This window comes from Roseovarius sp. (assembly GCF_030373445.1).
In the GTDB taxonomy this organism is placed as follows: domain Bacteria; phylum Pseudomonadota; class Alphaproteobacteria; order Rhodobacterales; family Rhodobacteraceae; genus Roseovarius.
In genome coordinates, this window is the sequence record NZ_JAUCYU010000010.1 from 166836 (window position 1) to 208998 (window position 42163).

General features: G+C 66.7%; 45 protein-coding genes (1 of these 45 running past the window's edge). 32 read left to right on the forward strand and 13 right to left on the reverse strand.

All coding sequences use genetic code 11. From position 1 onward, the window contains the following. Positions 1–121, reverse strand: the 5' portion of a protein-coding gene (ssb, locus tag QUV18_RS17820) for a single-stranded DNA-binding protein (protein ID WP_300895436.1). Its footprint begins 371 nt before the window's first position; 121 of the gene's 492 nt are visible here — the first part of the coding sequence; it begins with the start codon at positions 119–121; the stop codon falls past the left edge of the window. A gap of 198 nt (positions 122–319) precedes the next feature. Between ssb and QUV18_RS17825 the strand changes: the two genes are divergently transcribed. Further along, positions 320–904 carry a lytic transglycosylase domain-containing protein gene (locus QUV18_RS17825; RefSeq protein WP_300895437.1) on the forward strand — a complete coding sequence of 195 codons (585 nt, stop codon included), beginning with the start codon at positions 320–322 and terminating at the stop codon, positions 902–904. A 48-nt stretch (positions 905–952) separates the two neighbouring features. On the opposite strand, the gene QUV18_RS17830 is transcribed toward QUV18_RS17825, so the two are convergent. The 3 genes from QUV18_RS17830 to miaA form a co-directional block, all read right to left on the reverse strand. Beyond that, the gene (locus tag QUV18_RS17830; protein WP_300895438.1) at positions 953–2623 is read right to left on the reverse strand and encodes an ABC transporter substrate-binding protein; all 1671 of its coding nucleotides are present in this window, start codon (positions 2621–2623) and stop codon (positions 953–955) included. Positions 2624–2713: 90 nt separating this feature from the next. Further along, complete coding sequence (locus tag QUV18_RS17835; RefSeq protein WP_300895439.1) at positions 2714–3709, reverse strand: AraC family transcriptional regulator; 996 nt, start codon at positions 3707–3709, stop codon at positions 2714–2716. Positions 3710–3816: 107 nt separating this feature from the next. Next, positions 3817–4698, reverse strand: coding sequence for a tRNA (adenosine(37)-N6)-dimethylallyltransferase MiaA (miaA, locus tag QUV18_RS17840; protein ID WP_300895440.1), 882 nt, complete (start codon positions 4696–4698; stop codon positions 3817–3819). A gap of 151 nt (positions 4699–4849) precedes the next feature. Between miaA and pyrH the strand changes: the two genes are divergently transcribed. The 13 genes from pyrH (at position 4850) to lpxB (ending at position 16954) form a co-directional block, all read left to right on the forward strand. Beyond that, complete coding sequence (pyrH, locus tag QUV18_RS17845) at positions 4850–5581, forward strand: UMP kinase (protein ID WP_300895441.1); 732 nt, start codon at positions 4850–4852, stop codon at positions 5579–5581. A gap of 49 nt (positions 5582–5630) precedes the next feature. Further along, positions 5631–6194, forward strand: a complete 564-nt coding sequence (gene frr, locus QUV18_RS17850; RefSeq protein ID WP_300895442.1) for a ribosome recycling factor — start codon at positions 5631–5633, stop codon at positions 6192–6194. A 1-nt stretch (position 6195) separates the two neighbouring features. Continuing rightward, positions 6196–6936 (forward strand): isoprenyl transferase, encoded by a 741-nt coding sequence (locus QUV18_RS17855; protein WP_300895443.1) that lies wholly within the window; start codon positions 6196–6198, stop codon positions 6934–6936. Beyond that, entirely contained in the window at positions 6933–7712 is a 780-nt protein-coding gene (locus QUV18_RS17860) for a phosphatidate cytidylyltransferase (RefSeq protein WP_300895444.1), read from the forward strand. The genes QUV18_RS17855 and QUV18_RS17860 overlap by 4 nt, the downstream gene beginning before the upstream one ends. Further along, the gene (gene dxr / locus QUV18_RS17865) at positions 7709–8881 is read left to right on the forward strand and encodes a 1-deoxy-D-xylulose-5-phosphate reductoisomerase (protein ID WP_300895445.1); all 1173 of its coding nucleotides are present in this window, start codon (positions 7709–7711) and stop codon (positions 8879–8881) included. The genes QUV18_RS17860 and dxr overlap by 4 nt, the downstream gene beginning before the upstream one ends. Positions 8882–8899: 18 nt before the next feature. Then, the gene (gene rseP, locus QUV18_RS17870; protein ID WP_300895446.1) at positions 8900–10243 is read left to right on the forward strand and encodes an RIP metalloprotease RseP; all 1344 of its coding nucleotides are present in this window, start codon (positions 8900–8902) and stop codon (positions 10241–10243) included. Positions 10244–10345: 102 nt separating this feature from the next. Next, a complete protein-coding gene (locus tag QUV18_RS17875; protein ID WP_300895447.1) occupies positions 10346–10471 on the forward strand; it encodes a hypothetical protein in 126 nt (41 codons plus the stop codon). Between the two features lie 219 nt (positions 10472–10690). After that, complete coding sequence (gene bamA, locus QUV18_RS17880; protein WP_300895448.1) at positions 10691–13015, forward strand: outer membrane protein assembly factor BamA; 2325 nt, start codon at positions 10691–10693, stop codon at positions 13013–13015. 2 nt (positions 13016–13017) lie between these two features. After that, positions 13018–13650, forward strand: a complete 633-nt coding sequence (locus QUV18_RS17885) for an OmpH family outer membrane protein (protein WP_300895449.1) — start codon at positions 13018–13020, stop codon at positions 13648–13650. Between the two features lie 69 nt (positions 13651–13719). Beyond that, positions 13720–14184, forward strand: coding sequence for a 3-hydroxyacyl-ACP dehydratase FabZ (gene fabZ, locus QUV18_RS17890; RefSeq protein ID WP_300895450.1), 465 nt, complete (start codon positions 13720–13722; stop codon positions 14182–14184). A 5-nt stretch (positions 14185–14189) separates the two neighbouring features. After that, positions 14190–14993, forward strand: a complete 804-nt coding sequence (gene lpxA, locus QUV18_RS17895) for an acyl-ACP--UDP-N-acetylglucosamine O-acyltransferase (protein ID WP_300895451.1) — start codon at positions 14190–14192, stop codon at positions 14991–14993. Between the two features lie 2 nt (positions 14994–14995). Next, the gene (gene lpxI, locus QUV18_RS17900; RefSeq protein WP_300895452.1) at positions 14996–15802 is read left to right on the forward strand and encodes a UDP-2,3-diacylglucosamine diphosphatase LpxI; all 807 of its coding nucleotides are present in this window, start codon (positions 14996–14998) and stop codon (positions 15800–15802) included. Then, a complete protein-coding gene (lpxB, locus tag QUV18_RS17905) occupies positions 15803–16954 on the forward strand; it encodes a lipid-A-disaccharide synthase (RefSeq protein WP_300895453.1) in 1152 nt (383 codons plus the stop codon). It abuts the gene before it with no gap. Here the strand turns inward: lpxB and QUV18_RS17910 are convergent. The 4 genes from QUV18_RS17910 to mnmA form a co-directional block, all read right to left on the reverse strand. Then, entirely contained in the window at positions 16948–17967 is a 1020-nt protein-coding gene (locus QUV18_RS17910) for an ornithine cyclodeaminase family protein (protein WP_300895454.1), read from the reverse strand. The genes lpxB and QUV18_RS17910 overlap by 7 nt on opposite strands. Positions 17968–18052: 85 nt before the next feature. Next, complete coding sequence (locus QUV18_RS17915; protein ID WP_300895455.1) at positions 18053–18538, reverse strand: hypothetical protein; 486 nt, start codon at positions 18536–18538, stop codon at positions 18053–18055. A gap of 133 nt (positions 18539–18671) precedes the next feature. Continuing rightward, on the reverse strand, positions 18672–19157 hold the full coding sequence (locus QUV18_RS17920; RefSeq protein ID WP_300895456.1) for a hypothetical protein: 486 nt from the start codon (positions 19155–19157) through the stop codon (positions 18672–18674). 108 nt (positions 19158–19265) lie between these two features. After that, positions 19266–20402: a tRNA 2-thiouridine(34) synthase MnmA gene (gene mnmA, locus QUV18_RS17925; protein WP_300895457.1), complete on the reverse strand. Its 1137-nt coding sequence runs from the start codon at positions 20400–20402 to the stop codon at positions 19266–19268. Between the two features lie 123 nt (positions 20403–20525). On the opposite strand from mnmA, the gene QUV18_RS17930 reads away from it, so the two are divergent. The 5 genes from QUV18_RS17930 (at position 20526) to QUV18_RS17950 (ending at position 26226) form a co-directional block, all read left to right on the forward strand. Further along, the gene (locus tag QUV18_RS17930) at positions 20526–20819 is read left to right on the forward strand and encodes a DUF1153 domain-containing protein (RefSeq protein WP_300895458.1); all 294 of its coding nucleotides are present in this window, start codon (positions 20526–20528) and stop codon (positions 20817–20819) included. A 90-nt stretch (positions 20820–20909) separates the two neighbouring features. Next, entirely contained in the window at positions 20910–21626 is a 717-nt protein-coding gene (gene ctrA, locus QUV18_RS17935; protein ID WP_300895459.1) for a response regulator transcription factor CtrA, read from the forward strand. A 97-nt stretch (positions 21627–21723) separates the two neighbouring features. Beyond that, the gene (gene ligA / locus QUV18_RS17940; protein WP_300895460.1) at positions 21724–23844 is read left to right on the forward strand and encodes an NAD-dependent DNA ligase LigA; all 2121 of its coding nucleotides are present in this window, start codon (positions 21724–21726) and stop codon (positions 23842–23844) included. Continuing rightward, the gene (gene recG, locus QUV18_RS17945) at positions 23841–25931 is read left to right on the forward strand and encodes an ATP-dependent DNA helicase RecG (protein ID WP_300895461.1); all 2091 of its coding nucleotides are present in this window, start codon (positions 23841–23843) and stop codon (positions 25929–25931) included. The genes ligA and recG overlap by 4 nt, the downstream gene beginning before the upstream one ends. Positions 25932–26103: 172 nt before the next feature. After that, entirely contained in the window at positions 26104–26226 is a 123-nt protein-coding gene (locus QUV18_RS17950; RefSeq protein ID WP_300895462.1) for a hypothetical protein, read from the forward strand. 205 nt (positions 26227–26431) lie between these two features. Here QUV18_RS17950 and QUV18_RS17955 read toward each other — a convergent pair whose 3' ends face one another. Continuing rightward, complete coding sequence (locus QUV18_RS17955; RefSeq protein WP_300895463.1) at positions 26432–26626, reverse strand: hypothetical protein; 195 nt, start codon at positions 26624–26626, stop codon at positions 26432–26434. A gap of 28 nt (positions 26627–26654) precedes the next feature. Further along, on the reverse strand, positions 26655–27110 hold the full coding sequence (locus QUV18_RS17960) for an iron-sulfur cluster assembly scaffold protein (RefSeq protein WP_300895464.1): 456 nt from the start codon (positions 27108–27110) through the stop codon (positions 26655–26657). Positions 27111–27176: 66 nt separating this feature from the next. Here QUV18_RS17960 and hisI point away from each other — a divergent pair, with 66 nt between their 5' ends. Beyond that, on the forward strand, positions 27177–27539 hold the full coding sequence (gene hisI / locus QUV18_RS17965; RefSeq protein WP_300895465.1) for a phosphoribosyl-AMP cyclohydrolase: 363 nt from the start codon (positions 27177–27179) through the stop codon (positions 27537–27539). On the opposite strand, the gene QUV18_RS17970 is transcribed toward hisI, so the two are convergent. After that, positions 27540–28667, reverse strand: coding sequence for a mandelate racemase/muconate lactonizing enzyme family protein (locus QUV18_RS17970; RefSeq protein WP_300895466.1), 1128 nt, complete (start codon positions 28665–28667; stop codon positions 27540–27542). A 106-nt stretch (positions 28668–28773) separates the two neighbouring features. Beyond that, positions 28774–29412 (reverse strand): PAS domain-containing protein, encoded by a 639-nt coding sequence (locus QUV18_RS17975; RefSeq protein WP_300895467.1) that lies wholly within the window; start codon positions 29410–29412, stop codon positions 28774–28776. Between the two features lie 228 nt (positions 29413–29640). On the opposite strand from QUV18_RS17975, the gene QUV18_RS17980 reads away from it, so the two are divergent. The 11 genes from QUV18_RS17980 to QUV18_RS18030 all read left to right on the forward strand — a co-directional run bounded on the left by QUV18_RS17980 (position 29641) and on the right by QUV18_RS18030 (position 39586). Then, positions 29641–30531 (forward strand): YicC/YloC family endoribonuclease, encoded by an 891-nt coding sequence (locus tag QUV18_RS17980; protein WP_300895468.1) that lies wholly within the window; start codon positions 29641–29643, stop codon positions 30529–30531. A gap of 62 nt (positions 30532–30593) precedes the next feature. Beyond that, on the forward strand, positions 30594–31235 hold the full coding sequence (gene gmk, locus QUV18_RS17985; RefSeq protein ID WP_300895469.1) for a guanylate kinase: 642 nt from the start codon (positions 30594–30596) through the stop codon (positions 31233–31235). Beyond that, complete coding sequence (locus tag QUV18_RS17990) at positions 31232–31753, forward strand: gamma carbonic anhydrase family protein (RefSeq protein WP_300895470.1); 522 nt, start codon at positions 31232–31234, stop codon at positions 31751–31753. The genes gmk and QUV18_RS17990 overlap by 4 nt, the downstream gene beginning before the upstream one ends. A gap of 18 nt (positions 31754–31771) precedes the next feature. After that, on the forward strand, positions 31772–32830 hold the full coding sequence (locus QUV18_RS17995; protein ID WP_300895471.1) for an ATP-binding protein: 1059 nt from the start codon (positions 31772–31774) through the stop codon (positions 32828–32830). Positions 32831–33012: 182 nt separating this feature from the next. Beyond that, positions 33013–34053 (forward strand): substrate-binding domain-containing protein, encoded by a 1041-nt coding sequence (locus QUV18_RS18000; protein WP_300895472.1) that lies wholly within the window; start codon positions 33013–33015, stop codon positions 34051–34053. A gap of 89 nt (positions 34054–34142) precedes the next feature. Next, positions 34143–35615: a phosphate ABC transporter permease subunit PstC gene (gene pstC, locus QUV18_RS18005; protein WP_300895473.1), complete on the forward strand. Its 1473-nt coding sequence runs from the start codon at positions 34143–34145 to the stop codon at positions 35613–35615. Continuing rightward, a complete protein-coding gene (pstA, locus tag QUV18_RS18010; RefSeq protein WP_300895474.1) occupies positions 35612–36940 on the forward strand; it encodes a phosphate ABC transporter permease PstA in 1329 nt (442 codons plus the stop codon). Before pstC ends, pstA begins: the two co-directional genes overlap by 4 nt. A 15-nt stretch (positions 36941–36955) precedes the next feature. After that, entirely contained in the window at positions 36956–37753 is a 798-nt protein-coding gene (gene pstB, locus QUV18_RS18015; protein ID WP_300895475.1) for a phosphate ABC transporter ATP-binding protein PstB, read from the forward strand. Between the two features lie 9 nt (positions 37754–37762). Next, complete coding sequence (gene phoU / locus QUV18_RS18020) at positions 37763–38479, forward strand: phosphate signaling complex protein PhoU (protein ID WP_300895476.1); 717 nt, start codon at positions 37763–37765, stop codon at positions 38477–38479. Positions 38480–38502: 23 nt separating this feature from the next. Beyond that, positions 38503–39192: a phosphate regulon transcriptional regulator PhoB gene (gene phoB, locus QUV18_RS18025; protein WP_300895477.1), complete on the forward strand. Its 690-nt coding sequence runs from the start codon at positions 38503–38505 to the stop codon at positions 39190–39192. Positions 39193–39376: 184 nt separating this feature from the next. Further along, positions 39377–39586, forward strand: a complete 210-nt coding sequence (locus QUV18_RS18030; RefSeq protein WP_300895478.1) for a hypothetical protein — start codon at positions 39377–39379, stop codon at positions 39584–39586. Between the two features lie 3 nt (positions 39587–39589). On the opposite strand, the gene QUV18_RS18035 is transcribed toward QUV18_RS18030, so the two are convergent. Continuing rightward, the gene (locus QUV18_RS18035) at positions 39590–40501 is read right to left on the reverse strand and encodes a LysR substrate-binding domain-containing protein (RefSeq protein ID WP_300895479.1); all 912 of its coding nucleotides are present in this window, start codon (positions 40499–40501) and stop codon (positions 39590–39592) included. 103 nt (positions 40502–40604) lie between these two features. Here QUV18_RS18035 and QUV18_RS18040 point away from each other — a divergent pair, with 103 nt between their 5' ends. Beyond that, positions 40605–41828: an acyl-CoA dehydrogenase gene (locus tag QUV18_RS18040; protein ID WP_300895483.1), complete on the forward strand. Its 1224-nt coding sequence runs from the start codon at positions 40605–40607 to the stop codon at positions 41826–41828. Positions 41829–42163 lie beyond the last annotated feature (335 nt).

Sequence of the window (42163 nt, forward strand, 5' to 3'; positions counted from 1 at the left end):
TCCACTGTTCCGAGGTCGCCACGCGCAGGTTGCACACCTTGCCGCCGTTCTGGAACGTGCGCACCTCGGGGTCGCGGCCCAGGTTGCCGATGATTATTACCTTGTTGACCGATCCGGCCATCGCGCCCTCCTGCGGTTCATCTCGTGTTCTGCTGGTTACACCATCGCAGAAGGGTGAAGGAAAGCCTAAAATTCTAAACAAATGACGGGAATCCGCCGGTTCCGCGCCTGCAGGTCACGCTGATCTGGAAATCCGCGCCGAAATCCGTATAGTCTCCTCCATTATTGGATCTGGGGATAATTGGGGACAGTGACGGGGATGCGCACAATCGTAACGGCGGTGCTTTGCGCCGCGTTTTCATTTCCGGTAGCCGCCCAGGCCGACATTTTCGGCAGCAAGGGCAAGAAGAACTTCAGCAATCAGACGCGGGTGCTCGATACCCGCGCCAGCCAGCAATACAAGGCCTCCGTCCGCCTGCAGCCCGACAAGGTGGTCACGCCCACCAAGTGGGGCAACGCCCAGGCCTATAACGGCCGCTACCGGGGAGAGTTCCTCGACATGGCGAAATCGGCGGCGTTGCGTCACGGCGTACCGACCGACCTGTTCCTGCGGCTGGTGCAGCAGGAATCGGGCTGGAACGCCAAGGCGCTCTCGCACAAGGGGGCGATCGGCCTGGCGCAACTCATGCCGGGCACGGCCGCGGTGCTGGGGGTCGACCCGCACGACCCCTACCAGAACCTCGATGGCGGCGCCCGCTACCTCGCCCAGCAATACCGCGCCTTCCGCTCCTGGCGGCTTGCGCTCGCGGCCTACAATGCCGGGCCCAAGGCGGTCGAGAAATACGGCGGCGTCCCGCCTTATCAGGAAACCACCAACTACGTGAAGGTCATCTGGGGCAGCTAGCGCCGCCCGTCGCACCACCAGGCCAAGCCCCGGCACGCGGGGGCTTTATCATTCCGGCTCCGCGAACCCGATCTCGTAGAGATGAATTTCATGCGCCGGGTGCTTTTCCGCGTTCACCAGCCCGTTGTGGTGGCTGTAGAGCGCCCGCCAGAATGGCTGGATGATCACCCCGTCCTCGCGCAGCATCGTCTCGATCTTCTCCATCACCTCACGCCGTTTCCCGGCATCGGCCAGCGACATCGCCTCGTCGAGCAGCGCGTCGAACGCGGCACTGGCATAGCCGCTCTCGTTCCACGCCGCGCCCGAGCGATAGGCCAGCATCAGCACCTGCACGTCGAGCGGCCGGTGATTCCACTGCGTGGCCGAGAACGGGTAGTCCTTCCACGTATCCCAGAAGATCGCGCCGGGCAGGATCGTCCGCCGCACCCGGAACCCCGCGTCGCGCAAAAGCGCCGCCACCGCGTCGCCCGTGTTGCGCTGCCATTCGTCGTCGATGGTGATCAATTCGTGCTCGAACGCCTCCATCCCGGCCTCGCGCATCTGCTCCATCGCCGCGCCCGGGTCATACTCGGCCGGGCCGATATCGGCAAAGGCCGGGTGGATCGGGCTCACATGATGGTTCGCCGCCACCGTGCCGCGCCCGCCATAGCCCAGCTCCAGGCAGATCTCGTTATCCACCGCCCGGGCCAGCGCCCGGCGCACCGCCGCATCCTCGTAAGGCCGCCGCCCGTCGATCTCCGCCTGCTGGTTGCCGCGGATCACGGTCGTCGCCGCCGTCTCGGTGCGGGTCTGCGTCCAGCCCAGCCCGTCCATCACGTCGATGAAATCGCCGACCGTTTCGTAAAGCAGGTCAACCTCGCCCTCCCGCGCCGCTTCGACCCAGTTCGCCGGATCGGTGCCATGGTCGAGAAACTCGACCCGGTCCACGTAAGGCCCGCCATAAACCTCCGTTCCCCACCAGCCGTGCTGGGCATGACGCTCCAGGATACAGCTCTCGCGCGGCGTCAGGCTGACCGGCCGGAACGGGCCGGTGCCGATGCCGTGGGCGAACGGGTCACCGCCCTCGTAGCTTTCATGCACCACCGCCGCCGGGTAATCCGACATGTTGGCAATGACCGCGATGTCCGGCGCGCTGAGCGACAGCTCGACCGTCTGCTCGTCCCGTACCGTCACCGCGCCCTCGCGCTGCCGCCCCGTCCCGGGGTCGACCAGCCCGCTCAGCCGCCCGGCCATCGAGTTGCCCGGCACCGTGCTGTCGCACCACCTCTCGATATTGCGCGCCACGTCCCGCGCGGTGAACGCATCGCCGTTGTTCCACCGCACGCCCTGCCGTACATGCAGAACATAGGCCGTCGCGTCCTCGTTCACCTCCCAGCTTTCCAGAAGCATCCCGCGGATGGCACCGCTGCCCTGGTACTCCACCAGGTACTCGAGAAAGCCGCGCGTCTGGTTGCCCAGCTCGCTCCAGTCGAAAAGCCGCGGGTCCTTCATTTCGCGCACGGTCTGCTGGATCCGCAGCGTGCCGCCCTGCGCGATCTGCGCCGCGGCGGGCGAGGGCAGGGCGAACCCGCCCAACGCACAGGCGGCGGCCGTGCTGGCGCCAAGCCCCGTGACACGAGCCAGGAACTCCCGTCGCCCGATGGCGCCCTCGCGCAACTCCCGCGCCAGCCCCTCTGCGGCGGGATGCAGGGGGGGATCGGCACGTTTGCTTAACGACATGGGGACACCTGGGATTGACTGTGGAAGACTGCGATCATCCGCCTGCACTCAACCCGCCCGCATTCTTCAGGTTCCGCCCGCACGCGCCCATCAACTGTCCGGCGTCTTCATCGAGGCGGGGCGGCGGTAGAGCATCGGCTCTTCCGTGCGCTCCGGAGCCGGTGCAGGCTCGGGCGCCGGCGAGGTGGCAGGGGCCGGGGCGGGCTCAGGCGCGGGGGCGGGGGCGGGCGCAGCAGGCCGGGCCGCCACCGGCGCTCTCGCCGGCACCGGCTTGGCCGGTGCTCCGGCCCCCGGCACGGCAGGGCGCGCCGCCGGTGTCGCCCCCGCCTTGGCCTTGCGCAGCGCCGTCGGCGACTGGCCCGTATGCTGCAGCACGAAGCGCGAGAAATAGGCGGCACTTCGGAACCCCAGCATCGCCGCCACGCGGTTCGCCGGATGGTCCGTCGTCTCAAGCAGGTCGCGCACCGCGTGCACCGTCCGCCGCGTCAGCATTTCCGACGCGGTCATTCCCGCGCTCGACCGGCAGGCGCGGGTCAGGTGCGTGGGTGTCACCCCCAGGATGCGCGCGTAATCCGACATCGGCTTGCCCGTCGTGTAATCCCGCTCCACCAGCGCCGCGTAGGCCATCACCAGCCGCTGCGCGGCGGTAAAGGCCGGCGGGTCGTCCGGCTGGTCGATGATCGCCCGCCGCAGCCAGACCGTCAGCAACGACGCATGAGCCATCATAGCCTCGTCGGCAAAGGGGCGGGCGTTGCTCTGTTCCCGCTGCATGGTCTCCAGCAGCGTCGTCAGCTCCGCCTGTGCCAGCACATCCCGGATGCGCAGCAACACCGGCTGGTCGGGCATCAGCACCGCGCTGCGGGCCGGGATCGTGCACACCGTGCCGAACCCCTGCTTGCCCATTTCCAGGGAAAACAGCGTCTTTGCCGGCACGCACAGCGCGGTATGCACGCTCAGGCCGCGCAAGACGCCCTCCACCATGCACCGGCCTTGCCCCCGCGTGACCCAGACCAGCGCGTGATCGTCGTGCGAATGCGGCAGTTCCGCCCGCCACGTGCCCGCGCCCGACCACTGGGCGATGCTCATGATCCTGACTTGCTTCGTCAATTGCGGCCCCGTCTTCCGCGTCCTGTCGCCTTTTCAACAGTTTTCACGAGGTGAGGGCGCATTAAAAGGAAAAAATGTCCGGAATCCTACAAGTCGGCGGCGGAAAGCCGCTCCCAGCCCGTCATCCGGGCGCGAAACCACGTTCTTTGCCGTTTCGCAAAGCGCCGCGTGGCCACGATCGCCGCCTCGCGGGCTTCCTCAAGTGTCATGTCGCCCTTCAGATGCGCGATCAGCTCCGGCGCGCCGATGGCCTTGGCAGACAGGTGCGCGGGGTCCCACATTGGAAGGTTGTCTCGTGCCTCCTCCAGCGCCCCGGCTTCGAGCATCAGGTCGAACCGCCGCTCGATCCGCGGGTTGAGCCACGCCTTCGGCGCCTCGACCACCAGCCGCGCGCAGGCCCCGGGTGGCAGCAGCGGCGGCGGCGTGTCGTCCTGCCACGCGGCAATGCCGCGCCCGGTCGTCCGCTGCACCTCCCACGCCCGCTGCACCCGCATGGGGTTCCGCCTGTCGATCCGTGCCAGCGTGGCGGCGTCCAGCTCCGCCAGCAGCGCCGCCAGCCCCTCCGCCTCCAGCCGCGCCGTCGCCTCCGCCCGCACCGCCGGCGGCGTCGCCGGGATCTCGGCCAGCCCCTCGGTCAACGCGGTGAAATACAACCCCGTGCCGCCCACGATGATCGGCCGCGCCGTGCCCTCCAGCACCGCCCTGACCTCGCGCAGCCACCGGCCCACGGAATACTCCCCGTCATGCGGCACATGCCCGTAGAGCAGATGCGGCACCTCCGCCTCGTCCGCCTCCGAGGGCCGCGCCGTCAGAACCCGCCAGTTTGCATAGACCTGTATCGCATCCGCATTGACGATCACGCCGCCCTGCGCCCCGGCAATCTCCATCGCCAGCGACGACTTGCCCGACGCCGTCGGCCCGGCGATCAGCACCGGCATGTCGGCGGGGATATCGGCAAAATGTATCATGGCGGGGCAGGGGGTGTCGCGGGCTCCGGGCCTTCGCGCGGGGCGCTTTCACGCTTTATCCGCAGGAAAGGGGTTTCTTGGATTGAACCTGCCCGCCTTTTCCGACATTTTGCGCGCGATTGCCAGCCCGGCGCAGACGGAGCCCCAGCCAATGCCCGATTCAGACCCCGACAAGACCACCTTTCGCCGCGTTCTCCTGAAGATATCCGGCGAAGCCTTGATGGGGGACCAGGGGTACGGGCTACACCCGCCGACGGTCGAGCGCATCGCGCAGGAGGTCAAGTCGGTCCACGACATGGGCGTCGAGGTCTGCATGGTGATCGGCGGCGGCAACATCTTCCGCGGGCTCCAGGGCTCGGCACAGGGGATGGAACGCACCACGGCCGATTACATGGGGATGCTCGCCACCGTCATGAACGCGCTCGCCATGCAAAGCGCGCTGGAAGGGCTCGGCGTCTTCTGCCGCGTCATCTCGGCCATCCGCATGGACGAGGTCGCCGAACCCTACATCCGCCGCCGCGCCGTGCGCCACCTCGAGAAGAAGCGCGTCTGCATCTTCGCCGCCGGCACCGGCAACCCCTATTTCACCACCGACACCGCGGCCACCCTGCGGGCCAGCGAAATGGCCTGCGAGGCGATCTTCAAGGGCACCAAGGTCGACGGCGTCTACGACAAGGACCCGGTCAAGCATGACGACGCGGTCCGCTTCGACAACGTCTCCTACGACGAGGTGCTGGCCAAGCACCTCAAGGTGATGGATGCCAGCGCCATCGCGCTCGCCCGCGACAACAACCTGCCGATCATCGTCTTCTCCCTCGACGATCCGGGCGGCTTCCGCAGCATACTCTCGGGCAAGGGCACCTATACAACGGTGCACGCCTGAGGATAAAAAGGGTCGCAAGACCACCGACCGCAAGCAAGGATTCCACGACATGGCGGATGATTTCGAGCTCGACACAAACGATCTGCAACGCCGGATGGACGGTGCGATGCACTCGCTCCGGACAGAGTTCGCCTCGCTCAGAACGGGCCGCGCCTCGGCCAGCATGCTCGAACCCGTCCAGGTCGAGGCCTATGGCCAGATGACCCCGATCAACCAGGTCGGCACGGTGAACGTGCCCGAACCCCGGATGGTCACCATCAACGTCTGGGACAAGTCCCTCGTCAACAAGGTCGAGAAGGCGATCCGCGAAAGCGGGCTGGGCATCAACCCCCAGATGAACGGCACGATCATCATGCTGCCGATCCCCGAGCTGAACGAGGAACGCCGCAAGGAACTGGGCAAGGTCGCCGGCCAGTATGCCGAACACGCCCGCGTCGCCATCCGCAACGTCCGCCGCGACGGGATGGACCAGATCAAGAAGGCCAAGTCCGACGGCATGTCCGAGGACGACCAGAAATTCTGGGAAGGCGAGGTGCAGGAGCTGACCAACCAGTATATCGCGGCGGTCGACGAGGCGCTCGAATCCAAGCAAGCCGAGATCATGCAGGTCTGATATGGCAAAAGCGCGCGACACGCGGACAAACGACGCCCCCACCGGCCCCCGCCATGTCGCGATCATCATGGACGGCAACGGCCGCTGGGCGCAGGCGCGCGGGCGGCCCCGGCTGTTCGGCCACCACGCCGGCGCCCGCCGCGTGCGCGAGATCGTCACCGCCTGTCCGGACCTCGGCGTCAAGTACATGACGATCTTCGCCTTCTCCACCGAGAACTGGAAACGCACACAGACCGAGGTGGCGGGCCTCATGAGCCTCTTCCGCCGCTACATCATGAAAGAGATGCAGGACTTCGTGAAAGAGAATGTCCGCGTCCGCTTCATCGGCGACCGGCCCCGGCTCGACGCCAAGCTGCGCGCGCTGATGGACGAGGCCGAGCAGATGACCAGCCATTGCACCGGCACCAACCTGACCATCGCCCTCAACTACGGCGGCCGCGACGAGGTCTCCCGCGCCACCCGGCGGCTCGCGGAAGACGTGGCCTCTGGCCGCCTGAAACCCGAGGACGTGGATGAAGAAACGCTTCCAAAGTACCTCGACACTTGCGTTTTGCCCGATCCTGACCTCGTGATCCGCACCAGCGGCGAAGCGCGGATTTCCAACTTCCTGCTCTGGCAGTCGGCCTATGCCGAGTACGAGTTCATCGACACGCTCTGGCCCGACTTCACCAAGGAAGTCTTCACCGAACTGCTGAAGGGCTACGGCGCCCGCGACCGGCGTTTCGGGGCCGTGACCGCATGAGCGACGCGCGGCAGTGGCATGACCTCGTGCCGCGCGTTCTCTCGGGCGTGGCGATCGGCGTGGCGGGGCTCGTCGCGCTCTGGCTCGGCGGCTGGGTCTTCACCATCGTCGCCTGCACCGTCTGCGGCCTCATGGCCTGGGAAAACGCGCGCATGTTCGCCGCCCCCGCGCCGATGCAGGACGGGGCGCTCGCGGGCGGGGCGCTGCTGCTTGCCGCGCTCCTGCCGGGCATCTTCGCCCTGCCGATCCTCGCGGCCTCGGCCGTCGTCACCGCCGCAAGGGCAGGGCGCGACAAGCCGCTCTGCTTCTGCGTCCACATCTGGATTCTTCTGGCCTGCCTCGCCCTCGTGGTGCTGCGCGGGCAGGCGGGTCTTGCCTCGATCCTCTGGCTGGTCGCCGTGGTCGTGGCCACCGACGTGGCCGGCTACTTCTTCGGGCGCAGCCTCGGCGGGCCGAAATTCTGGCCCGCGATCAGCCCCAAGAAAACCTGGAGCGGCACCATCGGCGGCTGGCTCGTCGCGGCCATCGCCGGCGCCGCCTTCGCCGGCCCGACCGGGGCAGGCTTCGCCCTCGTGCTGATCTCCGTCCTCGTGTCCTTCGCCTCGCAGATGGGCGACATCGCCCAGAGCGCGGTCAAGCGCCGGGCCGGGGTCAAGGACAGCTCCAACCTCATCCCCGGCCATGGCGGCGTCTTCGACCGGTTCGACGGGCTGCTCGGCGGCGCGGCCATCGCCATGCTGCTCTGGGCCCTCAACGTGATCTCGCACACCGCATGAAACGGATCTCGATCCTCGGTGCGACCGGCTCGATCGGTCAGAACACCATCGACCTCGTCCGCCGCGACCCCGCGGGGTTCGAGGTGGTGGCGCTCACCGGCGGGCAGAACGTGACCCAGCTCGCGCAGGATGCCATCGCCCTCGACGCCGAGATCGCCGTCACCGCCGACGAGACCCGCCTCGACGACCTGCGCGCCGCCCTGAAAGGCAGCAAGGTCGAGGCCGCGGCCGGCGAGACCGCCCTGATCGAGGCCGCGCAGCGCCCGGCGCAATGGGTGATGTCGGCCATCGTCGGTGCCGCCGGCCTGCGCCCCGGCCTCGCCGCGCTGGAGCAGGGCGCGACGCTCGCGCTCGCCAACAAGGAATCGCTCGTGGCCGCCGGGCCGCTTGTCATGAAGACCGCCCGCACCAATGGCGGCCGCATCCTGCCCGTCGACAGCGAGCATTCCGGCATCTTCCAGGCGCTGAGGGGCGAGGATTCCGCCGCCGTCACCCGCATCATCATCACCGCCAGCGGCGGCGCCTTCCGCGACTGGCCGCTCGAGGATATCGAGCGCGCCACCCCCGAACAGGCCTCCACCCATCCCAACTGGGCGATGGGCCAGCGGATCACGATCGACAGTGCCTCGATGTTCAACAAGGCGCTGGAAATGATTGAAGCGAGAGAGTTTTTCGGCTTCACCCCCGAGCAGATCGAGGTCCTGATCCACCCCGAATCCCTCGTGCACGCGCTGGTCGCCTATTGCGACGGCGGGATGATCGCCCATGTCGGCCCACCCGACATGCGCCATGCCATCGGCCACGCCATGTACTGGCCCGAACGCTACGCGCTGCCCGTCGAACAGCTCGACCTCACCGCCGTGGGCCAGCTCAACTTCCGCGAGCCGGACCTCCAGCGCTACCCCGTCCTCCGGCTCGCGCGCGAGGTGATGGAAGAGCGCGGCTTCTCCGGCGCGATCTTCAACGCCGCCAAGGAACGCGCGCTCGACCATTTCATCGCCGGGCATATCGGCTTCTGCGACATGTGCGACATCGTCGAGGAGGTGCTTGCCCGGCTCTCGTCAGAGGACAGCCTCACTTCTGCCGGCTTCACGCTTGAAACCGTGCTCGAGGCAGACCACCTCGCAAGAACCCGCGCAGACGACGTGGTAAGTGAAAGAACAAGGTAGGAGTTGCGCGTGGACCCGATGGCGATCATCCCCCAGTTTGGCGGCATTTTCATGACCGCGGTGGCGTTCATCGTCGCTCTGTCGATCATCGTGGCGATCCACGAATACGGCCATTACATCGTCGGGCGCTGGTGCGGGATCAAGGCCGAGGTCTTCTCGCTGGGCTTCGGCCCGGTGCTTTTCTCGCGCACCGACCGGCACGGCACCCGCTGGCAGTTCGCGGCGCTGCCCTTCGGCGGCTACGTCAAGTTCATGGGCGACGCCAACGCCGCCAGCGGCACCGCCAGCGACGGCTACGAGGCCATGAACGCCGAGCAGAAACGCCATACCATGCTGGGCGCGCCGCTCTGGGCGCGTACCCTCACGGTCGCCGCCGGTCCGGTCTTCAACTTCATCCTCTCCATCATCGTCTTCACCGCCGTCATGATGGCCCAGGGCAAGGTGGCCAAACCCCTGGCCGTGGGCGAACTGACCGACCTTCCGGTCGAGGGGATCACCCTGCAGCCCGGCGACGAACTGGTCCGAATCGAAGGGCAGGAGGTGCCCGCCCGCGACGCCGAAAGCGGCGAGGGTTTCCAGGATTTCATCGACGCCCTGCCGCAGCGGGACCTGCTCGAATACGAGGTCCGCCGCGATGGCGACCTGGTCACCGTTCAGGGGCCGTACCCGATGCCGCCCCACGTGGTGCAGCTCTCGCCGCAATCGGCGGCCTACGACATCGACATGAAGCAGGGCGACGTCATCACCGCCGTCGATGACCAGCCGATCGTGTCTTTTGCGCAACTCCAGGAACTGGTCGAAACCTCCGAAGGCCGCGTGCTTCAGCTCGACGTGTGGCGCGACGGCGAGACACTCGAGTTCGCCCTCGCGCCCCGCCGCGTGGACGAGCCGCAGGACGAGGGCGGCTTCCGCACCCAGTGGCGCATCGGCATCGTCGGCGGCCTCGCCTTCGAGCCCGCCACCGAACGGCTTGGCCCCATCGACGCGCTGGCCAACGGCACCGCGCAGGTCGGGCAGGTGATCTCGGGCTCGGTCTCGGGCCTCTACCACATGATCACCCGCCAGATCAGCAGCTGCAACATGTCCGGCCCCATCGGCATCGCCGAAGTCTCGGGCGCCATGGCCAGCCAGGGCATCTCGAACTACATCTGGTTCATCGCCGTCCTGTCCACCGCGGTCGGCCTCCTCAACCTCTTCCCGATTCCCGTGCTCGACGGCGGCCACCTGGTTTTCTATGCGTATGAAGCAGTTGCCGGGCGCCCGCCCAGCGAGAAGGCGCTGCGCATCATCATGACCGTGGGCCTGGTCTTCGTCCTCTCGGTCATGGCGTTCGCGATCACCAACGATCTGTTCTGCCCCTGACGCGGGGGCAGGGCGGCCCGCCATGATTTCGCCCCAATCCAATCCGGATTCGCGTCACAATGCTGCGTCAGGTAACGCCTGAAACGAAGTAGGGGCAGGACCATGCAACAGATCGTCAGCGGATACCGCGGCATCAGCCTCCTGGTGAACGTCAACTGGGATCGGATTCTCTATCTCGCCACCATCGCGGTGGCGCTGCTCGCAGGGGCCTTTTTCGGCTCGATCTGAGCGGCGCCCGCGCGGCGTCAAACCTGCCGTGCAACGCCCCGTTTCCAACCGGTTTCAACGTGCTTGACAGGCCCCGGCGCCCGCATGGGTTGCCGGGTATCGGGGCGCTTCTTGTCTTCCGTCCCGGAACATACACAAAATCTGCCCACACGCGCTTTGACAAGCCCAGAGAGAGAGGTTACTGACTTCCTATACTGGGATGTCTGACTGGGTTTGCAAATGAATGTCTTGAATGCGTGGCGAGACGTGCGCCAAGCACGCTTTTCCCTTAAGAGTTTCGTGGCACGGGGGCTGATCGTTTTCGCGATCCTGCTGGCCAGCTTCGCCGCTCCGGACGACGCCTCCGCTCAGACCTACCGATTCACCTCCGTCTCGATCGAGGGCAACCAGCGTATCGAACCCGGCACCATCCTGACCTACGCGGGGATTTCCCGCGGCCAGACGGTCTCGGCCGGGCAGCTCAACGACGCCTACCAGCGCATCGTCGACAGCGGCCTCTTCGAAACGGTCGAGATCGAGCCGCGCGGCAGCCAGCTTGTCATCCGGGTCCGCGAATACCCGACGATCAACAAGATCGCCTTCGAGGGGAACCGCAAGATCAAGGACGACAACCTGACCAGCATCGTCCAGAGCAAGTCGCGTCAGGTCTTCAGCCCCAGCCAGGCCGAGCGTGACGCCGCCAACATCTCGCAGGCCTATGTCGAGAACGGCCGCGTGGCGGCCCGCGTCACCCCCAAGATCATCCGCCGCAGCGACAACCGCGTCGACCTCGTCTTCGAGATTTTCGAGGGCAAGGGAATCGAGATCCAGCGCGTCAGCTTCGTCGGCAACAAGGTCTATTCCGACCGCCGCCTGCGCCGCGTGGTCGGCAGCAAGCAGGCCGGCCTCCTGCGCGCCATCGTCAACCGCGACACCTTCGTCGAGGGCCGCCTGCAATTCGACGAGCAGGTCCTCACCGATTTCTACCAGTCGCGCGGGTACGTCGATTTCCGCGTCACCGGCACCAATGCCGAGCTGGCGCGCGAGCGTGACGGCTACTTCGTCACCTTCAACATCCAGGAAGGCCAGCAGTTCCGCTTCGGGCGCATCACCACCACCAGCGAACTCCCCGAGGCCAACTCGGCCGAGTTCCAGAACGTGCTGAAGATCAAGCCGGGCGTCGTCTATTCGCCCACGCTGGTCGAGAACTCCATCGCCCGGATGGAACGGCTTGCCATCAAGAAGGGCATCGACTTCCTGCGCGTCGAGCCCAACATCACCCGCAACGACCGCGCGCTCACGCTCGATGTCGAGTTCCGGCTGGTGCGCGGCCCCCGCGTCTTCGTCGAACGCATCGATATCGAGGGCAACACCACCACGCTCGACCGCGTGATCCGGCGCCAGTTCGACACCGTCGAGGGCGACCCGTTCAACCCGCGCGAAATCCGCGAAACGGCCGAACGCATCCGCGCCCTCGGCTACTTCAGCGACGCCGAGGTGAACGCCCGCGAAGGCTCGCGCCCCGACCAGGTCGTCGTGGATGTCGATGTCGAGGAAACCACCACCGGCTCGCTCACCTTCGGCGGCAGCTACTCCACCGACGCGGGCCTGGGCATCTCCGTCGGCTTCCGGGAACGCAACTTCCTCGGCCGCGGCCAGACCCTCGCGGCCAACGTGTCGCTCTCCGGCGACCGCTCCAACTACTCGATCAACTTCATCGAGCCGGCCTTCCTCGGCCGTGACGTCGCCTTCTCCTTCTCGTCCGCCTATGTCGAGACGGACAGCGACAACAGCCTCTACGACACGACCTATGCCAACTTCCGGCCCGGCATCACCTTCCCGCTGGCCGAACGCTCCAGGATGACGCTCTACTACAGCGCCGCCTACTCGGACTTGGGCAACTACGCCGGCGCCTCTCCGACGCTTGCCGCAGAAGCGGCCCTCGGCGGCCAGGTCGCCAGCGCGATCGGCTACCGCTACGTGTTCGACAGCCGCGACAACGGCCTCAACCCCAATGCCGGGGTCCTGATCGACACGGGGCTGGAATACGCCGGCCTTGGCGGCGACCAGGAATACCTGAAATCGACCTTGCGGGTGGTCGGCGAAACCCGCGTCCTGAACGAGGAAGTCACCCTGCGCGGCATCTTCGAGGCCGGCTCGATCGACTTCATGGGCGGCACCCGCGGCCGCGCCGTCGACCGGTTCACGCAGAAGGTCATCCGCGGCTTCGAGCCCAACGGCATGGGCCCGGTGCAGGCCGGCGAACACCTGGGCGGCAACCTCTTCGCCGCGGCCAAGTTCGAGGCGGAATTCCCGCTGGGCCTGCCGGCCGAGTTCGGCATCACCGGCGGTGCCTTCTACGACATCGGCTCGATCTGGAACGTCGACACCATCGTGCCCCCCGTGGCCCAGTCGGTCGGCTTCGAGCCGCGCCACGTGATCGGCCTCTCGCTGTTCTGGGAATCGCCCTTCGGCCCGATCCGGATGGACTTCTCCAAGGCCCTCCAGAAAGAGCCCGGCGACATCGAGCGCCAGTTCGACTTCTCGGTCAGAACGGACTTCTGAACTTGACCTGCCTGCGCGGCCTTGCTGTTGCGGCGGTTGCTCTGATCTGCCTCGGCCTGCCACGGGCCGGGGCGCAGGACCTCGGGATCATCCGCAGCGAAATCCTCGTCCTCGACCCCGAGCGGCTGTTCGAGCAGACCGAACTGGGCCAGCGGATGGTCGCCGATCACCAGGCCGAACGTGAAAAACTCGCCTCGCGCAACCGCCGGCTGGAAGCCGAGCTCGAGGCCGAGGAGAAGCGCCTGACCGAGCTTCGCGCGGAAACCTCGCCCGAGGAATTCCGCGACATGGCCGACGCCTTCGATGCCAAGGTGCAGGAAATCCGCCGCGACAGCGAACGCCGTGTCGTCGACCTTGAGCGCGACCGCGAGCGGCTCCCGATCCAGTTCCTGCGCGCCGTGGAACCCGTGCTCTCCGAGGTCATGCGCGAGGCCGGCGGCACCGTGGTGCTCGACGCCCGCACCGTGCTCTTCCGCACCGACGCGGTCGACGTGACCGAAACCGCCATCGCCCGCATCGACCGGGCCATCGGCGACAACCTGCCCGAGAGCGAGGGAAATACCGGCACCGACCCCGCGCCCTCCGACCCGGGCACCGACACCGGCACCGACCCCGCCACCGGCGACAGCGAGTAACCCCCGCGCTTGCCCAGCCGGGCCCCGCTTGGTAGGGAAACCGCACGCGACTTACCGAAAGGACCGACGATGACCGAGCCGCTGACAACCGCGGATATCAACATGATCCAGCGGCTGATTCCCCATCGCTACCCGTTCCTTCTGGTCGACAAGGTGGTCGACATGAACGGCTACCAGTCGGCCCGCGGCATCAAGAACGTCACCATGAACGAGCCCCATTTCCAGGGCCACTTCCCGCAGAAGCCCATCATGCCCGGTGTCACCATGGTCGAGGCGATGGCCCAGACCGCCGCCGTCATGGTCGGCGCCCATCTCGGGCTGCAGGACAAGAACGTCCTGATCTACTTCATGTCGATCGAAAGCTGCAAGTTCCGCCGCATGGTCGAACCCGGCGACGTGCTGGCGCTCGACATCGAAACCCTGCGCGGCCGCCCCGGCGGCAAGGTCTGGAAGTTCCGCGGCGTGGCCACGGTCGAGGGGGACATGGCCTGCGAGGCCGAGTTCACCGCCATGGTCGACATGCCCAAGGAGTGACCGGCATGAGCGCGCGCGGCGAAACCGATATCCATCCCAGCGCGGTCGTCGAACCCGGCGCGCAGCTGGGGCAGGGGTGCCATGTCGGCCCCTTCTGCCACGTCGGACCGGATACGAAGCTCGGCGACGGCGTCACGCTGAAAAGCCACGTGGTCATCAGCGGCGACACCGAGATCGGCGAAGACTGCACCCTCTTCCCCTTCGCCTGCATCGGCGAGATCCCGCAGGATCTGAAGTTCCGCGGCGAGAAGACGAAGCTGGTGATCGGCGCCCGCAACCGCATCCGCGAACACGTCACCATGAACACCGGCACCGAGGGCGGCGGCGGCGTCACCCGCGTCGGCGATGACGGGCTCTTCATGGCCGGCTGCCACGTCGCCCATGACGTCAAGGTCGGCAACCGCGTCATCATCGTCAACAACGCGGCCCTCGCCGGCCATTGCCTCATCGAGGATGATGTGATCATCGGCGGCCTCTCCGGCGTCCACCAATGGGTGCGCATCGGGCAGGGGGCCATCATCGGCGCCGTCACCATGGTCACCAACGACGTGATCCCCCACGGCCTCGTCCAGGCGCCCCGGGGCGAGCTCGACGGGCTCAACCTCGTCGGCCTCAAGCGCCGCGGCGTGGCCCGCTCCGACATCACCGCGCTGCGCGCCGCCTTCCAGATGCTGGCCCAGGGCGAGGGCAGCTTCCAGGAACGCGCCCGCCGCCTCGGCGAGGAAACCGAAAGCGACTACGTCCGCCAGATCGTCAACTTCATCACCGCCGGCTCCGACCGCTCCTTCCTCACCCCGGGCTCGATCTGACCATGTCCGGAAAGCTTGCGATCCTCGCCTGCGCCGGCGCGCTGCCCGTGGCCATTGCCCGCGCCAACCCCGACGCCATGGTCATCACGCTCGAGGGCATCCCGAGCGAGTTGGAAGGGCAATCCCACCGCCACCGGCTGGAAAAGATCGGTACGCTCTTCGCCGCCATGAAGGACGCGGGCATCGGCCGCATGGTTTTCGCCGGCTCCCTCGTGCGCCCCGCGCTCGACCCCTCGGCCTTCGACGCCGAGATGGCCGCCATCGCCCCCCGCCTGATGGCAGCACTGCAGATGGGCGATGACGGCCTGTTGCGGACCGTCATCGCCATCTTCGAGGAACAGGGCTTTTCCGTCGTCGGCGCACACCAGGTCCTGCCCGCACTCACAGCCGATCCGGGCCTCCACGCCGGCACCGCACCGGACGAGGCCACGCAAGCCGACATCGCCCGCGCCACTGAAATCCTGCGCGGCCTCGCCCCCCTCGACCTCGGCCAGGCCTGCGTCGTTGCAGGCGGCCAGTGCCTCGGCATCGAAACCGTGCAGGGCACCGACGCGCTGCTCAAGTTCGTGGCGGCCACCCCGCCCGAGTTCCGCCGAGATCACCCCGGCGTGCTGGTCAAGGCCGCCAAGGCGGGCCAGGACCTCCGCATCGACATGCCCACCATCGGCCCCCGCACCATCGACGCCGTGGCGGTGGCGGGCCTCGCCGGGCTCGTGATCGAGGCCGGCAAGGTCATGATCCTCGACCGAGATACCACCCTTCAGGCCGCGCGGGACAAGGGTATTTTCCTTGTCGCGACAGAGCTTTAGATGCGTATCTTCCTGATCGCCGGCGAGGCCTCGGGCGATCGGCTCGGCGCCGCGCTCATGGCCGGGCTGAAACAGCTCGCCGATGTCGAGTTCGAAGGCATCGGCGGCCCGATGATGGAGGCCGAGGGCCTCTCCTCGATCTTCCCGATGGACGATCTGAGCGTGCACGGGCTGGTCGAGGTGCTCAAGCAATACCCCCACCTCCGCCGCCGCCTGCACGAGGCCGCCGATGCGGTGCTCGCCGCGAACCCGGACGTGCTGATCACCATCGACAGTCCCGATTTCTGCCTCCGCGTCACCAAGATCGTGAAGGCGAAAAGTGACATCAGAACGGTGCATTACGTGGCGCCTTCCGTGTGGGCATGGCGCCCCAAGCGCGCCCAACGCATGGCCTCCCATATCGACCAGGTGCTGGCGCTCCTCCCGTTCGAGCCGCCCTACATGGAAGCCGCCGGGATGGCCTGCGATTTCGTCGGCCACCCGGTCGTGAGCGAACCGCAGGCCACGCCCGAACAAATCGCCGCCTTCCGCGAAAGCCGCGGCATCGGCGACGCGCCGCTTCTCATGGTCCTCCCCGGCTCCCGCCGCTCAGAGGTCGCCCAGCTCACCCCGATCTTCGGCACGGCCCTGCGCGAGGTCTGCCGCGCCCGCCCCGAGTTGCGCCTCGTCATCCCCGCCACCGAGGCCCGCGCAGCACAGGTCCGCGAACTGACGGCCGACTGGCCCGGCCAGCCCATCATCGTCGCCCCCGACAACCGCAGCCCGAAGGTCTATGCCATTGAAAAGGCGGCCGCTTTCGGCGCCGCCGACCGGGCGCTCGCGGCCTCCGGCACCGTCTCGCTCGAACTGGCCGCCGCCGCCACGCCCATGCTCATCGCCTACGATGTGCACCTGATAAGCCGCATGATCCTGCAACGCATGCTCCGGATCGACACGCTCACGCTGGTCAACCTCGTCAGCGAAACCCGCGCCGTGCCCGAACTCAACGGTGCCGACTGCCGACCTGAGCTCATCACCCCCAAATTGCTGGAATTGCTCGACAACCCCGGCGATCAACCCGAGGCGATGGCCCTCACCATGGAGCGCCTCGGAAAGGGCGGCGAGGCCCCCGGCCTCCGCGCCGCGAAGGCCGTGCTGAAGCACCTTCAGTAGAAGCGCAGCCGCTGCCCCACGCCCATGTCCTTCGCCTTGGCCAGCATCGCATGGCCAAGCGCGATATCCGACAGCGACAGGCCACGATGCCAGAACAGGATCGTCTCCTCGGCACTCTCGCGCCCCGGCTTCACCCCGGCCACGATCTGCCCCAGCTCCGCGTGCAGCGTCTCCTCGGTCAGCTTGCCCTGGTCCACATGCTCCCGGAGCGCGCCGAACACGCCATGCGCCTGGCCCCAGTCGTCCATCACCACCTTGTCCATGATATCCGTCAGGTTCAGCTCCACCGCCGACATCGTGCCATAGGGCACCACCAGCGCGCCGGGCTTGATCCAGTCGGTCTTCAACAGCGGCTGCGGCTCAGACAATCTCGACGCTTCCACAACGATATCAGCATCTTGCAGGCAGGACTTCCAGTCCTCCGTCACGGTAATCTCCCGCCCCAGGTCACGCCGCAACTGCTCCGCAAAAGCCTCCCGGCTCTCCGGCCGCCGCGAATGCACGCGCACCTCCTCGAAATCGAACAGGTGACACAGCAGGCGCACGTTCCAATAGGCCGTGCCCCGCGCCCCGATATGGCCCAGCACCTTCGGCTTCTCCGGCGCCAGGTACTTCGCCCCCAGCGCAGTGATCGCCCCCGTGCGCATCTCGGTGATCCCCGTCGCGTCGATCAGCGCCTTGGGCGCCCCCATCCGCGGATCGAACAGCGTCAGCAGGCCATACTCCGACGGCCGCCCCGACTTGTAGTTGTCGACGAAATCGCCCACCACCTTGGTGCCGGCGCTGTCGATCTCGCCGCCGATCCAGCCGCGCAGCACGTTGAAATGCCCCTCGACCCCGGCGCGCGGCCGGATATGCATCCGCGGCTCGATCGCCGTCTCGCCCTTGCCCTGCATCCTCAGCGAATCCTCGATCGCCGACAGGATCTCCCCATCGGTGAACCCCAGCGCCTCGATATCGAAGCGGTTCAGGTAGTCGAGATAGACAGGCGGCGTATCGGCAGGCGTGGACATGGGGCAGGGCCTCTTAATATGTATGGACAAATAGACACTGGCAGCGCTTGCCCCCCTCGGCAACCCGGAAATCGCGGGCCCGTCGCTAGCCGTCCGTCCGCCTGACGCTCACCCAGACCGGCCCCTTGGTATAAACCCACAGCGTCGCAGGGTTTTCCACACCCGCCTTCAACGCGGCCGAGGACATGCCCGGCACGTACGGGGCGGAAATCTTCAGGTCCGTCACCCCGGGCTGCAGCATGGTCGTGCCGCTGAAGGTGTCGTCCGAACAGGTGATCTGAAGCGGCGAGGGCCGGCCGCGCACCGTCGGAAACGCCACCTTGCCCGGCGTCACGACCGTCGCGGTCAACTGGTCAGACCTCAAGTGACAGGTCAGCCCCCGAACCTCGCGGCTGGCGCCCCCCTCCGTCACCCGGGTCCGGACGGCGAACCGCGCGGTATCGTCGATTCGGGCAGAAAACGCCGCATCCCGCGGCGACACGTCCGCCGCGCCGGAGGAAAGCCCGCCGCCACAGCCCGCGAGGGCCAACAAGGCAAGGCAGGTTGCGAAACGCGCAGGGACATGGGTCAAGGGACAGCTCCATCGTACCGGGGGACTGGCGCCATGCTAGGGCCATGCGCCCGGGCGCGCCATTGACGTAACGTTAGCGCACCGGTCCACCTACGTACCGTTGCCCATGCGACACACGGCCCCGGCCAAAGGCCTACTCGCCGCGGTCCTGCAATGTCACCCAGACCGTTTCATTGGCAAAGGCCCACCTGTCCCGCGCATCGGCCACCCCGGCCGACACCACCGCCGCCGCAACTCCCACCAGCGACGGGCCCACCACGATCGGGCCGCTCAGCCCCGGGTACATCACCCCTTCGGCCATGTAATCCTCGCTCAGGCATCTCATGTGGATGGGCGAGGGGCGCCCGCGCGTGATCGGAAACTCCACCTTCGCCGGCGTCACCAGCGTTGCCTTCAATTCCTTCGATTCCAGCACGCAGGTCACCCCGTCTTCCTGCCGGATGTGGCTGCCATTCTCATCGACAACCTGCGTCCGGAAGGGCTTGGTCACGGTCGTGGCAATGAATGCCGGGTCGACGCCGGGCTTCAGGGCAAATTTCACCGGCTCCGAGGATATGTCGGCGCCACAGGCCGACAGAACCAGTACGAAGGGCAGGGAGGAAAGAAAGCGGATCGTCACGGAAACACCTTTTGGGAAAGTATCCTGTTGATACATTCCCTTATAAGCTGTCCTTCATGTCCCGCAAGCGCGACGGCCCACCCGGAAAGTTGACGTAACGGAACCCCGTTACCCCCGCCAGATCCACCCGCCGCCCAGGATCCGGCTGCCACCGGTCTCGTAGAACACGCAGGCCTGACCGGGCGACACGCCTTCCTCGGCGGTCAGCAACTCCACCTCCGCCTCCGTCTCCGAGATCGGCCGGATGATCGCCTCCCGCGGCGGCCGGGTCGAGCGCACCTTGACCGAAACGTGCCATTCGTCCTTCGACGTAAACGCCTCGTCGCCCAGCCAGTTGATCTCGCGCACCGGCACAACCCGGGTCGCCAGAAGCTCCTTCGGCCCCACGATCACCTGCTTGGCGTCCACGTCCAGCTTGACCACGTAAAGCGGCTCCGACAGCCCGCCGATGCCCAGCCCCCGGCGCTGCCCGATGGTGTAATGAATGACACCCTCATGCTCGCCCAGCACCCGGCCATCCACATGCACGATCTGCCCGGGCTCGGCCGCGCCCGGCCGCAGCTTCTCGATGACGGAGGCATAATTCCCGTTCGGTACGAAGCAGATATCCTGGCTGTCCGGCTTGTCCGCCACCGCCAGCCCGTACCTTGCCGCCAGCTTCCGCGTCGCATCCTTCGAGGGCAGGTGCCCCAGCGGGAAGCGCAGGTACTCGAGCTGGTCCGGCGTGGTCGAGAACAGGAAATAGCTCTGGTCGCGGTTGGCATCCTCGGCGCAATGCAGCTCCGCCCCGGCGGCGCCCAGCTTGCGCTGAATGTAATGCCCCGTCGCCATGCAATCGGCATCGAGGTCCTTCGCCGTCTCCAGCAGGTCCTTGAACTTCACCCGTTCGTTGCAGCGGATGCACGGCACCGGAGTGGCGCCCGCAAGATAGCTGTCGGCGAACTCGTCGATCACCGCGTCCTTGAAGATGTTCTCGTAATCCAGCACGTAATGCGGAAAGCCCATCTCCTCGGCCACCCGGCGGGCATCGTGAATGTCCACGCCCGCACAGCACGCGCCCTTCTTGGCCAGCGCCGCGCCGTGGTCATACAATTGCAGCGTAACGCCCACCACGTCATAGCCTTCCTCGGCCAGCATCGCGGCCACGACCGAGGAATCCACGCCGCCCGACATCGCCACGACGACGCGCGTGTCGGCAGGGGCCTTGGGCAGGCCCAGCGAATTCAGTTCAGTGTCGAGCGCCATGTCTCTCTCCGGTTCCGGTCCCGCGGAATATAGGAAAATGCAACACACTCTCAAGGCCCGGTTTCACCCGGCGTTAAGCGGCTGCGGCAACACTCCGGCCCATGGAATGTAAGGGTGAGAGTGATGTATCTGAAGAAAGTGGCCGGGAAAAGGGCCGTGCAACTGCCTGACGGAACGGTGATGACACGGGCCGACCTGCCGCCCCCCGACACGCGGCGCTGGGTCGCCTCGCGCAAGCTGATGGTTGTGCGCGGCGTGCTCTATGGCCTGATCGAACGCGACGAGGCGCTCGACCGCTACGGGCTCAGCGAGGAGGAATTCCAGGAATGGGTGACCGCGCTCTCCACCCATGGCGCCGACGGGCTGAAAGCGACAAATCGTCCACTGGCGGACAAAGCTCTCGACAACTCAAAGTAGCGATAGCTAATATATCAGTCCGGGTAACCAGTAGTTAACCATTGTTAGTCACTACTCGTGACGGGAAGAGATATCAGAACGGAGACCGTCATGCGTGTGCTATTGGTGGAGGATGATCCAACCACGTCCAAGAGTATCGAGTTGATGCTCACCCATGCGAACCTGAACGTCTACACCACCGACATGGGCGAGGAGGGGATCGATCTTGCCAAGCTCTACGATTACGACCTGATCCTCCTGGATCTCGGCCTACCCGACATGGACGGGCACGATGTGCTGCGACAGCTGCGCATGGCGCGGGTCGACACGCCGATCCTGATCCTGACCGGGGCGGACGACACCGAGAGCAAGATCAAGGGCTTCGGCTTCGGCGCCGATGATTACCTGACCAAGCCGTTCCACCGCGAGGAGCTGGTCGCGCGCATCCACGCCATCGTCCGCCGCTCCAAGGGCCATGCACAGTCGGTCATCCGCACCGGCAAGGTCCATGTCAACCTCGACGCCAAGACGGTCGAGGTCGACGGCAAGACCGTGCACCTCACCGGCAAGGAATACCAGATGCTGGAACTCCTCAGCCTGCGCAAGGGCACGACCCTCACCAAGGAGATGTTCCTCAACCATCTCTACGGCGGCATGGACGAGCCCGAGCTGAAGATCATCGACGTGTTCATCTGCAAGCTCCGCAAGAAACTGGCCGAGGCCACGGGCGGCGCCAACTATATCGAAACCGTCTGGGGCAGGGGCTACGTGCTCCGCGACCCCGATCCCGCCTCCGACGGGGACAGGCCGCTCGCCATCGGCGCCTGACGGTCTGGACGCGCCCGCCGCCGCGCCCTATCACTTGCAACGACAGACCGGGGGCGCGCGGCAGGCCGGCCGCGCCCCGTTCAGGCGGAGGGGCAAGATGGCGCAGAAACCAGCGGTCGACGACCTGACCGAGGCGCAGGCGACGGAAGAACTGGCCGACCTGGCGCAACGCCTGGCCGAGGCCAACACCGCCTATCACACCGAAGACGCCCCGGCGATCACCGACGCGGAGTATGACGCGCTCAAATCCCGCAATGCGGCGATTGAGGCGCGTTTCCCCCATCTCAAACGCGCCGACAGCCCGTCCGACCAGGTTGGCGCCGCCCCCTCCGAAGCCTTCGCCAAGGTCACCCACGCCGTGCGGATGCTCAGCCTCGCCAACGCCTTCGAAGACGAGGATATCACCGAGTTCGACACCCGCATCCGCCGCTACCTCGGCCTCGCGGGTGACGCGAAGCTCACCTACACCGCCGAGCCCAAGATCGACGGGCTCAGCCTCTCGCTACGCTACGAATCCGGCAAGCTGGTGCAGGCCGCCACCCGCGGCGACGGCGCGGTGGGCGAGAACGTCACCGCAAACGCCCGCACCATCGACGACATTCCCGTCACCCTGAAAGGCGCCCCCGACGTGCTGGAAATCCGCGGCGAGGTCTACATGAGCCACGCCGATTTCGAAGCCCTCAACACCCGGCAGGCCGAGAAAGGCGACAAGCAATTCGCCAACCCCCGCAACGCCGCCGCCGGCTCCCTCCGCCAACTCGATTCCTCGATCACCCGCAGCCGCCCCCTGCGCTTCTTCGCCTACGCCTGGGGCGAGGTCAGCGAACCGCTCGCCGACACCCAGATGGGCGCCATCAACCGGCTCTCCGACCTCGGCTTCCAGACCAACCCGCTCACCGCGCTGTGCGACGGGCCAGCCGAAATGCTCGCCCAGTATGCGAAAATCGAGCAACTCCGCGCCGAGCTCGGCTACGACATTGACGGCGTCGTCTACAAGCTCGACGACCTCGCCCTGCAAGCCCGCCTCGGCTTCCGCAGCACCACCCCCCGCTGGGCCATCGCCCACAAGTTCCCCGCCGAACTCGCCTGGACCCGGCTGGAATCCATCGACATCCAGGTCGGCCGCACCGGCGCCCTCAGCCCCGTCGCCCGCCTGACCCCCGTCACCGTCGGCGGCGTCGTCGTCTCAAACGCGACCCTCCACAACGAGGATTACATCGCCGGCCGCGACAGCAAGGGCAACGAAATCCGCGGCGGCAAGGACATCCGTGAAGGCGACTGGGTGCAAGTCTACCGCGCCGGCGACGTCATCCCGAAAGTGGCCGATGTCGACCTCTCCAAGCGCCCCGACGGGGCCGAACCCTATACCTTCCCCGAAACCTGCCCCGAATGCGGCTCCGAGGCCATCCGAGAGGAGGGCGACGCCGTCCGCCGCTGCACCGGCGGCCTCATCTGCCCGGCTCAAGCGGTTGAAAAACTGAAACATTTCGTCTCTCGCGCCGCCTTCGACATCGAGGGGCTCGGCGCCAAGCAGGTCGAACAATTCTACCGCGACGAATGGATCAAAGAACCCGCCGACATCTTCACGCTGGAAGAGCGCTACGGCTCCGGCGTCAAACAGCTCAAAAACCGCGAAGGCTGGGGCGAGAAAAGCGCGAAGAACCTCTTCGAAGCCGTTGAAGAAAAAAGAAACATTCCCTTCGGCCGCCTCCTCTTCGCCTTGGGCATCCGCCATGTCGGCGAACAGGCCAGCAACCTCATCGCCCGATTCTACGGGTCGTGGGATGATTTCACCGCCGCCATGGACAGCGCCGCTGACTGTGAAGGCCCCGAATGGGAACGCCTCCTCGGCATCGACGGCGTGGGCGAGGTCATGGCCCGCTCCCTCGTCACCGCCTTCGCGCAGGAAAACGAGCGCGAAAGCATCGACCGCCTCACCGCCCACCTCAACGTCGCCGAAGCGGCCCGCCCATCCACCGACGGAAGCCCCGTCGCCGGCAAGACCGTCGTCTTCACCGGCACGCTCGAAAAGATGACAAGGGCCGAGGCCAAGGCCCGCGCCGAAGCCCTCGGCGCCAAGGTCTCGGGCAGCGTAAGCGCCAAAACCGACCTCGTCGTCGCCGGCCCCGGCGCCGGCAGCAAGGCGAAAAAGGCCGAGGAACTCGGCGTCGAGATTATCGACGAAGACGGCTGGCTCGACCTGATAGGGCAGGCATGAGCACCCGGCCCCCCATCCTTTTCCCGCTCTTCGCCGAGCTGGAAACCCTGGAAGGGGTCGGCCCCAAAAGCGCCAAGGCCCTCGCCGCGATCGATATCGAGCGCCCCCGCGACGTCCTCTTCACGCTGCCCTATTCGGGCATCGACCGCCGCCGCCGCGAAACCGTGCAGGGCGCCAACTACCCCGAAACCGTCACCGTCGAGGTGACCGTTGGCGACCACCGCGCGCCCCAGCGCCGCGGCGGCCCTTACCGCGTCAATGTCGAGGACGCCGCCACCACATTCCAGCTCGTCTTCTTCCACGCCCGCGACGAATACCTCCGCCGCATCCTCCCCACCGGCCAGCGCGTCGTGGTCTCGGGCAAGGTGGAGCTCTTCGACGGCATGGCCCAGATGGTCCACCCCGACCATATCCTGCCGCCGAACGAGGCCGGCGACATCCCCGATTTCGAGCCGGTCTACCCGCTCACCGCCGGCGTCACCCAGAAAACCATGGGCAAGGCCGCGCATTCCGCCGTCGCCCGCGCGCCCGAGTTGCCCGAATGGATCGACCCCGCCCAGAAGGCCAGCGCCGGCTGGCCCGACTGGCACGCGGCCATCGCCCGCGCCCACGCGCCCAAGGACATGGCCGATCTCAGCCCCTCCGACGCCCCCCGCGAACGCCTCGCCTATGACGAGTTCATGGCCCATCAGCTCACCCTCGGCCTCGCCCGCGCCAAGCTGCGCCGCACCAAGGGCCGCGCCACCGTGGGCACCGGCAAGCTTCAGGCCAAGGTGCTCGACGCGCTGCCCTACACCCCCACCGGCGCCCAGACCCGCGCCATCGCCGAAATCGCCGCCGACATGGCCCAGGACCGCCGGATGAACCGCCTCCTGCAGGGCGACGTCGGCGCCGGCAAGACCCTCGTCGCGCTGAAAGCCCTGCTCATCGCGGTCGAGGCCGGCGGGCAGGGGGTCATGATGGCCCCCACCGAAATCCTCGCCCGCCAGCATCTCGAAGGGCTCACGCCCTTGGCCGAGGCCGCGGGCGTCGTCATCGAAATCCTCACCGGCCGCGACAAGGGGGCCGAGCGCCGCCGCAAGCTCGCCGCGCTCAAGGCGGGCGACATCCAGATCCTCGTCGGCACCCATGCCGTCTTCCAGAAGGACGTGGAGTTCCACGACCTCCGCCTCGCCATCGTCGATGAACAGCACCGCTTCGGCGTCCGCCAGCGCCTTGAACTCGGCCGCAAGGGCGCACAGGCCGACGTGCTGGTGATGACCGCCACGCCCATCCCCCGCAGTCTGTCGCTGGCGCAATACGGCGACATGGATGTCTCCATCCTCGACGAGAAACCGCCGGGCCGTAAACCCATCACCACCGCGCTGGTCAGCCAGGGCCGCATGGACGAGGTCGTCGATCACCTCCGCCGCGCCATCGCCGAGGGGCGGCAGGCCTACTGGGTCTGCCCGCTGGTCGAGGAAAGCGAACTCATCGACCTTTCCAGCGCCGGCGAACGCTTCAAACGCCTCCGCGCCGCGCTTGGCGAGGGCGTCGTCGGCCTCGTCCACGGCCAGATGCCGCCCGAGGAGAAGGATGCCGCCATGGCTGCCTTCCAGCGGGGCGACACCTCCGTGCTCGTCTCCACCACCGTGATCGAGGTGGGCGTCGACGTGCCCAACGCCTCGATCATGGTGATCGAACGCGCCGAAAGCTTCGGCCTCGCCCAGCTTCACCAGCTCCGCGGCCGCGTCGGGCGGGGAGAGGCCGCCTCGACCTGCCTGCTCATGTACCAGCCGCCGCTGTCGGAGACCGGCGAGAAGCGCCTCACCACCATGCGCGAAACCGAAGACGGGTTCCGCATCGCCGAGGTCGATCTCGAAATGCGCGGCGCCGGCGACCTGATCGGCACCGCCCAGTCCGGCCTGCCGCGCTTCCGCATCGCCGACCTCGAAGGGCAGGCGGCCCTGATGGCGGTGGCCCAGTCCGACGCCCGCAAGCTGCTCAACGACGACCCCGACCTGACGGGCGAAAGAGGGCAGGCGGCCCGCATCCTCCTGTGGCTCATGGAGCAGGACCAGGCGATCCGCCTCATCAGCGTCGGCTAAGACTTATCCACAGACAGGAACGGAAACGGAACAAAAAGTTTCGTTCCATACCAAAGCCTTACCCGCATTTATCCACAGATGTTCCGGTATGTTCTCATAAAGTTCTTTACAAACCCTTTCCAAAATGAGAACAAATAAGCAACAAAGCCACACCGGACGAAGGAGCCACCCAATGCTCAGCCAGTTCAAGACCGCCGCCTACCGCTCCCGCGACACGCTCGTGGGCGATCTCATCGGCGGCGCCGCCCTGATGGTCACGCTTCTGGGCGGGCTCTACCTGCCGGGGCTTCTGTAACCTTTCTGCCTGCGACGTTCCTGGCCTGTCGCGCAACCCGCATCGCCTGTCCCCATAGTCTCGATGCGCCGCGCCTGATCACTGTCCCCGGGGTCTGCCTCCCCCTGATCACGGACAGGCCGTAAAACGGAACCGAGCTTCCTTCCGCCGCCGCTTGCCCCCAAGCGTGCGGCGGTTTTTTTATGTCATCGCAAAGGCTTGCGCGTCACTCTTCCGTCTTGGTTGGCCGGTGAATCCACACCGGCACGATGAAGCAGATGCACGCGATCAGGAAGGCGAGGCTGGCAATCAGCCCGACCGGGTCGCCCGCCGCCCATGTCGTCCATGTAAAGGCCACGGCCGACACTAGGAACAGGATCCAGCCGGCAAAATTAAAGGTCCAGACGGTGCGGGGGGCCATGGCAGTCGGTTAAATCAGGGGGTGAACTTCAGGCGCAGGAACTCGACGCCTGCGCCGTCTCCAGCGCCTCCACCGTCGCCTCCAACGTCAGCAGGATCGACGCGTGCCGGTTCTTGTAATCCTTCGCCGGCCGCAGCACCTCCAGCCCGTCGAACGGGGCAGGGGGCGTCGGCCCGTCCTGCTTGAGCATCGCCTTGAGCGCATCGCGCGCCTCGGTCACCTGCTGCAAATCACAACCGATGATATGCCCACCCACGATACTGGCCGAGGCCTGCCCCAGCGCACAGGCCTTCACCTCCGCCGCGTAATCGGTGATCACCGCGCCGTCGGTCTTGATATCCACCGTCACGGTCGAGCCGCACAGCGGCGCCCGCCGTTTCACGCTCGCATCCGGGTCCTCCAGCCGGCCATGATGCGGAATATCCGCCGCCAGCTCCAGGATCCGGGCCGAGTACAGTTTGATCAGGTCGGTTTCGCCGCTCATGGCTTTCCCTTTCCGCGTTCCCCCCATAGATAGAGGCGCGTGACGCAGACGGAAAGGGTTTCCTTCATGGCATTCGATCCCGAAACACTCAAATTCAACGCAGACGGGCTGTTGCCGGCCATCGCGCAGGATTCCGAGACCGACGAGGTGCTGATGCTCGCCTGGATGAACGCCGAAGCGGTGCGCCGCACCCTCGACACCGGCCGCGTTACCTATTGGAGCCGCTCTCGGCAATCCTTCTGGGTCAAGGGCGAAACCAGCGGCCACGTGCAGGAACTGGTCGAACTGCGCATCGACTGCGACCGCGATTGCATCCTCGTTCGCGTCCACCAGTACGGGCCCGCCTGCCACACCAACCGGCGCACCTGCTTCTACACCGCCATTGAAGACGGGGCAGAGGTCGAGCTGATGACGCCGATGGTCGGCTGATCACCCGGCGTGTTTGCGGTGCCGCGCGGCGGCCTCGGCAATCACGTCTTCCTTCAGCGTGAACCCCAGCCCCGGCTTGCCCTCCAGCGCCAGCCGGCCCTTCTTCGGCGCCAGGTCCGGCGCCTCGACGATATCCTCGGCCAGCAATTGCCACATGATCTGGTTGCCATCGTCGAGGTTCGGAATGGCCCGGCCGGCGTGGTGCTCGGCACAGGTGGTGATCCCCGTCGTCATCGACGAGTGGATGCAGAGCGGCACCCCCGCCGCCTCGGCCACCGCCGCCGCCTTCATCAGCGGCCGCAAGCCCCCGATCTCACGCGGGCCCACGGCGATCATGTCGGCCCGGTGCACGGCGGCCGCCGTATGCACCTCCTGCAACGTGAACACGCTCTGGTCGGCCCCGATCGCGATGGGCGACCGTGCCGCCACATGCGCCAGCGCGGCCTGCGAGGTGCTCGCCGTCGGCTGCTCGATATACTCGATGTCATAGGGCGCCATCCGCGCGATCATCCGCAGCGCCACCGACTGGTCCCACGCCTCGTTCGCATCCAGCCGCAGCCTTGCATCCGGCGCCACCTCCCGCACGGCGCGCACGGCGGCCATGTCATACTCGGCGCCCACACCCACCTTGAGGTACAATATCGGCTGGCCCTCGGCCACCGCCGCCGCGGCATCCTCGGCCAGCGCCTCGGGCGACTGGCCCTGCAGGAAATGGAAATAGCCCACGTCCTTCCGCACCGCACCGCCCAGCAGGTCCCACACCGGACGGCCCAGCACCTTGCCCTGCGCATCCAGCGCCGCCGTCTCAAGTGCGTTCCGCAACTGGTTGAAATACCTAGGCATATTGCCGCCGAACACAAGGAAATGCTCGCGGTAGACATCCTGCAAACCCTGCGCGATATCGAACACCGACCGGCCCACCAGCCCCCGGCCCAGCTTCTCCAGCACGATCTTCTGCGCATCGGCATCCGGCGCGGCGGGCGTCTCGCCATAACCCACCGTGCCATCTTCGCAGGTCATCATGACAAGGTTGACGGTAAACGCATCCTCGACCCCCTGCGACCAGACATAGGGCTGTTTCAGCGGCAGGCGCAGCGGGGTGGCGGTAACGGAAGAGATAAGGGCCATGCGGGCACATCCTGACAGGAGAATTTCGCCGCAGGCTAGGCCCGGCGCGGCCCGCGCGAAAGCCGGAAAACGCGCCAACCTGTCCGGTTCGCGACAATGTGCGTCGTCAATCGCTCGTCACCAGCCGTAGGAACGGGCGTCCGCGCCGTTTCGGCGCCGGGCGGGGCGGCTGCGGCGCGGGCCGGCTGACCTCCGCCGCGCCGCCCTCCACGGGCGCAACCCGCAGCCGGGCGATCTCGAACCGCCGCGGCGCGCGTCCGACCTCGCCCTCGGCCACGAGACAGCCCATCGCCCGGCTCACGTCGCCCAGGTCGCTGCGCAGCGGCAGAAGCACCAGCCGCGCACTCAACTCCGGCTGCCGGAACCCGCCCCGCGATACCAGGTCAAGCTGAACCGTCGCCGGTTCCTCGAACAGCCGCGTCAGCGCGCCGGCGAACCCGTCCCGCCGGTCGGGGTGGATGAAACTGCTCACCGGCATGCCCCGCACGTCCATTCCCATCAGGTCGGCAAGGTGCGCCCCGGCCACCCGGAACCGCGCCAGCCCCGGCGCGATCCGCTCGATGATGAACGTGTCCGACAACAGCCCCTCGATCCGCCGCGGGTCGATCTCGGCCCGCCGCGGCACCGTTCCGCCGCGCCGAAGACCGTCCCAGTAATCGACAAGCGCCTGCGGCTCCCGCCCCCCGCCGGGGCGCCGGTGCCGAAGCTCGATCACGTCGTCTGGTCTGTCCGTGTCGTCATGCATGGGTCTGCCCTCGCTCGGGCCGGTGGCGTGAAGCCCCGGCACGGCCCGCCGCTCAGCCGGAGCTTCCTTGGAATGTGACACGCTTTCCCCGACAGGGCGCCCGAAATGTTAATAAATGGTTAACGCCAGATCACGTCCCCGTGCCCGCCGCCACGCTTGCCCTTGCCCTAGCGAATGGCTAGGACGAGACCCAACCGCACCCGGCAGGGACATGGCAGGAGGACCCGCGTGCTCAGATCAATGACGGCTTTCGCCGCGGCCAAGGGGGCGCAGCACGGCTTTTCCTGGACATGGGAAATGCGCAGCGTCAACGGCAAGGGGCTCGACCTGCGCCTGCGCGTGCCCGACTGGGTCGAGGGGCTCGAGCCCGGCCTGCGCGCCCGCATCGGCCGCGCGCTCGGGCGCGGCAACGTCTCGCTCAACCTCAAGCTCGCCCGCGACGACGGGGCAGGGGCGCTGGCGGTCAACGCCGCCCAGCTCGAGGACGTGCTCACCGCCATGGCCGAGGTGGAAAACCGCGCCATGGCCCGCGGCGTCACGCTGGCCCCGGCCACCGCCGCCGACCTGCTCGGCCTGCGCGGCGTGCTCGACACCGGCGCGGCCGACGAGGACACCGAGGCGCTCCGCACGACCCTGCTGGCCGACTTCGAGGGGCTGCTCACCGCCTTCCTCGACATGCGCGCGACCGAGGGCCGCGCCCTGGCCGACGTGCTCACCGCCCAGCTCGACGAGATCGAGCGCCTCACGGCTGACGCGGCGCAAGCCGCCGAGGCCCGCAAACCGGACATGGAACAGGCCTTCCGCACCGCGCTCGCCCGCGTGATGGACACCGCCGACACCGCCGACGAGGCCCGCGTCGCCCAGGAACTGGCGCTCCTCGCCGTCAAGGCCGACGTGACCGAGGAGATCGACCGCCTCCGCGCCCATATCGCCGCCGCCCGCGACCTCCTCGCCAGCGGCAGCCCGGTCGGCCGCAAGCTCGACTTCCTGTCACAGGAATTCAACCGCGAGGCCAACACCCTCTGCTCCAAGGCCCAGAACAAGGCGCTCACCGCCACCGGGCTCGAACTCAAGACCGTCATCGACCAGATGCGCGAGCAGGTGCAGAATGTCGAATGACACCACGAACCGGAAAGCGGGGAAATTGAGTATTTTCGGAAAGATGAAAGGGCAGGGCACCCATGGCTGACCGGCGCGGCCTCCTGATCATCCTCTCCTCGCCCTCGGGCGCGGGCAAATCCACCCTGTCCCGGCGCCTGCGCGACTGGGACGACACGATCTCCTTCTCGGTCTCCGCCACCACCCGCACCCCGCGCAGCGGCGAGGTGGACGGGCAGGATTACCACTTCATGACCGAAACCAACTTCAAGCGCGCGGTCAGCGCCGGCCAGATGCTCGAACATGCCCATGTCTTCGGCAATTTCTACGGCTCGCCGCGCGGGCCCGTGGAAGAGGCCATAGGGCAGGGGCGCGACGTGCTCTTCGACATCGACTGGCAGGGCGCCCAGCAGATCCAGAACTCCGGCCTCGGCCAGCACACGCTGTCGATCTTCATCCTGCCCCCCTCCATCGCCGAGCTGCGCGCCCGCCTCGTCAAGCGCGGGCAGGACGCGCCCGACGTGGTCTCGAAACGGATGCAGAAAAGCTGGGACGAGATCAGCCACTGGGGCGAATACGACTACGTGCTCATCAACGACGATCTCGACGCCACCGATGAGCGGCTGAAAAGCATCGTCACCGCCGCCCGTCTCAAGCGCATCCAGCAGCCGGGCCTCAACGCCCATGTGCAGAAACTCCAGCAGGAATTCGAGGAGAACACATGACCATCTACGCCCTCGACGGCCACACCCCGCAGCTTGCCGACGACACCTGGGTCGCCCCCGACGCCAACCTGATCGGGCAGGTGATCCTCGAGGACGGCGCCTCCGTCTGGTTCGGCGCCACGCTGCGCGGCGACAACGAGCCCATCACCATCGGCCGTGGCTCGAACGTGCAGGAAAACTGCGTCATGCACACCGACATGGGCTTCCCCCTCACCATCGGCGAGAACTGCACCATCGGCCACAAGGTCATGCTGCATGGCTGCACGATCGGCAACAACAGCCTCGTCGGCATGGGCGCCACCATTTTGAACGGCGCGAAGATCGGCAATAACTGCCTGATCGGCGCGGGCGCGCTCATCACCGAGGGCAAGGAAATCCCCGACGGCAGCCTCGTCATGGGCGCCCCCGGCCGGGTCATCCGCCAGCTCGACGAGAAGGCGCTCCAGTCCGTCACCTACGGCGCCATCCACTACCAGGAGAACATGCGCCGCTACCGCGACGGGCTCAAGGCGGTCTGACGGGGGCAGCGACAGGCGATGAACGCCGACAACATCTCGTCGCTCCTCAGCGCCATCCCGCTCCCCTCGGTCCTGATCGGCCGGGGCGAGCGCATCCTCGGCGCCAATGACCGCGCGCTGCAGCTCCTGGGGCAGGGCATCGTCGGGCGCCATTTCATCACCGCCCTGCGCCAGCCCTCGATCCTCGACGCGATCGAGGCCGCCCTGCGCGACCGCCAGCCGCGCACCACCCGCTACCTCTCCTCCGACGGCACGCAGGACACCACCTTCGACGTCACCTGTTCCCCGGTCCAGACCGAGGCCGGCCACGGCGTGCTCGTCTGTTTCGAGGATGTCACCCATCTCGAACAGGCCGGCCAGATGCGCCGCGATTTCGTCGCCAATGTCAGCCACGAACTGCGCAGCCCGCTCACCGCCCTGCTGGGCTTCATCGAAACCCTGCGCGGGCCCGCGAAGGGCGACGCGGCGGCCTCCGAACGCTTCCTCGGCACCATGCAGGACGAGGCACAGCGCATGGAACGGCTCGTCCGCGACCTGCTCTCGCTCTCCCGCGTCGAGGGGCAGGAACGCGTCCGCCCCACCGACCCGGTCGACCTCTGCCGCCTGATCGGCACCGTCCGCCACGCGCTGGCCCCGCTCGCGGCCGATCACGGCGTCACCCTCCTGGCCGACCTGCCCGAAACCCCGATCGTCGTGCCGGGCGATGCCGACCAGCTTCAGCAGGTGATCACCAACCTGACCGAGAACGCCGTCAAGTATGGCGGGCAGGGCAAGACGGTGCACGTCTCCCTGACCACCACCGAGCAGGAGCCGCTGGTGCGCGGGCCCGCCGCCGTGATCTCCGTCCGCGACGAGGGGGCGGGCATCGACCCGGTCCACATCCCGCGCCTCACCGAACGCTTCTACCGGGTCGACAGCCACCGCTCCCGCGCCATGGGCGGCACCGGGCTCGGCCTCGCCATCGTCAAGCACATCGTCGGGCGCCACCGCGGCCGCCTGCGAATCGAATCGCGCCCCGGCGAGGGCAGCGTCTTCCGCGTCGTCCTGCCCCGCGACAGCGCCCAGCAGGCCCGCTGACCCCGCCCGCCACGGCCCCCGGGCGGGCGACCCCGCGTCAGTACGGCGATTTTCCCCAACAACTTCCGCGCTGTCATAAAACCGTTACATCCCTGTAACAAAAGCGTCGTGCCCGGGGACTAGCAGAGCGGGCAAGGCCATCTGCTGTTGTGGCCCGTCAAAACCGAAATCAGGAGCTATCCATGTCCTTTGTGAAACTGACCGCCTCCTCGCTGGCGATCGCTGCCGTTTCCGCTACCGCTGCTGCCGCCCGTGACAACGTGCAGGTCGCCGGGTCCTCGACCGTGCTGCCCTACGCCTCGATCGTGGCCGAGCTCTTCGGCGAAAACACCGATTTCCCGACCCCGGTCGTCGAATCGGGCGGCTCGTCGGCCGGCCTCAAGCGCTTCTGCGAAGGCGTGGGCGAGAACACCATCGATGTCGCCAACGCCTCGCGCGCCATCCGCGAAAAAGAGATCAAGGCCTGCGCCGACAACGGCGTCACCGACATCATCGAAGTCCGCATCGGCTATGACGGCATCGTCTTCGCCAGCCAGCAGTCGGGCCCCGAGTTCACCGCGTTCGAGCCCTCCGACATCTTCAACGCCATCGGCGCCAAGGTGATGGTCGACGGCGAAGTGGTCGACAACCCCCACACCAACTGGTCCGACTTCAACAGCGACCTGCCCGAAGCCGAGATCGCGATGTTCATCCCCGGCACCAAGCACGGCACCCGTGAAGTCTTCGAAGACAAGGTGCTGCTGGAAGGCTGCGAAGCCACCGGCGCCATGCAGGCCATGATGGATGGCGGCATGAACGAGGACGACGCCGAGGATGCCTGCCTCGACGTGCGCACCGACGGCAAGTCGGTCGACATCGACGGCGACTACACCGAGACCCTGGCCCGCATCGACGCCAACACCAACGGCATCGGCGTCTTCGGCCTCGCGTTCTACGAGAACAACACCGACAAGCTGAAGGTCGCCACCATGGGCGGCATCGAGCCCACGACCGAGTCGATCGCCTCCGGCGAATACCCGGTCTCGCGCCCGCTGTTCTTCTACGTCAAGAAAGCCCATATCGGCGTGATCCCCGGCCTCAAGGAATACGCCCAGTTCTTCGTCGCCGACGAGATCGCAGGCCCGGGCGGCCCGCTCTCCAACTACGGCCTCGTGGCCGATCCGGAACTGGCCGACACCCAGTCCAAGGTCGAGAACGAAACGACCATGAGCGAAAGCATGTAATCAGGCTCTGCCTGACCGGGGGCGGCAGATTTCGCCGCCCCCGCCACGCCTTTTAGGACATTTTTCACAACCAAGGGGATGGGGGGCACATGCCTTTACTCTGGCTCATCTTGATCGTGCTCGCGATCGCGGTGGCGGGCTACGTTCTTGGCCGGCAGCGCGCACTCGCCAGCGCCGGGGGCGACAGCCGCGGGCTGCATTCGCTGCCCTCCTATTACGGGTCCAACGTGGCCATCAAGGCCATCGTGCCGGCCTTCCTGCTGCTCGTCGCGTGGCTGCTGATCCAGCCCATCTACGTGGGCAACACCATCTCCGGCATGATCCCTGAAAGCTCGGTCAAGGAAGGCTCCTCCCTCGGGCTGGTGATGGCCGAGGTGCGCCGCGCCGCGAACGGCCTCGACGCCGCCGTGGCCCAGGGCCTGATGACCGATGACGAGGCCCGCAACCTCCGCGCCGACTTCACCGATGTCACCCAGCGCCTGCGCGACGCGGGCTCGATCGTCACCTCCGAAGTGACCCAGCCGATCCTCCGCGCGGCCCAGCGGTACCGGATCATGAACGACACCGGCAACCTGATCATGACCATCGCGGTGCTGATCCTCGCGGTGCTGGGCTTCCTCTACGGCCTCCGCGAAAGCCGGGCCGAGTTCCGCGCCCGCAACGTGGTCGAGCACAGCGTGCGCGCCATCCTCGTCGGCGCCGCCTCCATCGCCATCCTCACCACCATCGGCATCGTCCTGTCGCTGGTCTTCAACACGATCGAGTTCTTCCGCCTCTACCCGGCCGCCGATTTCTTCCTCGGCACCAACTGGGCGCCCAGCTTCTCGGGCCGCGGCGGCAGCTCCGACCTCGGTGTCCTGCCGCTGCTCTGGGGTACGTTCTACATCTCCATCGTGGCCCTCGCGGTGGCCGTGCCAATCGGCCTCTTCGCCGCCATCTACCTTTCCGAATACGCCAGCCCCCGCATCCGCGCCTTCGCCAAGCCGATGCTCGAGGTGCTGGCCGGCATCCCGACCATCGTCTACGGCCTCTTCGCGCTGCTGACGGTCGGGCCGCTGCTGCTGAAGGTCTTCGGCGACAACGGGCTCGACTGGATGCAATCGGGCACGGCGGTGATGACGGCGGGGCTGGTCATGGGCATCATGCTCATCCCCTTCGTCTCCTCGCTCTCCGACGACATCATCAACTCGGTTCCGCAGGCCATGCGCGACGGCTCCTACGGCCTCGGCGCCACCAAGTCGGAAACCATCAAGCAGGTCGTCCTTCCCGCCGCCCTGCCGGGCATCGTCGGCGCCATCCTCCTGGCGGCTTCCCGCGCCATCGGCGAGACCATGATCGTGGTCCTAGGGGCAGGGGCCGCGGCCCGGCTCTCGCTCAACCCCTTCGAGGCGATGACCACCGTGACCGCCAAGATCGTCAGCCAGCTCACCGGTGACGCCGATTTTGCCTCTCCAGAGGCACTCGTCGCCTTCGCCCTCGGCATGACACTCTTCGTCATCACGCTCTGCCTCAACATCTTCGCGCTCTACATCGTGCGCAAATACCGGGAGCAATACGAATGACTGATGCGACCCTGAATGGCAGCGGCCCGGGCAAGAGCAGCTCGCTCACCGCCCGCGACGCCCGCACCAAACGCCGCAACGCCTCCGAGAAGCGCTTCCAGGCCTACGGCATGATCGCCATCGGCATCGGGCTGTTCTTCCTCGTGGTGCTCGCGTTCACAATCATCCGCTCCGGCATCCCGGCCTTCACCAAGACCGTGGTCGATGTCGAGTTCACCATCACCCAGGCCGAGTACGAGGCCGCCGAAAGCGAGCTCTTCAAGACCAAGGCCTACCAGGACCTGTTCATCTCCAAGCTCGAAGCCCAGCTCCAGGAGCGCGGGCTCGAGGTCGATTTCGACGCCGACGCCATCGAGCGCCTGCTTGGCAAGACCGGCGGCACGATCCGCGAGTACTACCAGGGCAACTCGAACATGCTGGGCGAACCCGTCCGCTTCGAACTCGCCGCCTCCTCCCGCGTCGACGGCTATTTCAACGGCCGCGTCACCCGCGAAGGGATGCAGGACAGCCGCTTCCTGATGAAGACCGACCTCGACATCGTCGACGCGCTCCACGAGGCCGGGATCATGAAATCCGCCTTCAACTGGAACTTCATCACCGGCGCCGATTCCGGCGTCGACAACCCCGGCGGGGCAGGGATCGGCGCCTCGGTCGTGGGCTCGTTCTTCATGATGCTGGTCGTGCTGCTGCTCTCGCTGCCCATCGGCGTCGCGGCCTCCATCTACCTCGAGGAATTCGCGCCCCAGAACCGCTTCACCGACCTGATCGAGGTGAACATCTCCAACCTCGCCGCGGTGCCCTCCATCGTCTTCGGCATCCTCGGGCTCGCGGTCTTCATCCAGTTCATGCACCTGCCGCAATCGGCCCCGCTGGTGGGCGGGCTGGTGCTCACCCTGATGACCCTGCCCACCATCATCATCTCCACCCGCGCCTCGCTCAAGGCGGTCCCGCCGTCCATCCGCGACGCGGCCCTCGGCGTCGGCGCCTCCAAGATGCAGGCGGTCTTCCACCACGTCCTGCCGCTCGCCATGCCCGGCATCCTCACCGGCACCATCATCGGGTTGGCCCAGGCGCTCGGCGAAACCGCGCCGCTTCTCCTGATCGGCATGGTGGGCTTCGTCGCCCGCGGCTACCCGGACGGCATCGTCGCCGGCTTCACCGACCCGAACTCGGCCATGCCCGCCCAGATCTACACCTGGGCCGCCCGCGCCGACGTGGCCTTCTACGAAAAGGCCTGGGGCGGTATCATCGTGCTGCTGGTCTTCCTGCTCACGATGAACATCCTCGCCATCATTCTGCGCCGCCGCTTCGAGCGCCGCTGGTAATCAAGGACAGACCTCATGTATGACACCCCCAATACGGAGAGAACCGTGACCAGGAACGAAACCAAGTTCTCCGCCCGAAAGGTGCAGGTCTATTACGGCGACACCCACGCCATCAAGGACGTGGACGTCGACATCGAGGACAAGACCGTCACGGCCTTCATCGGCCCCTCGGGCTGCGGCAAATCCACCTTCCTGCGCTGCCTGAACCGGATGAACGACACCATCGACGTCTGCCGCGTCGAGGGCGACATCCTGCTCGACGGGCAGGACATCTACGACAAGAAGGTCGACCCGGTGCAGCTGCGCGCCAAGGTGGGCATGGTGTTCCAGAAACCCAACCCGTTCCCCAAGTCGATCTACGACAACATCGCCTACGGCCCCCGAATCCACGGGCTGGCCAAGAACAAGGCCGAGCTCGACGAGATCGTCGAGAAATCCCTCCGCCGCGGCGCCATCTGGAACGAGGTGAAGGACAGGCTCCACGCCCCCGGCACCGGCCTCTCCGGCGGCCAGCAACAGCGCCTCTGCATCGCCCGCGCGGTGGCCACGGAACCCGAAGTGCTGCTGATGGACGAACCCTGTTCCGCCCTCGACCCCATCGCCACCTCCCAGGTCGAGGAACTGATCGACGAGCTGCGCACCAACTACTCGGTGATCATCGTCACCCACTCGATGCAACAGGCGGCGCGCGTCAGCCAGAAGACGGCCTTCTTCCATCTCGGAAATCTGGTAGAATTCGGCGAGACCGGCCAGATCTTCACCAACCCCAAGGACGAGCGGACCGAGAGCTACATCACCGGCCGTATCGGGTAAGGAGCAGACATGACCGACACACATATCGCCTCGGCCTTCGACCGGGATCTCGAAACGATCCAGGCGCACATCATGAAGATGGGCGGCCTGGTCGAGGATGCCATCCTCAAGGCCGCCACCTCGCTCGAAACCCGCGACGAGGAGCTGGCCGAACAGGTCCGCAACGCCGATCGCGCCATCGACGAGCTGGAAGAGCAGATCAACGAGGAAGCCGCCCGCATCATCGCCGTTCGCCAGCCCGCGGCGGTCGACCTGCGCGTGATCCTCTCGGTGATGAAGATCGCCTCCAACCTCGAGCGCATCGGCGACTACGCCAAGAACATGGCCAAGCGCACCACGGTGCTCAGCCAGATGGGCCAGATCCACGGCGCCACCGCCTCGATCCGCCGCATGGCGAAAGAGGTCGAGCGCATGCTCAAGGACGTGCTCGACGCCTTCGTCCAGCGCGACGCCGGCACCGCCCGCGAGGTCATGCACCGCGACGAGGATGTCGACCAGATGTACAACGCCCTCTTCCGCGAATTCCTCACCTTCATGATGGAAGACCCGCGCAACATCACCGCCTGCATGCACCTGCATTTCATCGCCAAGAACACCGAGCGGATGGGCGACCACGCCACCAACATCGCCGAACAGGTGATCTACCTCGTCACCGGCGAGATCCCCGAGGACAAGCGCCCCAAGAGCGACCGCACCTCGACCGATCCCAGCGTCGCACCGGCATGACGCAATGAGCAGGACTTCGAAAAATGGCCTCTGAACAACCCAGCGTTCTTCTGGTCGAAGACGAGCCCGCACAGCGCGAAGTGCTGGCCTACAACCTCGAAGCCGACGGCTTCGCCGTCACCAAGGCCGAGAATGGCGAGGAGGCGCTGATGCTCGTCGACGAGGCCGCGCCGGACATCATCCTGCTCGACTGGATGCTGCCCAACGTCTCCGGCATCGAGGTCTGCCGCCAATTGAAAACCCGCGCCTCGACCCGCGGCGTGCCGATCATCATGATCTCCGCCCGCTCGGAAGAGGTCGACCGGGTCAGGGGGCTGGAAACCGGCGCCGACGACTACGTGGTCAAACCCTATTCGGTCATCGAACTGATGGCCCGCGTGCGCGCGCAACTGCGCCGCACCCGGCCCTCGACCGTGGGCGAGCGGCTGGAATACGAGGATATCCTGCTCGATTCGGAAACCCACCGCGTCACCCGCGACGGCAACCAGCTCAAGCTCGGGCCCACCGAGTTCCGCCTGCTCTCCACCTTCATGGAAAAACCCGGCCGGGTCTGGAGCCGCGAACAACTGCTCGACCGCGTCTGGGGCAGGGATATCTACGTCGACACCCGCACCGTCGACGTCCATATCGGCCGCCTGCGCAAGGCGCTCTGCCAGCACGGCGGCCAGGACCCCCTCCGCACCGTCCGCGGCGCCGGCTACGCCCTCGGCTAACCCACCGAATTCTTTAAAAGAATTCGGACAGAAATCTTTTCAAGATTTCGACGCCCTTGCCACGACCGACCCAACTCGATTTCTTAAAAAGAAATCGGATCGAAATCTTTTCAAGATTTCGCCCCCTTTGCCGAGCCCGGAGCACCACTCTCAAATGTACACATCCGACTCGTAGAGAACTGCCATGCCCGACCGCGCCCCCGTCACCTTCCATACCCAACCCAAGAGCAAGGCGGGCCTGGACGAGCGCCCCTTGGGCAACGCCCTCGCACAGTGCCGGGCCGAAGAAGAGGCGTTCATCGCCTCCGTCGAACGCGGGCAGGCAGACGCAAGGGCAGGGCGGGTTCATACCACCGATGCCGCCCGCCGGCGCTTGACCCGCTCCATCGCGTAATCCTCAACGCGGCAACCGTTCATCATCCTCGGTCTGCGTCGCCAGCCAGTCGCGGAACTTCAGAAGCGCCCGGTCGCCCGATTTCTCCACCGGCCAGACCAGGTGATACGCCCCGGGCGAGGGTGTCGAGCCGCCCCAGGCCTTGCATAAACGTCCCGTCGCAAGGTCCTGTTCTGCAAGGTAATCCGGCAACAGCGCCACCCCCAGCCCATGTAGCGCCGCCTGCGTGATCGTGGAAAACTGGTCATAGATCTGCCCCGTCACCTGCGCCCCCTCGACCCCGTGCTCGGCAAACCACGCCGCCCACGCCTCGGGCCGCGTCTCGATATGCAGCAGCGGCAACCGCAACAGATCCGCCGCCCGCTCCGGATAGGCCCCCTCCAGCAAGCCCGGCGCACAGACCGCCACCACCGCCTCCGGCCGGAGCTTCATCGCCGCCGTCCCGGGCCAGTCCGCATTGCCGAAATGTATCGCGGCATCAAAGGGTTCCGAGGCAAAGTTGAACGGGCGCAGCCGCGTCGTCAGGTTGATCGTCACCTCCGGATGCCGCCGCGCGAAATCCGCCAGCCGCGGCACCAGCCAGCGCATCCCGAAGGTCGGCAAAATCGCCAGGTCCAGGCTCCCCCCCGTCGGGTTCACCGTCAGCCGCAGCGACGCCTGCGTGATCTTCTGCAACGCCCCACGAATATCGGCCGCGTAATGCGCCGCCTCCGGCGTCAGCACCACCCGGCGCCCCCGCCGGATCACCAGCGGCACGCCCAACTGCTCCTCCAGCGCCTGAACCTGCCGGCTCACGGCACCCTGCGTCAGGTTCAGATCCTCCGCCGCCGCCGTGACGCTGCCCAGCCGGTCCACCGCCTCCAGCGCGCGCAGCGCGGCGGTCGACGGCAGGAAGCGGCGCGGGGCAGGGGGCATATATGCGATTCCCTCATGGATAGATGCGGAATTCTCGCTGTTTTCTACCCTGATCCCGCGATACATTACAATTAAGTTGACGAACATGCATAAGGAGACCGCCATGAGCCTCGACGCCCCCAAGATCCGCGCCAAGGACAAACCCAACCTTTCCAGCTTCGACTGGGAAGACCCGTTCTACCTCGCCAAGCAGCTCGAGGAAGACGAGCGCATGATCGCCGAAAGCGGCCGCTCCTTCGCCCAGGAGGTGCTGCAACCCCGGGTGATGGAGGCGTTCGAAAAGGAAACCGTCGATCCCGGCATCTTCCGCGAAATGGGCCAGATGGGCCTCCTCGGCACCACCATCCCCGAGGAATACGGCGGGCTCGGCGCCGGCTACGTCAGCTACGGCGTCGTCGCCCGCGAAATCGAACGCGTCGACAGCGGCTACCGCTCGATGATGTCGGTGCAATCCAGCCTCGTCATGTACCCGATCTACGCCTACGGCACCGAGGAACAGCGCCAGAAATACCTCCCCGGCCTCGCCTCGGGCGAGCTCATCGGCTGCTTCGGCCTCACCGAACCCGACGCCGGCTCCGACCCGGCGGGCATGAAGACCCGCGCCGTGAAAACCGACGGGGGCTACAAGCTCACCGGCTCGAAAATGTGGATCTCGAACAGCCCCATCGCCGATGTCTTCGTCATCTGGGCCAAGTCCGAGGCGCATGACGGCAAGATCCGCGGCTTCGTCCTCGAAAAGGGCATGAAGGGGCTCTCGGCGCCGAAAATCCAGAAGAAACTCTCGCTGCGCGCCTCCGTCACCGGCGAGGTCGTCATGGACGGCGTCGAGGTGGGGGAGGACGCGCTCCTGCCCAACGTGGAAGGCCTCAAGGGGCCCTTCGGCTGCCTCAACCGCGCCCGCTACGGCATCGCCTGGGGCGTCATGGGCTCGGCCGAGTTCTGCTGGCACGCCGCCCGCCAATACGGGCTCGACCGGCACCAGTTCGGCCGCCCGCTGGCCAACACCCAGCTCTTCCAGAAGAAGCTCGCCGACATGCAGACCGAGATCACCCTCGGCCTGCAGGCCGCGCTCCGCGTCGGCCGCCTGATGGACGAGGCCGCCGCCGCGCCCGAGATGATCTCGCTCATCAAGCGCAACAATTGCGGCAAGGCGCTCGACATCGCCCGGCAGGCCCGCGACATGCATGGCGGCAACGGCATCTCGGGCGAATTCCACGTCATCCGCCACGCCCTCAACCTCGAAACGGTCAACACCTACGAGGGCACGCATGACGTCCACGCGCTTATCCTCGGCCGGGCGCAAACCGGGCTGCAGGCGTTCTTTTGACCTGAAGACCAAGGTGTAAACCACGGAGGCCGAACGGAATTTCCATTTCCGTTCGGTCTTCCGGCCGCGGCGCCGCGTCATTGTCACGCCGCGCCGCACACCGGCCGATCCCGCGATCCTTGCCGCGTCCCGGGACCTGTGCCACTCCCGACCGCCACCGCGAACGGCATGACACGTATCCGGCAAGCCGAGACCACAGGCCACCCGGTGCGGGGAGGGTACAGAACGCGCAAACTGCGACTGGAACCGTCACGCCACGGCCGGCTGCACACGCGCATCAATTGTTGCAACCAAGTAGAAATGTCACCGGCTCTGCAAAGTAGAAATGTCACGCC

Coding starts and splice junctions, on each gene's coding strand:
- pstA (WP_300895474.1), top strand. CDS start 35,612: ATGACTGATGCGACCCTGAATGGCAGCGGCCCGGGCAAGAGCAGCTCG.
- ctrA (WP_300895459.1), top strand. CDS start 20,910: ATGCGTGTGCTATTGGTGGAGGATGATCCAACCACGTCCAAGAGTATC.
- pyrH (WP_300895441.1), top strand. CDS start 4,850: ATGCCCGATTCAGACCCCGACAAGACCACCTTTCGCCGCGTTCTCCTG.
- pstB (WP_300895475.1), top strand. CDS start 36,956: ATGTATGACACCCCCAATACGGAGAGAACCGTGACCAGGAACGAAACC.
- fabZ (WP_300895450.1), top strand. CDS start 13,720: ATGACCGAGCCGCTGACAACCGCGGATATCAACATGATCCAGCGGCTG.
- QUV18_RS17875 (WP_300895447.1), top strand. CDS start 10,346: ATGCAACAGATCGTCAGCGGATACCGCGGCATCAGCCTCCTGGTGAAC.
- phoB (WP_300895477.1), top strand. CDS start 38,503: ATGGCCTCTGAACAACCCAGCGTTCTTCTGGTCGAAGACGAGCCCGCA.
- QUV18_RS18035 (WP_300895479.1), bottom strand. CDS start 40,501: ATGCCCCCTGCCCCGCGCCGCTTCCTGCCGTCGACCGCCGCGCTGCGC.
- QUV18_RS17995 (WP_300895471.1), top strand. CDS start 31,772: ATGAACGCCGACAACATCTCGTCGCTCCTCAGCGCCATCCCGCTCCCC.
- lpxI (WP_300895452.1), top strand. CDS start 14,996: ATGTCCGGAAAGCTTGCGATCCTCGCCTGCGCCGGCGCGCTGCCCGTG.
- frr (WP_300895442.1), top strand. CDS start 5,631: ATGGCGGATGATTTCGAGCTCGACACAAACGATCTGCAACGCCGGATG.
- QUV18_RS17860 (WP_300895444.1), top strand. CDS start 6,933: ATGAGCGACGCGCGGCAGTGGCATGACCTCGTGCCGCGCGTTCTCTCG.
- ligA (WP_300895460.1), top strand. CDS start 21,724: ATGGCGCAGAAACCAGCGGTCGACGACCTGACCGAGGCGCAGGCGACG.
- bamA (WP_300895448.1), top strand. CDS start 10,691: ATGAATGTCTTGAATGCGTGGCGAGACGTGCGCCAAGCACGCTTTTCC.
- gmk (WP_300895469.1), top strand. CDS start 30,594: ATGGCTGACCGGCGCGGCCTCCTGATCATCCTCTCCTCGCCCTCGGGC.
- QUV18_RS17990 (WP_300895470.1), top strand. CDS start 31,232: ATGACCATCTACGCCCTCGACGGCCACACCCCGCAGCTTGCCGACGAC.
- QUV18_RS18000 (WP_300895472.1), top strand. CDS start 33,013: ATGTCCTTTGTGAAACTGACCGCCTCCTCGCTGGCGATCGCTGCCGTT.
- pstC (WP_300895473.1), top strand. CDS start 34,143: ATGCCTTTACTCTGGCTCATCTTGATCGTGCTCGCGATCGCGGTGGCG.
- dxr (WP_300895445.1), top strand. CDS start 7,709: ATGAAACGGATCTCGATCCTCGGTGCGACCGGCTCGATCGGTCAGAAC.
- QUV18_RS17835 (WP_300895439.1), bottom strand. CDS start 3,709: ATGAGCATCGCCCAGTGGTCGGGCGCGGGCACGTGGCGGGCGGAACTG.
- lpxA (WP_300895451.1), top strand. CDS start 14,190: ATGAGCGCGCGCGGCGAAACCGATATCCATCCCAGCGCGGTCGTCGAA.
- miaA (WP_300895440.1), bottom strand. CDS start 4,698: ATGATACATTTTGCCGATATCCCCGCCGACATGCCGGTGCTGATCGCC.
- QUV18_RS17950 (WP_300895462.1), top strand. CDS start 26,104: ATGCTCAGCCAGTTCAAGACCGCCGCCTACCGCTCCCGCGACACGCTC.
- mnmA (WP_300895457.1), bottom strand. CDS start 20,402: ATGGCGCTCGACACTGAACTGAATTCGCTGGGCCTGCCCAAGGCCCCT.
- QUV18_RS17970 (WP_300895466.1), bottom strand. CDS start 28,667: ATGGCCCTTATCTCTTCCGTTACCGCCACCCCGCTGCGCCTGCCGCTG.
- QUV18_RS17825 (WP_300895437.1), top strand. CDS start 320: ATGCGCACAATCGTAACGGCGGTGCTTTGCGCCGCGTTTTCATTTCCG.
- QUV18_RS17955 (WP_300895463.1), bottom strand. CDS start 26,626: ATGGCCCCCCGCACCGTCTGGACCTTTAATTTTGCCGGCTGGATCCTG.
- lpxB (WP_300895453.1), top strand. CDS start 15,803: ATGCGTATCTTCCTGATCGCCGGCGAGGCCTCGGGCGATCGGCTCGGC.
- QUV18_RS17855 (WP_300895443.1), top strand. CDS start 6,196: ATGGCAAAAGCGCGCGACACGCGGACAAACGACGCCCCCACCGGCCCC.
- phoU (WP_300895476.1), top strand. CDS start 37,763: ATGACCGACACACATATCGCCTCGGCCTTCGACCGGGATCTCGAAACG.
- QUV18_RS17960 (WP_300895464.1), bottom strand. CDS start 27,110: ATGAGCGGCGAAACCGACCTGATCAAACTGTACTCGGCCCGGATCCTG.
- QUV18_RS17910 (WP_300895454.1), bottom strand. CDS start 17,967: ATGTCCACGCCTGCCGATACGCCGCCTGTCTATCTCGACTACCTGAAC.
- QUV18_RS17930 (WP_300895458.1), top strand. CDS start 20,526: ATGTATCTGAAGAAAGTGGCCGGGAAAAGGGCCGTGCAACTGCCTGAC.
- rseP (WP_300895446.1), top strand. CDS start 8,900: ATGGCGATCATCCCCCAGTTTGGCGGCATTTTCATGACCGCGGTGGCG.
- recG (WP_300895461.1), top strand. CDS start 23,841: ATGAGCACCCGGCCCCCCATCCTTTTCCCGCTCTTCGCCGAGCTGGAA.
- QUV18_RS18030 (WP_300895478.1), top strand. CDS start 39,377: ATGCCCGACCGCGCCCCCGTCACCTTCCATACCCAACCCAAGAGCAAG.
- QUV18_RS18040 (WP_300895483.1), top strand. CDS start 40,605: ATGAGCCTCGACGCCCCCAAGATCCGCGCCAAGGACAAACCCAACCTT.
- QUV18_RS17830 (WP_300895438.1), bottom strand. CDS start 2,623: ATGTCGTTAAGCAAACGTGCCGATCCCCCCCTGCATCCCGCCGCAGAG.
- QUV18_RS17975 (WP_300895467.1), bottom strand. CDS start 29,412: ATGCATGACGACACGGACAGACCAGACGACGTGATCGAGCTTCGGCAC.
- hisI (WP_300895465.1), top strand. CDS start 27,177: ATGGCATTCGATCCCGAAACACTCAAATTCAACGCAGACGGGCTGTTG.